Raw genomic sequence first — 48713 nt, 5'->3', positions numbered from 1 at the left:
ACCGGCGGCACCGGCGGCACCGGCGGCACCGGCGGCACCGGCGGCACCGGCGGCACCGGCGGCACCGGCGGCACCGGTGGCACCGGCGGCGGCCGGTCCCGGTCTCGGTCCGCAGCCGGCCCCCGAGGGGGTGTCACGCGTCGACGTGCGTCGTCAGCACCTCTTCGCCACCGCCGACCCCTCGGGGTCCGCGCTGGAGATCGGGCCCGCGCACAACGGCATCCTGCGCAAGCGCGACGGGTACGACAGTCGCACCGTCGACTACCTGGACCGCGCCGGCCTCATCGAGAAGTACAAGGCCCACGAGAACTACTCCCCGGACGACATCGAGGACGTCGACTACGTCCTGCCGCCGGGCGCGAAGATGGCGGACGTCATCGACGACCGCTTCGACCTCGTGCTGGCGTCGCACGTGATCGAGCACACGACCTCGCTCATCGACTTCCTGAACGAGTGCACCCGGCTGCTGCGGCCCGGCGGCGTGCTGGCCCTGGTCGTGCCCGACCACCGCTACTGCTTCGACCGCTTCCGCGAGCGGTCGTCGCTCGGCTCGGTCGTCGACGCCGCGCTGCACCCGCGGGCCGTGCACACCGTCGGCACCCTCACCGAGTTCTCCATCAACGCCGTGAAGCACCGCGGGACGACGTCGTGGGCACCGCGGCACCGGGGGGCCTACACCTTCGCGCACTCGCCGCAGGACGTGCGGCGGCACGCCGCCAGCGCCCTCGGCGACGGCTACGTCGACGTGCACCACTGGGTGTTCAGCCCGCACCACCTGCGGCTGATGCTGCGCGACCTGGCCGACCTGGGGTACGTCGAGGTCCGCGAGGCCTACTGGCACGACACCATCGGGCACGAGTTCTTCGTCAACCTCACCGTGCGGTCCGAGCTGGGCCCCGACGACCCGAGCCGCCAGGAGCTGGTGACGCTCGCAGACGCCGAGCTGCGTTCGCTGGACGTGCCGGTGTGGGAGCCCGCGACGCCGCCCGACGCCTCGTGACCGAGCCCGCCGGTGAGCCGCTGGCTGCGGTGGTGGTGCCGATCTACGGCGTCGTCGACCACCTCGGCGAGTGCCTGACCAGCCTGGCGCGGCAGACCGTCGCCGAGCGGCTGCAGGTGGTGCTGGTCGACGACGGCAGCGTCGACGGCAGCGCGCAGGTCGCCGCCTCGTTCGCCGACGGACGTCCCGGGTGGTCGCTCGTGCGGCAGCCGAACGCGGGCCCGGGCCCGGGTGCGGCGCGCAACCGCGGCCTGCGCGACGTGCGCGCGCCGTACGTGCTGTTCTGCGACGGCGACGACGTGCTCGAGCCCGGCGCGATGGAGGCGCTGGTGGCCGCGGCGACCAGGACCGGTGCCGACGTGGTGGTCGCGGCCGCCCGCCAGATCCCGCGACCGCGCACCTGGCGGTGGACGCACCTGTTCGAGCCGCTCGACGGCACGGTGCTCACCGGCGACATCACCGACTTCCCGGACCTGGTGCACCACCCCGCGCCCGGCGACAAGCTCTTCCGGGTGCAGCTCCTGCACGAGCGCGGGCTGCGCTTCGGTGAGGGCATCCACCACCAGGACACGCTGGTCACGGTGCCCGCGCTGCTGGGGCCGTCGCGGCTGGCGGTGCTGCGCGAGGTGGCGCAGGGCTACCGGCGGCGGGGGGACGGCACCTCGATCATGGACAACCACTTCCTGCGCGAGCAGAACACCTGGGACCACCTGCAGGTGGTCGAGCGGCTCGCGACGCTGCGTCCCACGCTGCCGCCCGAGCGCGTCGCGCTGCTGGACGCGTTCCTCGTCCGCAGCTTCCAGGGCTTCCTGGCACGGGCCTGGGCGCTGCCGGCCGAGGCGGCGCAGCAGCTGCTGACCAGGGCCCGGGCCGTGTACGCGTCGGTCGACCCCGAGCTCGTCGTCGACCTCACCGACGGGCCGGTGCACGCGCTGCCGTACCGCGCGGTGCTCGCCGACGACCTGGCCGGGCTGCGCGACCCCGCCGGCAGCGCGACCGGTCTCGACCTGAGCGAGCCCGACGCCGTGCGGCTGCGCGTGCAGGTCGACCCGCCGTGGGACCGCGCCCTGTCGCTCGGCCGGCTGCGGGCGACCGCCGACGCGGTCGTCGTCGACGGGGCCGACCTGGTGCTGCGGGGCACCGTGCGCCTGGCCGGCGCGCCGGCGCTGCACCTGCTCGGCGCGCCGGTCTCGGTGCGGCTGCGGGGAGCCGGTCGCACGGTGCCCGCGGTGCTGAGCCCCGCGGCCGGTGCCGAGGCGCTGCAGACCTGCCGGTTCGAGGCCCGGGTCCCCCTCGCGGAGCTGCCGCTGGGCACCGCGGCCCTCCGCGTCGTCGTGACCGACGGCGAGCACCAGCGCAGCGGCCGGATGGCGCTGGCCGAGGGTGCCGAGCGCCGCGCCACCGGACCGGACGGGCGCGTGGTGCGCAGCGGCGCCGACGCCGAGGGCGCCGCCCAGGTGAGCATCGAGCCGCCCCCGCCGCCCCCGCCCGGCCGGTCGGCGCGGCTGCGCGACCTGGGCCGGTCGCTGCGCCGCCGCGCCTGAGCCCACGAGCCCCAGGGTCAGGACGGACGAGCGACCCTGCGCAGCACCGCGCGGACGGCGTCCTGCAGGCTGCCGCCGAGCGCAGCGGGGAGCGGTCGCGGCTGGTGCGACGTGAGCCCGCGAGCGTCGTCGAGGGCCGCGCCGAGCGCCCGGGCCAGGGCCGGCGGGCTCGCCTCGGCGACCCGCAGGCCCTCGACCCAGGGCCGGCGCACGCTGTCGAGCGCGTTCGTCACCGTCGGGATCCCGGCCATCGGCAGCTCGAGCGGCAGGTGGCTCGGGTGCGGGCTGTGCATGAGCGCCAGCCCGACATCGGTCTCGGACAGCCCCGCGTAGTAGGTGTCGAGATCCGTCTTGCCGGCCAGGGTGACGGCGATCCGTGGCCCGAGGTCGACCGGCGGCACCTGCTCGCCGGCGAGGGTGACCACCGGGTGGACCCCGGCGGGCAGCTGCGCACCCCAGAGCCGGAGTGCGTCGAGGGCCATGGTCGCCAGGTTGCGCGGCTTGGACGGACGCAGGTAGCAGAGCAGCCGCGGACGGTCCGGGTCGCCGGGCCGCCAGGCCGCGGCCGCGGCGTGCAGCCGCGCCGGGTCGACCGCCGGCGCGAACACCTGGTCGGCGGGGACGTCGACACCTGCCTGGTGGCGCAGGTACTCGGCCAGCGGGGCCGAGTTGACCAGCAGCTCGAACCCGGCGCGGTAGGTGTGCCGGGCCAGTGCGTGCTCCGTGCCCCAGGCCATGAACCCGGGTTCCCAGTCCTGCACCAGGTAGACGACCTGCTCGCGCGCCACGACCCCTGCCTCGGCAGCCCGCTGCAGTGCGACGGCCGTCGTCCAGTAGGTCGCCAGCCAGACGTCCTCGGGGTGGTGGCCGTCGGCCGTGACCGTCTGGGGGGTGCTGACCGACACGTGCTCGGCCACGTCGCCGTCACCCGAGGCGCGCAGCCAGGCGGTCAGCTCCTCAGTGGCGCGCTCGGGGTGCGGACCGGCGTCGGCGAGCACCAGCAGGCGCAGCGGCCGGCCGGTCTGCCTGGCTGCCTCGACACCGGCCAGCACGGCCGTGCGCACGCCGGCGAACACCTGCGACGCGACGAACGCGTGCAGCACCAGGTTGACCGACGGGACCGGTCGGTCGGGGTGCAGACCCTGCAGCAGCCGCTCCCCGGGCACCGCCGACGTGTCGGGCGCCGGCCGGGGTCGCGCGGCGGCCTGCGGCTGCAGCCGCTGCAGCTGGGCGCGCACCTGTCCGAGCTCCCGCTGCTGGCTCTCGACCCGTCCGGCCGTCCGCTCGACGACGCCGGCGAGGGCGTCGACCGTGCGGGCGGCGGCGGCGTGCCGCTCCATGACGCGCTGGTCGATGGTGCGGTGCTGCCGGCCGCTGCGCTCGGCGTGCTCGGCCTCGGCCGCAGCGAACGTGTCGAGCCGCTCGAGCGTCGTCGCCGCCGTGTCGGCGACCCGTCCCACCGCCACCTCGAGCGCCTGCAGCCCGGCGGTCTGGGCGTGCTGGCGCCGGCCGAGTCGTACGACGAGGACGCCGATCCCGGCCAGCAGCGCGACCGTCAGCACCAGGAGCGTCAGCACGACGCGGCCCCCGACGAGCTGCACGAGCAGCAGCAGGAGCAGGAGCAGTGCCGCTGCGACGACGCCGACGGGTGCGAGTCGGCGCGTCATGGGCCGATGCTAGGGCCCCCGGCCGGCCGGGCGCGGCTCAGCCCTTCGGCACCCGCACGCTGCGTGCCGCGGTGTACGCCGTGGCGCCGACCGCGCTGTTCGCGCGCACCCGCACCTGGTAGGTCGCGCCACGCCGCACACCGGTGAAGTTCTTGTTGAGCGTCGTGCGCGACACCTTCGTCGTCATCCACGGCCCGTAGCCGCTCGACAGCTTCTTGCGCAGGCCCACGGTGTAGCTCGTCGTGGGGGTGCCGTGCTCGGTGCTCTTGTACCAGGCGAAGCGCACCTGGTGGATCGTCGCGGTCAGCCACCGGGGCGACCGCGGCACCGACGGCTTCGCGGCCGGCACGACGGTGACCCAGGCGCTGCTCGAGCTGCTGCCCTCGGCGTTGTGGAACGAGATGCGGAAGCGGTAGCTGCGGCCGTTCTGCAGCCCGGTGAAGGCCGAGCTGGTCGCCGAGCCGCTGCGCACGCGGTAGGTGGGCGCGCCCCACTCGGGCACGCTCGGGTGGTACGTCGACGTCGCGATGGTCACCGAGTCGGTGCCGGCCGGGGCCTTCGGCCACGTGACGGTCGCCGACCCCGATCCGCGCAGGGCGCGCACACCGCCGGGCCGGGCGGGGGTCGACGTCCAGCCCGGGGTCACGCACGAGCTGCTCGTGACGCCGGTGACCTGGTGCTGACGCAGCGCGTCCCACGAGCTCAGCCCCCAGGCGGCCGGCCACTGCCGCGCCCGGCCCGCGACGCAGGCGGTGAGCTGCCCCGGGTCGACCCGGGTGCCCTTGACGCCACCGTGGCGCACCTCGAGGTGCAGGTAGGCGGTCGTGCAGGGGGCCGTGCCGCTGACGCCCATGGTGGCGATCTGGGTGGCCGGCGTGACGTACTCCCCTTCGCGCGCCGTCAGCGCGAGCAGGTGGTGGTAGCGGGTGACGACGCCGGCGCCGTGGTCGACCCAGGCCCAGGTGCCGTCGTCCTCGCTGGTGTCGCTCGCGCGGCAGCCGGCCCCCACGCTGCCGACGTGGAAGACGCCCGCGCCGGCCGCGAAGATCGGGTCGCCCTTGGTGCCGTCGGCGTCCAGCGCCCAGTACCCGTGGTACGCCGAACCCCGCGAGCTGCAGTTGGTCTTGATGCAGGTGACGACGGTCGAGCGGCGCAGCGGCCACCAGTGCGGGTCGCTGTACGGGTGCTCGGCGCTCGGCGCGAGGTCGGGGGCCGCTGCCGCACCGACCGCGGTCGTCGCGGGTGCCGGTCCGGTGCCGGCGGAGGCCGGCGCCCCGGGCGACAGGGCGACGCAGACCGCGGCGGCGAGCACGAGAGACGTCCTGGTGAGGTGGGACAGGCGCATCTGGGCTCCATCGGCAGCACGCCCCGCCCACTTGAGCGGGTCGGCGGATCGCCAGCGGGGCGTGCCCGGCCGCCAGCCGTCGCTATCCTCGCCCCCGTGACCACGACCGCGCCGTCGCCGGAGGTGCTGGACGACGGCACCCGCCGCGTTCGGCCGCCTCGGCTGGCGGCGCTCGACGGGCTGCGTTTCGTGGCCGCCCTCGCCGTCGTGCTGTACCACTTCACCGGCATCCGCTCGACGCACTGGGGCACCACCGACCCCACGCCGTTCGGGCCGCTCAGCGCCGTCACCCGCTACGGCTTCCTGGGTGTCCCGCTGTTCTTCTTCATCAGCGGCTTCGTGATCCTGATGACCGCCTGGGGCCGCGACGTCCCGCACTTCGCGGCCTCGCGCGTCGGCCGGCTCTTCCCGGCCTACTGGGCCGGCGTGCTGCTCACCGGCGCCCTGCTGCTCGTGACCGGCCACGAGCTGAAGCACATCGATGCGCTGTCGGTGGTGGCCAACCTGACCATGGGGCAGCAGGCGTTCGGCGTCGAGCACGTCGACGGCGCGTACTGGACGCTCTGGGCCGAGCTGCGGTTCTACCTGCTGATCGGGGTGTTCCTCGCGATCGGCATCACCCGTGGCCGGGTGCTCGCCGTCGCCGCGCTCTGGCCGCTCGTGGCCGCCGTCGCCCAGGGCACGAGCCCGTTCGTCGCGAACCTGCTGGTCGCGGACTACGCGCCCTTCTTCGCCGCGGGCATGCTGCTGTACGTCGCGCACCGCGAGGGCTGGACGGCGGGGCTCGTGCTGCTCGTCGGCGTGCAGGTGGCCTTCGCGGTGACCAAGGCCGTCGACGTCGGTCCGGAGGACGCCGCCGCGCGCAACACCGGCTCGGTGCCGAGCCTCCTGGTGATCGCTGCCGTCGTGCTCGCGTCCTTCGCGGCGGTCGCGCTGGTCACCGGCACCCGGCTGCAGCACCTGCGCTGGGGCTGGCTGACCACCTTCGGGCTGCTCACCTACCCGCTCTACGTGCTGCACGACTACTGGGGCCTGTTCGTCATCTCGCGGCTGCACGATCACCTGCCCCGCGTGGTCACGGCGCTCGTGGCCGTCGCGGTCGCCCTCGTCATGGCCTGGTTGGTGCAGCGGTTCGTCGAGCGCCCGCTCGGCCCCCGGCTACGCCGAGCGGTGCTCGTCACCGTCACCGGTGGCCCCCGGGCGGGCCGGGGCGGCGTCGGCTGACCCCTCGGCGCCACGCACCGGAGCCTGGCGCAGCAGCACCACCTGCACCAGGGCGGTGCCGATCAGACCGCCCACGAACAGCGACTGCGCCAGCGAGCCCTCGCCGGCGACGTCGACGAGCAGGCAGAGCAGCGAGCTGCCCCCGAGCAGCACCCACACCACGGGTGCCCCGGTGCCCGTCAGGTAGCGCGTCCACTCGCCGCCCGAGCGGCGGTACGAGGCGACGAGCATGCCGAGCGCGATCGCCAGCACCACGGCGTAGAACACGGTCAGAGCCTCCGGTCCGCGAGCACGGGGAAGCCGGCGCGCACGGCGGCCAGCCCGTCGACGTCCAGCTCGACCGACAGCACCTGCTCGCCCTCGCCCGCCTCGGCCAGCACCTCGCCGAGCGGCCCGACCACCTGGCTGCGGCCGCCCATGCGGTGCCCGGCGTGCGTGCCGGCGGTGTTGCCCGCCACGACGAACACCTGGTCCTCGACGGCGCGCGCCCGGCCGAGCAGCGTCCAGTGCGCGACCCGCGCCGCCGGCCAGGCCGCCGGCACGAGCACCACCCGGGCGCCGTCGTCGAGCAGCCGCCGGTAGAGCTCGGGGAACCGCAGGTCGTAGCAGGTGGTCAGGCCCAGCCGCACGGGCGCGCCGCCAGTCGCCGGCCGCGGGACGTCGACCGTCACGACGTCCGCGCCCGCCTCGAGCAGCACCGGCTCGCCGGAGCCGAACCCGAAGCGGTGCACCTTGCGGTACGTCGCCAGCAGGCCGCCGTCGGGGCCGAGCAGCAACGAGGTGTTCCACAGGCCGCGACCCTGCGGCCCCCGGTCGGCACCGTCGGCAGCACGCTCCACGACCGACCCGGCGTGCAGCACCACCCCGGCGTCGCGGGCCGCGGCCGACATCGCCTCCAGGGTCGGGCCGTCGACCGGCTCGGCGCGGTCGGCCCAGTCGCGGTAGGCGAACCCGCCGGCCGGCCACAGCTCGGGCAGCAGCACCAGGTCGTGCCCCGCCTGGGCGCGCACCAGCGCGGCGACGCGCTCGCGCCGCTGCTGCGGGCTCTCGTCGTCGTCGTACGACAGCTGGACCACCGCGACGCGCACCGCACCAGGGTGCCACGCAGCGTGGCCCCGTCAGGGCGCAGGCCGCCCGGGCTCGCGGTCAGCGGCGCTCGTCGCGCTCGGCCAGCTTCGCCAGGTGCGCGTTGTAGGCCGCCAGCTCGGCGTCGCCGTCCCGGTCGGCGCGCCGGTCGCCGCGCCGGGTCTCGCGGTCGTCCGACCGCACCCACGCCAGGGTGAGGCCCATGCCGAGCGCGATGACCGGCAGCTCGCCCACGCCCCAGGCCACGGCGCCGCCGCGCTGCTGGTCGGCCAGCGGCGAGACGCCCCAGGTGCGACCGAGCGCCGCCAGCACGTCCGGTGCGAGCAGCTGGTTGCCCTGCATCAGCGTGACGCCGAAGAACGCGTGGAACGCCATCGTCGCGAACAGCAGCAGCAGCCGCAGCGGGTACGCCGGGCGGGGCGGGCCGGGGTCGACGCCGATGAGCACCGAGGCGAAGAGGTAGCCGGTGAGCAGGAAGTGCACGTGCATCAGGACGTGGCCGGTGTGCGTCTTCAGCGCGAGGCCGAACAGCGGCGAGTAGTAGAAGGCGATGAGGCTCACGGCGAACAGGCCGGCGGCCACGAGCGGGTTGCCGAGCACCCGCAGCAGCCGCGAGTGCACGATCTCGAGCAGCCACTCGCGGGGCCCGAGCGTGCCGTCGGTGCGCCGCTGCAGCGACCGCAGCGCGAGGGTGACGGGGGCGCCGAGCACGAGCAGCGGCGGCACGACCATCGACATCGTCATGTGGCCGAGCATGTGGGCGCTGAACAGCACGCGGCCGTAGATGCCGGGCGCCCCGCTCGTGGCGTAGACGAGCACGAGGCAGCCGGCGACCCACGCCACCGTGCGGCCCACGGGCCAGCCGTCGCCGCGGCGGCGCATCCGCGCGGCGCCCACGAGGTACGTCGTGAGCAGCACGGCGGCGATCGAGCACCACAGCAGGTCTGGCCGCCAGGCGGTGACGAAGCGCGCGGCCGTCAGCGGCGCGGGCATCGAGTAGCCGGTGATCGCGAAGGCGGCGTCCGCCTCCGGGCCGGTGCCCTCGCCCGCCGGCGGGGCGGAGAGCGACAGCGCCACCGCGAGCCCGGTGGCGACCCCCATCACGACGAGCTCGCCGACGGCCAGCCGGCGGAACGCCCCGGCGGCAGCGTCGCCGCCCGAGCCGAGCCGGCCGAGCAGCCGGCTGCGGTGCCGCCATCCGGCGAGGCCGAGCAGCACCAGCGCGACGGTCTTGGCGACCACCAGCGCGCCGTAGGAGCTCGCGAGACCGTCGAGGCCGCCGAGCCGCAGCGCCGCGTTGACCACGCCCGACGCACCGACCAGCACGAACCCGGCGAGCGCCAGACCCGAGTAGCGCGACGCCGTCACGGCCAGGCGGTCGCCCAGGTCGCGCCGCAGCAGCAGCAGCGCGGCCAGGCCGCCGACCCAGACGGTGACGCCGACCAGGTGGAACGCCAGGCTGTCGACGGCCAGCTCGTGGTCGGTCGCCCCCGCCGCGTGCCCGGTGAGCGCGACCGGCAGCAGCGCGACGACCGAGAGCAGCGCCATCCAGCCGACCGTGACCTGCCGGGTGGCGACGGTGGCACCGGTGGCCACGACCGCCGCGAGCAGCACGGCCACCACCAGCGAGCGCAGGGTGTCGAGGTGGGTGAGGTAGTAGCTGAGGCCCTGCCCGAAGGCGGGGTCGGTGATCGCGTAGCCCGACACCCGCGACCAGGTCAGCAGCAGCCCGACGGCACCGGCCAGCACCCAGACCCCGCCGGCGGCACCGGCCAGCCGGGTGGCCCGCAGCCCGACGCCGCCGAGCGGTGCACCACCCCGGGCCCGGGTGCCCCACCCGGACGGCGGCAGCAGCAGCGCCGCGACCACGAGGAGGCCGACGGTGAGCGACGCCGAGACGTCCTGCACGACGCGCAGCAGTGGCTGGCCCCACCGGGTGACCGCGCCGGGGTCGGCCACGAGCGTCGCCGCCGAGGCACCGGTGGCCAGCAGGCCCACGACCACGGCGAGCAGCCCCGGCACCCCGAGCGCCGTCACGGTGGTCGCGGCGCCGCTCGGACGGGGCGCGGCGGCCCAGGCGGTGGGCCGCGCGCTGGTCTGGGTCACGTCGTCCAGCGTACGTCGCGGCACCGACGTCCCCCTGCGGTCGGCCGATCGGACCGGGGCGGCACGAAACCGAGTTGCCGGACCCCGCGGGAATACGTCACCATCCAACTTGCTTGATGCACGCAAGTATCCCGGCGACGGTGCCGAGACATCTCACGTCACCCCACCTCGCACCGGGAGCACACCCATGACCGCCACCCAGCCGGACGCCGCGCGCTGCGGTCCCGACGGCGTGGACGAGGGCGTCGTCGGCCAGATCACCCGGCTGATGCGCCAGCTCGGCAGCATCAAGGCGCACGTCAGCCAGCGTCGCCGGCACGGCGTCGAGTACTCGGCGTACGTGCTGCTCTTCCACCTCATCCGCCACGGGGCCATGCGATCGAGCGCGCTGGCCGAGGCCGTGGTGTCCGACCCGTCGACCGTCAGCCGGCAGACCGCCAGCCTGGTCGACCTCGGCCTGGTCGAGCGGCTGCCCGACCCGGCCGACCGGCGGGCCGTGCTGCTGGCTCCGACGCCCGCCGGCGTCGAGCTGTTCCACCAGATGCGCGCCGAGCGCGACGAGATGTTCCACCTGCTGCTCGACGACTGGTCGGACGACGACGTCCGCGACCTGACCCGACTGCTCACCCGATTGACCGACGACATGGAGCGGCTGCGGCCGGTCCTGATCAAGAGCCTCACGGAGAACCGATGACGACCGACGCACCAGCAGGGACCAGCAGGGCCTCACGACCACCGGCCATGGACGCCGACGCCGGCCTCAGCCACCGCCAGATCGTGACGATCCTGGTCGGGCTGATGATGGGCATGTTCCTCGCCGCCCTCGACCAGACGATCGTCGGCACGGCGATCCGCACCATCGGTGACGACCTGCACGGGTTGTCGGTGCAGGCGTGGGTGACCACGGCCTACCTGATCACCTCGACGATCGCGACGCCGCTCTACGGCAAGCTGTCCGACATCTACGGGCGCAAGCCGTTCTTCACCCTCGCCATCACGATCTTCATCATCGGGTCGGCCGCGTCCGCGTTCGCGACGTCCATGTACATGCTCGCCGCCTTCCGCGGCCTGCAGGGTCTGGGCGCCGGCGGCCTGTTCTCGCTGGCCCTCGCGATCATCGGCGACATCGTGCCGCCGCGGCAGCGCGCCAAGTACCAGGGCTACTTCCTCGCGGTGTTCGGCACCTCGAGCGTGCTCGGCCCGGTCATCGGCGGCTTCTTCGCCGGCGCCGACTCGATCCTCGGCATCACCGGCTGGCGCTGGGTCTTCCTGGTCAACGTGCCGATCGGCATCGCCGCGCTGTTCGTCGTGAACCGCACCCTCAACATCGCGCACGTCAAGCACGACCACCGCATCGACTACTGGGGTGCCGTCGCGCTCGTCGTCGGCCTGGTGCCGCTGCTGACCGTCGCCGAGCAGGGCCGCGAGTGGGGCTGGGCCGACACCAAGTCGCTCGTCTGCTACGTCGTCGGCGCCATCGGCGTCATCGGGTTCCTGCTGGCCGAGCGCGCCATGGGCGACGAGGCCCTCATCCCGCTGCGCCTCTTCAAGGACCGGACGGTCTCGGTGAGCACCATCGCCAACGTCGTCCTCGGCATGGGCCTGTTCGGTGGCGTCTCGGTGCTGCCGCTGTACCTGCAGATCGTCAAGGGCGCCTCGCCGACCGAGTCTGGCCTGCTGCTGCTGCCGCTGACGCTCGGCATCATGAGCGCCTCGATCATCTCCGGTCAGCTCATCTCGCGGACCGGCCGCTACAAGGTGTTCCCGCTGATCGGCACCATCCTGCTGTTCATCGCGCTCGTCGCGTTCAGCCGCGTCACCGCCGACACGAAGACCTGGGTCGTCATGATCCCGATGCTCGTCTTCGGCTTCGGGCTCGGTAACTGCATGCAGCCGCTCGTGCTCGCGCTGCAGAACGCGGTCTCGCCGCGCGACATCGGCGTCGCCACGGCGTCCGCGACGTTCTTCCGGCAGATCGGCGGCACCCTGGGCGTCGCGATCTTCCTGTCGATCCTGTTCAGCACCGTCGGCGACAAGGTGCAGACGGCCTTCACCGACGCGCAGTCCAGCGCCGCGTTCCGCTCGGCCCTGGCCGACCCGGCCAACGGCGAGACGCTCAAGGGCCTGCAGGGCGGGTTCACCAACGACTCCTCCGGTCTCGACCGGCTGCCGGCGGTGCTCGCGCACCCGTTCAAGGTGGGCTTCAGCCAGTCCATGAGCGTCGTGTTCCTCTGCGCCGCGGCCGTCGTGCTGATCGGCATCGTCGTGGTGCTCTTCCTCCCCCAGGTCGAGCTGCGTGGCGAGTCCGGCCTGCAGGCCGCCTCCGCCGACCGGGCCGCCGCCGAGAAGTCGGCGCAGGACGCTCGTGACGCCGAGCGTCAGCCGGCCGCCGTCGCCGTCCCCGCCGCCGACGGCACCTCGACCTTCGCGTCGACCCCCGGCGGAGCCCACGAGGCCCCCGCCGGCCGGCACGAGACCCCGATGACGCCCGAGCAGCTCGAGCGCGCCGCGGCCGAGGCCCCCGTCTACGAGGGCAAGCACGAGGCCTGACCCCGCAGTCGCTCAGCCCTCTGTCGCCGAGATGCGAGTAGTGGTTGACCAGACGTCCGTCTGAGCAACCACTGCTCGCATCTCGGCGTGTGAGGGGCGTCGGGCCAGGACGCCGCGGAGGTGCGACACCGCACGCTGCGGGTGACGCAGGACGTCGTCGGCCGTGAAGCGCACGACCGTCCACCCCGCTGCCTCCAGGGCGGCATAGCGCCAGAGGTCGTGCTGCCACTGGCTCCGGTCGGTGCGATGGTGGTCGCCCTCGTACTCCACGACGGTCAGGTGCCGCTCGAAGACCAGGTCAGGGTGCAGCACCTGCCCGCTGAGCACGGTCACCGGAGCGTGCACCGTCGGCCGCGGCAGACCGCTGCGCAGCACGAGCAGCCGCAGCCTCGTCTCCATCGGCGAGTCGACCCCCGGTTCCATGAGGTCGAGCGCCTGCCGGGCGCGCGTCACCCAGCGACGTCCGACGGCGACACCCACCGGCGGGCGAAGCCCCTCGCGGCTGAGATCGCCCAGACGCCACGCGGCGTCGGCAGCGACGACCAGGTCGTCGAGCGGCAGGCGCTCGGCCAGGCTGAGCCACAGCCACGCCGGCACCAGCACCCGCAGGCCCTCGACCAGCTGCACGTCGCCGTGCAGCCACGGCGAGTGCTCGACGCGGATGCCCTCCAGCTGCGGCGCCCTCCGGTGCGACACCACGTCGACCCCGTCCGACCACCGGCCCGGAACCGGCCACCCGCGCAGCCGGGCCCCGGTGTGGTGGCTGAAGGCGGCGTCCGGTGGGAGGGCCAGCGCGGCGGCGCGGCATCGCAGCAGCAGCGAGTCCGGCAGGTCGGCCACGACCCGCACGCCCCGGTGCGGCGCGCGGAACCGACGTCCACGCAGCACCTGCCGCGAGACACCCAGCGCCGCGGCCTCCGCGACGGTGAACGGACGCTCCAGCAGCTCGGGAGGAACGTCGTGGGCCGTGGGCACCGGAACACCCTGGCCGAAACGGCGTGGACCCCCGGTTCGTCGTCCACAGGCCCCCGCCGAGATGCGAGTAGCGGTTCACTTCCCGGGTCGGGAGTGAACCGCTACTCGCATCTCGGCAGGAGCCTGGGTGCGGGGTCAGGCCCAGACGAGGGCCTGCTCGGGGTGCTCGAGGACCGTCGCGACGTCGGCGAGGAACCGGCTGCCGAGGTCGCCGTCGACGAGGCGGTGGTCGAAGCTCAGGCCGAGCGTCGTCACCTGTCGCACCCTGACCTTGCCCTTGTGCACCCAGGGTCGCGGCGCGATCTGCCCGACGCAGAGGATGACGGCCTCGCCCGGGTTGAGGATCGGGGTGCCGGTGTCGACGCCGAAGACGCCGACGTTGGTGATCGACATGGTGCCGCCGGCCATGTCGGCCGGCTGGGTGCGGCCCTCGCGCGCGGTGGCGGTGAGGGCGGCGAGCGCGTCGGCCAGCTCGCGCAGGGTCATCGCCTGCGCGTCCTTGATGTTCGGCACGACGAGGCCCCGCGGGGTGGCGGCGGCGATGCCGAGGTTCACCGAGTGCTTGACCACGATCTCCTGGGCCTGCTCGTCCCAGGACGCGTTGACCTCGGGGTGCCGGCGGGCCGCGAGGAGCACGGCCTTCACGACGACCAGCAGCGGCGACACCTTGACATCCCGGAACTCGCGGTCGGCGCGCAGCCGCTCGACGAGCTTCGTGGTGCGGGTGACGTCGACCTGCACGAACTCGGTGACGTGCGGGGCGGTGAACGCCGAGGCCACCATCGCCTGGGCGGTCATCTTGCGCACGCCCTTGACCGGCACGCGCGTCTCGCCGCCGGCGGCGCGGGCCACCGGCGCGGGGGCGGACGACGGGGCCGGGGGCTCGAGGAACGCGCGGACGTCGTCGCGGGTCACCGTGCCGTCGGGGCCGGACGGCGTGACCTGGCGCAGGTCGACGCCGAGGTCCTTGGCGAGCTTGCGCACCGGGGGCTTGGTGCGCACCGGGCCGCTGTCGGCGTGCTCGGGCAGGTGCACGCCGGGCAGCTCGTGGTGCGGTGCCCGGTGCGGCTCGGGGTGCGGGGCCGCGGCCTCCTCCTCGAGCACCTGCGACGCCATGCGCCCGACCTCGAAGCCGCCGTGCCGCTGCGGCTTGACGCCCTCCTCGGCGAGCGCGTCGACGCTGGCCTTCCGCGGACGCCGGACCGCCGACGTCGTGCGCGGGCCGTAGCCGACCAGCACCGACGTCCGGCCGCCCGGCGCGGGACCGCCGATGAGGCCGGGCTCGATCGCACCCTCCTCGGGGGCGACCTCCACCTCGGTGGCGCCGGGAGCGGCGCCCGGGGGCTCGGCCGCCGGCGCACCGCCTGCGGTCTCGACGGCGATGATCGGCGTGCCGACGTCGACCGTCTGGCCCTCGGGCACGAGCAGCTCGGCGACGGTGCCGGCGAACGGCACCGGCAGCTCGACGAGCGACTTGGCCGTCTCGATCTCCACCACGATGTCGTTCACGGCGACGGTGTCGCCGGGCTTGACCTTCCAGGTCACGATCTCGGCCTCGGTGAGGCCCTCGCCCACGTCGGGCAGGCGGAACTGCTGTGATGCCACGGGGTCCCTGCCTCTCTCAGTGGGCGAGCGAGCGGTCGACGGCGTCGAGCACGCGGTCGAGGTCGGGGAGGAACTCCTCCTCGAGCTTGCTGGGCGGGTAGGGCAGGTTGAACCCGCCGACGCGCAGCACGGGGGCCTCGAGGCTGTAGAAGCAGCGCTCGCTGATGCGCGCGGCGATCTCGGCGCCCATGCCCAGGAACGTCGTGGCCTCGTGGACGACGACGAGGTGCCCGGTCTTCTCGACCGACGCGGCCAGGGTGTCGACGTCGAGCGGCGACAGGCTGCGCAGGTCGACGACCTCGAGGCTGCGGCCCTCCTCGGCGGCGGCGGTGGCGGCCTCGAGGCAGGTCTTCACCATCGGGCCGTAGGCGGCGACGGTGACGTGCTCGCCCTCGCGGACGACGCGTGCCTGGTGCAGCGGCATCGCGTCGGCCAGCCCGCGGCCCTCGGGCAGCTCGGCCTTCTCCCAGTAGCGCCGCTTGGGCTCGTAGAAGATCACCGGGTCGTCGCTGGCGATGGCCTGCTGGATCATGAAGTGCGCGTCGACGGGGTCGGCGCAGCAGACGACCCGCAGGCCGGCGGTGTGCGCGAAGTACGCCTCGTTCGACTCGCTGTGGTGCTCGACCGCGCCGATGCCGCCACCGACCGGGATGCGGACGACGACGGGCAGCTTCACGGTGCCGAGCGACCGGGCCCGCATCTTGGCCAGCTGCGACACGATCTGGTCGAACGCCGGGTAGACGAAGCCGTCGAACTGGATCTCGCAGACCGGCCGGTAGCCGCGCAGGGCCATGCCGATCGCGGTGCCGATGATGCCCGACTCGGCGAGCGGTGCGTCGATGACGCGGTCCTCGCCGAAGTCCTTCTGCAGGCCGTCGGTGACGCGGAAGACGCCGCCGAGCTTGCCGATGTCCTCGCCCATGAGCAGCACCTTGGGGTCGGCCTCCATGGCCGCCCGCAGCCCGGTGTTGATCCCCTTGGCCAGCGTGATCTGCGACATCAGCGGCTCCCCTCGGTCTCGAACGACGCGAGGTAGCTGGCGAACTGCGCGCGCTCCTCGGTGACCAGCGGGTGGTCGTCGACGTAGACGTGGTCGAACATCGACAGCGGCTCGGGGTCGGGCAGCGCGAGGCAGCCCTCGCGCACGTGCGCCGCCAGCTGGTCGCTCTCGGTCTGCAGCGCCTCGAGGAAGGCGGTGTCGATCAGCCCGCGCGACTCGAGGAACGCGCGCAGCCGCACGATCGGGTCGCGCTCCTTCCAGACCTCGACCTCGGCCGAGACCCGGTAGCGCGTGGGGTCGTCGGACGTCGTGTGCGCACCCATCCGGTAGGTGAAGGCCTCGATGAACGTCGGGCCGTTGCCGCTGCGGGCGCCCTCGAGCGCGGCCTTGGTGACGGCGTACACGGCGAGGACGTCGTTGCCGTCGACGCGGATGCCGGGGAACCCGAAGCCGCGAGCGCGCTGGTAGAGCGGGATGCGGGTCTGCCGGTCGTTGGGCTCGCTGATCGCCCACTGGTTGTTCTGGCAGAAGAAGACCACGGGGGCGTTCTGCACGCTGGCGAAGACGAAGGCCTCGTTGACGTCGCCCTGCGCGGTCGCGCCGTCGCCGAAGTAGGCGATGACGGCGGCGTCGCGGTCGGGCTCGCCGCTGCCGACCGCGTGGTCGCGCTGCAGCCCCATCGCGTAGCCGGTGGCGTGCAGCGTCTGCGCGCCGATGACGATCGTGTAGAGGTGGAAGTTCTTCTCGTTCGGGTCCCAGCCGCCATGGTTCACGCCGCGGAACAGCCCGAGCAGGTTCAGCGGGTCGACCCCGCGGCACCAGGCGACCCCGTGCTCGCGGTAGGTCGGGAACGCGTAGTCCTGGGGGGCCATCGCCCGACCGGAACCGACCTGCGCGGCCTCCTGCCCGAGCAGGCTCGCCCAGATGCCCAGCTCGCCCTGCCGCTGCAGGGCGGTGGCCTCGGCGTCGACGCGGCGCACCAGCACGAGGTCGCGGTAGATGCCGCGCAGCTCGTCGTCGGTCAGGTGCTCGACGTACCGGTCGAGCTCGGGGTGGTGCACGCGCTCACCCGCGGGGGTGAGCAGCTGGACGAGGTCGGGGCCGCCGTCGATCGTGCTGACGCCTGCCCCCGGCCCGACTGCGCTGTCGGTCACGGAGCTTCTCCTCTGTCGGTCCGCAGCAGGGGGTGGCCCGTCCGCGGAGACCCTGGGTCGCCCGTCCGCGCGACGGGTGGGCCGGCGGACGGGTGTGCGTCGTGAGCGCCTGCGTCGGTGTCACGAGCGTGCACGGGACCAACGTACCGGTCGGTGCGGAGCGCACGTGTCGTGGCCGACGCACAGAGCCGGGGGTCGAACCTGGTGCGGGCCCTACGAGGCGCGGTGCCGGCCCTGGTGCTGCTGCGGCGCGGTGTCGACGTCGCCCTGGGCGTGCCGGGGCTGGTGCTGCCGGGCGTGCCGGGCGGCGCGCTTGGCGTCGCGGTGGGCCGAGTCGACCGAGGCGGCGCGGCGCACCGTGCTGGTGGCGGCGCCCTCGGTGACGGTGGTGGGCCGCGACAGGCGGTTGTCGGCCAGCCGGTCGGTCCAGGCGGTGCCCGACGAGCGGCGGTCGTCGCCCTGCTCGTCGTCCGCCGAGGTGGAGGTCGAGGCGGCCGGCACGACGGGGGTGCTCGACGACGCCGCGGACGGCGCGTCGTACGCACCGGCGGACGGCGTCGGCTCAGCCGGCAGCGCGGTGGTGGGCGAGCTGCTCGGGCCGCTCGGCTGGGTGTCGTCGGGCGACGTCGGGCTCGTGGTCGGGTTCGAGGTCTCGGTGACCGGCGGCGTCGTGGTCGTCGACGACGGGCTCGTCGGCTCGTCCGTCGGCTGCGTCGGGGTGCCGGTGGCCGACGGGGTGTCGGTCGGCGCGGGGGTGTCGGTCGGCGTCGGGGTGTCCGTCGGCGCGGGGGTGTCCGTCGGCGTCGGGGTGTCCGTCGGCGTCGGGGTCACGATCTCGTCGTTGACGGCGGCGACCACGGCCTCGGTCGACGAGCTGGCCACGATGGCGACGGCCGTGTCGCCGACGGGGCTGATGGCGTCGCGGATGACCTCCATCTCGACCGGCGCGTCGGTGACCGCCACGGCCTGCGTCTTGACGACGGACTCGACGCGGGGGTTCAGCTCGCCCGGCAGCTCGTCGTTGAAGACCTGCTTCGACAGGGCGTCGACCTGCTCGGGCGTGGCGCCCGGGTCGGCGCTGGTGAGCTCCTGCACGGCGACGAGGGCGGTCCCGGCCGCGTCGTCGACGGCGCGCTGCACCGAGCCGGGGAGGTTCTCGGCCACGCCGGCCTCGAGCGCCTGGGTCGCTGCGTCGTCGAGGTCGAGCTGCACGCTGAGCCGGCAGGCCACGCTGAAGGCGACGATGTTGCTGGTGGTCGTGACGACCCGGGGGTCGAGCTCGATGCTCAGCGGGCTGTTCGACTGCGTCTTCGTCGGCGTCGGCCGCGTCGGTCGGGGGCTGGTGGGCGGCACGGTGGGGCCGCCGGTGGTGCTGGTGCTCGGGATCGGCGTGCCGGTGGGGCGCGTGGTGGGCGAGGCCGGCGTGGTGGCGGTGCCGGTCGAGCCGACGACCGGCGGCGTGCCGCCGGTCTGACCCGGCTGACCCGGCTGGCCGGCCGACGTGCCGGCGGTCGAGCCCGGCTGCCCGCCGGTGACCGAGGTACCGAGCACGGTCGTGCCCAGCGAGCCGCCGGTGGCGGTGCCGGACGGCGCCCGGCCGGTCGTGGTGGACGACGGCGACGTGGCGTCGGCGGACGGCGACGCCGCGAGCGTGCCGGGCAGCGAGCCGATGGTGCCGAGCGGCGAGACGCGCTCGGAGGTGACGTCGACGCTGCCGTCGCCGCCGCCGATGCCGGACCCGAAGCCCAGGACGGCCACGCCGGCGAGGACGACGGAGGAGAAGGCTGCGACGCCGGCGGCGGGCACGGTGGTGCGGACCCGCAGCACCTTCGGCTCGCGCGTCATCGTCGTCACCTCGTCCCTACCTGTCGGCCCCGGTCCGTGGTCGGACCGTTCCATGGTGTCCTGCTTCGGTGCTGCTCGCTCGGTCCTTGAGCAAATCGATGCAACCACTACCGTGCGGATTCACCTGTTTGCGTTGAGTTACCTAGTGCTCTCTGAGCGTAGGCGGTCGTCACGCTCGGCACCACCGCCTGATCGGACTAGTCAGCCCTGGTCAGCACGGGTACCGCCCGTGCTTCACCCGCCCGGCGCAGCGGTCACCCCGCCGGCGGCGTCCCACCGGTCTGCCCGGCGCGGAACGCTGCGGCGACCTCGAGCAGCCGGTCGTTCGCCTCGATCTCGCCGATCGTCACCCGGACGCCGTCCGTGCCGTAGGGCCGCACGCCGAGCCCGGCGGCGTCGAACGCCTGCGCCAGCGCCTGCGTCTGCTCCCCCACGCCGAACCACACGAAGTTGGCCTGGGTGTCGGACAGGTCCCACCCCTGCTCGCGCAGCGCGGCGACGACCCGCTCGCGCTCGGCGACCAGCACCTCCACCCGCTCGGCCAGCTCGTCGCCGGCGGCGAGGGACGCCACGGCGGCGGCCTGCGCGAGCGAGTTCACCGCGAACGGCAGCGCCGTCTTGCGCAGCGCCGTGGCGACGGGCGGCTGGGCCACTGCATAGCCGACGCGCAACCCGGCCAGGCCGTAGGCCTTGGAGAAGGTGCGCAGCACGGCGACGTTCGGACGCGCCCGCACCAGCGCGAGGGCGTCGGGCACCTCGGGGTCGCGGACGAACTCGGTGTAGGCCTCGTCGACCACGACGAGCACGTCGCGCGGCACCCGGTCGAGGAACCGCTCGAGCTCGTCGGCGTGCACGACCGGCCCGGTGGGGTTGTTCGGGGTGCAGACCAGCACCAGGCGGGTGCGGTCGGTGATCGCGGCGGCCATGGCGTCGAGGTCGTGCCGGGCGCCCGGGCCGAGGGGCACCGGGACGGGGACGGCGCCGGCCAGCTGCACCACGAGCGGATACGCCTCGAACGACCGCCAGGCGAAGACGACCTCGTCGCCGGCGTCGCAGGTCGCGGTCACGACCTGACCGAGCACGCCGACGCTGCCGGTGCCCGTGGCGACGTGGTCGGCGGGCACGCCCAGGTGCGCGGCCAGCGCCTCGACCACCGCGGTCGCCGTGGCGTCGGGGTAGCGGTTGATGGCCTCGGCCGCCTGCTCGACCACCCGCTGCACGCTGGGCAGCGGTGGGTAGGGGTTCTCGTTCGACGACAGCTTGTACGTCGTGACGTCGGTGCGCGGGGCGGCCGGCCGGCCGGCGACGTAGGCGCCGATGGCCTCGACCGAGTCGCGGATGCGGACAGCTGGGACCGGGGCGTCGTCTGCAGCGCTCACGGGCGCCACTGTAGTTGCGGGTCGTGCCACCAGCATGTGGATCCGGCATCGCAGCGTGGACGTCCTGTGACGCTGCGTGGATCGGCCGGACGTTCCTGCACACGAAACGGTCACGAGACCGTCGAATCTTCGGCGCAGGTCTATCCGAGCCACCTGTGGATCACCTAGGTTTCGGCCAGGTCCCGGGTCGGCGATGTGGGCGATTCCTCCCAGTCGTGGCAACGGGTTCCACCTCGTCCCCACGAAGGAGAGATCCGTTGCGTCGTCGAGTCACCGCGGGAGCCGTGAGCGTGCTGCTCGCGGCCGGCGTGGGTGCTGCCTACGGCATGGCACCCGCAGCCGCGTCCGCCCCGGTCGGGCAGCAGCCCACCGTCAAGAAGTCGAAGGCCGTCACCTCCGACGAGCTGACCAACCCCGCCGAGAGCAAGCGCCGCGCGCTGCGGCAGGAGGCCCTCCAGGAGGTCATCGCCGGCAAGGCGAAGCCGGTCACCAAGAACGGCAGCACCGTCGTCAAGCTCGGCAAGGCGGCCACCGCCACCAAGGCCGGCGCCTCCGCGCGCGCCAAGGCCGCCGCCGCTCCCGTGAAGGACCAGTACGTCGAGCTGCGGCGCCAGCAGACCGACCGGATCTTCGTCGTCCTCGCCGAGTTCGGGAACGAGCGCAACCCGAACTACCCCGACCAGGACACCGACCCCGACATCGAGGGCCCCACGACGTTCCAGGGCCCGCTGCACAACGCGATCCCGGAGCCGGACGCGCAGGACAACAGCACGGTGTGGCAGGCGGACTACAACCGCAAGCACTACCAGGACCTGTACTTCGGCAAGAGCGAGAACTCGGTCGCGTCGTACTACAAGAAGCAGTCGTCCGGCCGCTACACCGTCGAGGGCCAGGTCACCGACTGGGTGAAGGTCAAGTACAACGAGGCGCGGTACGGCCGCAGCGACGGCTACCCCTGCGCCACCAACGTCTGCTCGAACACCTGGGCCCTCGTCAGCGACGCCGTGAACCAGTGGGTCGCCGACCAGCGCGCCAAGGGCGTCACCGAGGCCGCGATCGTCAAGAACCTCAAGTCGTTCGACAAGTGGGACCGCAACGACTACGACGGCGACGGCAACTTCAACGAGCCCGACGGCTACATCGACCACTTCCAGATCGTGCACGCCGGCGGCGACCAGGCCGACGGCGACCCGCAGCAGGGTGAGGACGCGATCTGGAGCCACCGCTGGTTCGCCTACTACAACCAGGCCGGCGTCACCGGCCCGGCCGGCAACCTGAACGGCGGCACGCAGATCGCCGACACCGGCCTGTGGGTCGGCGACTACACCATCCAGCCGGAGAACGGCGGGCTCAGCGTCTTCACGCACGAGTTCGGCCACGACCTCGGCCTGCCGGACCACTACGACACCGCCGGCGGCGACAACGGCGTCGAGTACTGGACCCTGATGGCGCAGAGCCGCCTCGGCGCCAAGGGCGACGCCCTCGGCGAGAAGCCGGGCGACCTCGGTGCGTGGGACAAGCTGCAGCTCGGCTGGTTCGACTACGAGATCGTGCCCGCCGGCACCGAGCGCACGCTCGACCTCGGCCCGCACGAGTACAACTCGCCCAAGGCCCAGGGCGTCGTCGTCCCGCTGCCCAAGAAGCGGGTCGTGACCGACCGCGGCGCCCCGGCGTCCGGTCAGTACCAGTGGTACAGCGGCACCGGCAACGACCTCACCTCCACGCTCACCGGCTCGGTGGCGCTGCCCGCGGGCTCGTCGCAGCTGTCGATGAAGGCGCGCTGGAACATCGAGGACTGCGGTCCGAAGGCCGAGGACGCGTGCGACTACGCGTTCGTCGAGGTCGACCCGGGCACCGGCTGGGAGGCCGTCGCGGGCAACATCACCAAGCCGGCCGAGAACAACGGCATCGACGGCGAGCAGGTCGCCTGGACCCCGGCCACCTTCGACCTGTCGAAGTACGCCGGCAAGACGGTGCAGTTCCGCATCCGCTACTCGACCGACCCCGCCCAGGAGGGCAACGAGGACGCCGAGTCGCAGCCGGGCTTCTTCGCCGACGACATCGCGGTGACCGCGGGCGGCACGACGCTGCTCTCGGACGGCGCGGAGTCGGCCGACACGACGCTGGTCGCGGCCGGTGGCTTCAGCCGCATCGGGCAGACCACCTCGCAGGACTTCGACAACTACTACATCGCGTCGAACCGGGTGTACACGTCGTACGACCGGTTCCTGCAGTCGGGTCCGTACAACTTCGGCTTCCTCAACACGAAGCCGAACTTCGTCGAGCACTTCGCGTACCAGCCGGGTCTGCTCGTGACCTACTGGGACACCTCGCGGAGCGACAACAACACCAGCCAGCACCCCGGTGAGGGCCTGATCCTCCCCGTGGACGCGCACCCGCGGCCGAACTACCGCATCGACGGTCTGCCGTGGCGCTCGCGCATGCAGGTCTACGACGCCACCTTCTCGCTGCGGAAGGTCGAGTCGCTGAGCCTGCACGTCAACAGCAAGCCGAGCTACATCCGCGGCGAGGGCCCGGCCACCACGTTCGACGACACCAAGTCGTACTGGTCGCCGGTCACGCCGCAGAGCAGCGTGAAGGTGCGCAACGCCGGTGTGACCATGAAGATCCTGGAGCAGTCCGGGACCTCGCTGAAGGTCGAGATCGGCTCGAAGGCCCCCTCGAAGGGCTGAACCACCAGCAGCACGCGAACGGGCCGGGAGGGCGACCTCCCGGCCCGTTCCGCTGTCTCGGCGCCCGTGGCAGGATCGGCCGGCATGAGCTTCCTCGTGCGGGTCGTGGTGAGCGCCGTCGCGGTCTGGGTGGTGACGCTGCTGCTCCCGGGCGTCGTCGTCGAGGGGCCGCCGGGGGCCATGGGCAGCACGCTCTACGAGGTGCTCACGTTCCTCGCCGTCGGGCTGGTGCTGGCGCTGGTCGACGCGGTGGTGCGGCCGATCGTCAAGACGCTCGCGTTCCCGCTGTACGTGCTGACGCTCGGGCTGTTCTCGGTGGTGGTCAACGCCGCGATGCTCGAGCTGGCGGCCTGGCTGCTCGACCGGACGCGGCTGACGTTCACCATCGACCGGTTCTGGTGGACGGCGGTGCTGGCCGCGGTGATCGTGTCGCTGGTCAGCATGGTGCTGAACGCGGTGCTCCCCGACGGCCGTGACGACGACTGACCCGCGCGACCCGGCGGCGCGCTGCCCCTGCGGGTCGGGCGAGACGTACGGCGCGTGCTGCGGCCGGCTGCACGACGGCACGACGCACGCGGGCACGGCCGAGCAGCTGATGCGCTCGCGCTACAGCGCCTTCGCGGTGGGCGACACGGCGTACCTGCTCGCGACCTGGCACCCCTCCACGCGGCCGGCGACGCTCGAGCTCGACACCGGGACGCGCTGGCGGTTCCTCGAGATCGTGTCGACGTCCGGTGGCGGGCTGCTCGACACCGACGGGGTCGTCGAGTTCCGGGCGCACCACGTGCACGACCGGGCACGCGGCGTCCAGCACGAGGTCAGCCGGTTCACGCGGGTCGACGGCCGCTGGTCCTACGTCGACGGCCGCACCGGCTGACCGACGTCAGACGTGACGACGGCTGGTGACCACGCGGAAGCGGTTCGCCACGAACGCGCCGTCGGTGTACGCCGAGTTCGCCGCGGGGTTGGCGCCGGTGCCGTGCAGGTCGCTGAACGCCGCGGTCTGGTTGACGAACACCGCGCCGTTCAGGTTCTCGGACAGCGCCACGCCGGCGTCGGCGGCCGCCTCGCGCGCGTCGTCGATCACCTGCTCGGACGTCGAGTAGACGGCCGCCGTCATCGCGCCGTGCTCGCGCACCGTCTCGGTGAACCGGCGCAGCGACTGCTCGGTGGAGTCGGTCGCGACGAGCAGCACGACCGGCCCGAAGCACTCCTGCTCGTAGACCTTCGCGGCCTCGACGTCGACCGCCACCAGGCCCGGCGTGCGGACGACGGCGTCGGGGTAGGTGGGGTGCGCGACCTGCCGCGAGTCGAGCACGACGCGGCCGCCGGCGGTGTCGGCGAGCGCGGCCAGCCCGGCGGCCCCCGCGCGCACGGTGTCGTTCACCGTGGCACCGAGCACCTCGACGGCCTTCGCGTCGTCGCCGGTCAGCCGCTGCACCGCCTGCCCGAGCCGGTCGGCGAGCTCGTCGAAGGTCAGGTGGCCCTCGTCGGTGTCGACGCCGTCGCGCGGCACGTAGACGTTCTGCGGGGTGGTGCACATCTGCCCGCTGTACAGCGAGAACGAGAACGCGAGGTTGCCCAGGGCGCCGCGCAGGTCGGGCACCGAGTCGATCACGACGGTGTTCACGCCGGCCTTCTCCGTGTGCACCTGCTTGCCGGCGCCGCCGGCCTCTCGCTCGAGCCACGCGCCGAACGTCGGGCCACCGGTGTAGTCGATCACCCGCACCGTCGAGGCGAGCGCGAGCGTCTTCGCCAGGCCCTCGCCGTCGGCCTCGGCGGCCAGCGTCACCAGGTCGGGGCTGAAACCGCTGTCGCGCAACGTCTCTCGGATGGCAGCGACGCTGATCGCCAGCGGCAGCACGGCGCGCGGGTGCGGCTTGACGACGACGGCGTTGCCGGTGGCCAGCGAGGCGAAGAGCCCCGGGTAGCTGTTCCACGTCGGGAACGTGTTGCACCCGATCACCAGTGCGACGCCGCGCGGCACGACGCGGTAGTCCTTCTGCATGCGCAGCGGCTCGCCCTTCGCGGGCTTCTCCCACACGACGGACGCCGGCACCCGGCGCTGCTCGAAGAGGGCGTAGGCGATCGCCTCGAGGGCGCGGTCCTGCGCGTGCGGCCCGGCCGCCTGGAACGCCATGACGAACGGTTGCCCCGCCGTGTGCATCACCGAGTGCGCGATCTCGAACGAGCGGGCGTGGATGCGGTCGACCGCCTCGAGGCACACGGCGGCGCGCACCTCGGGGCCGGCGTCGCGCCACGCCCGCTGGCCCGCGGTGACCGCGCTCAGCAGCCGGTCGACGTCCTGGTGCGGGTACTCGACGCGCAGCTGCGGGCCGAACGGCGACACCTCGGCGCCCACCCAGCCGTCGGTCGCGGGCTGGTCGGCGAGCGCCTCGAAGCGCCGGGTCAGGTGCGCCTCGAACGCCTGCTGGCCGGCGGCGGCGGCCCCCTCGCCGTACACGCGCGGCGACGGCGACTCGGGGTAGCGCGAGTGGTACGACCGGTCGCCCACGGCCTGCAGCGCGGCCTCCAGGGCCTCGCGGTGGGTCTCGACGAGCGCCTTCGCCGCGCTCGGGGCGGTGTCGGGCACGGGGTGCGGGGCCGGGGCGTACGTCGTCGTCGCGCTCATGGTGCGAGGGTATGCCTCGCGACGGGGCAGGGTGGCCGCGACGTGGAGGGCACCGAGGCAGGGAGGGCAGGGCTGTGGGCACGGTCGAGGCCGGGGCGCCGGTCGGCGTGGTGGGCGCGGGCACGATGGGCGCGGGCATCGCGCTGGTGGCGGCGCAGGCGGGGCACCCGGTGCTGCTGCTCGACGCGCGCGCGGGCGCGGCCGACGACGCCGTCCGGTCGCTGCGCGAGAAGCTGACGCGGCTGGGAGCCCGCGGCAAGGTCGACCCGGACGACGCCGCCGCGGCCGGCGAGCGGCTGCAGGTCGCGAGCGCCGTGGCCGACCTGGCCGGGTGCCGGCTGGTGGTCGAGGCCGTCGTCGAGGACCTCGCCGTGAAGCGCGACCTCTTCGCCGGGCTCGAGCAGGTGGTGGCCGACGACGCGCTGCTCGCCACCAACACGTCGTCCATCTCGGTGACCGCCGTGGCGGCCCGGCTGGCGCGCCCCGAGCGCGTGGTGGGCCTGCACTTCTTCAACCCGGCCGACCGCATGCGACTGGTCGAGGTGGTGCGCGGCGACGCGACGTCCGACGCGGTGGTCGAGACCGCCGTCGAGCTGGCCCGGGCCTGGGGCAAGACGCCCGTCGTGTGCACGTCGACGCCGGGGTTCATCGTGAACCGGGTGGCCCGGCCGTACTACGGCGAGGCGCAGCGCATGGTCGAGGAGGGCGTCGCAGACCCCGCGACCATCGACGCCGTGCTGCGCGAGGCCGGCGGGTTCCCCCTCGGGCCCTTCGAGCTCACCGACCTCGTCGGCCAGGACGTGAACCTCGCGGTGTCGCGCTCGGTGTGGGAGCAGACCTTCCACGACCCGCGCTACGCCCCGACCGTGTTCCAGCAGCGCCTCGTCGACGCCGGGCGGCTCGGCCGCAAGACCGGCCAGGGGGTGTACCGGTACGCGGACGGCAAGGCGGTCGACGCCGAGCCGTCGACCGAGCCGCCGCGCCCGGCGCCGCAGTCGGTGGTCGTGCACCGGTTCTCGGACGAGCCGCCGTTCGGCCCGATGGAGGCGTTCCTAGACCGCATCCGCGCGGCCGTCTCCGTCACCACCATCGAGCTCGACGACGACGAGGACCCCTTCGCGAGGCCGGGCGTGGCCCTGCCCGGCGGGGTGGTGCTGCAGGCCACCGACGGTTCGACGGCCGCGGAGGCCGCAGACGAGGAGGCCGTGGTGCTCCTCGATTGGGCGTTCGACCCGGCGACGTGCACGCGCGTCGCCCTCACCCCCAGCCCGGAGTGCCCCGAGACGGCGCTGCACGCGGCGGTCGGGCTCTGCCAGGCGACTGGCGCGAGCGTCAGCGTGCTGCGCGACGGGTTCGGAGCCGGACCGGTGGCACGCACGGTCTCTATGCTCGTCAACGAGGCAGCGGACGTCGTGCTGCGGGGCGAGGCGACGGCTGACGACGTCGACACGGCGATGGCGCTCGGCACGGGCTACCCCATCGGCCCGCTGGCCTGGGGCGATCGGATCGGCACACCGGTCGAGGACGTGCTCGACTCGCTGGACCACTCGGTCGGCACCGGCAGGTACCGCATGAGCCGGGCCTTTCAGCTGGGGCTGCTCCGTGAGCTCTGACGAGGACGTCGCCGAGCGCGGCGCGCGGGCGATGCTGGCGGCCGACCGGGCGTCGGCTGCGCTGGGCATGGAGCTGCTCGCGGTGTCGCCGGGCCGGGCGACGGTGCGGATGACCGTGCGCCCCGACATGGCCAACGGGTACGACGTCGCGCACGGCGGGCTGGTGTTCGCGCTCGCCGACACCGCGTTCGCGGTCGCCTGCAACACGCACGGCGTGGTCACGGTCGCGGCGGGGGCCGACGTGACGTTCGTGTCGTCGGCGCGGGTGGGCGACGTGCTGGTCGCCGAGGCGGTGGAGACCGACGTGTTCGGGCGCAGCGGGCTGACCGACGTCCGGGTGACGCGGGAGGCGGACGGCGGGGTGGTCGCCGTGTTCCGCGGGCGCAGCCGCTCGCTCGGGCGGCCGATCGAGGAGCAGGATGCGTCCCGTGCCTGAGATCCACGTGACCCGCGACGACGTGCACCGCGAGGACTTCGACCTGGCGCTGCCCGAGCGCGAGAGCCTGATGGCGTTCATCCGGTGGCAGCGCGACACGCTGCGGCTGAAGTGCGCCGACCTCACCGCCGAGCAGCTCGCGCAGCGCCCGGTGCCGCCGTCCGCGATGTCGCTGCTGGGCATCGTGCGGCACATGGCCGACGTCGAGCACGGCTGGTTCGTGCAGAGCGTCGCCGGGCTCGACGAGCCGCCGCCGTACCGCACGGAGGACGAGCCGGACGCCGACTGGGCCGGCGCGGTGGCCGACGACGACGTCGTCCGCGACGCGTTCGCCCGTTGGACGGCGGCGTGCGAGCGGTCCGACCAGATCGCCGCCGGGCTCGACCTCGACGCCACCACGCAGATGGACGAGTGGACGATGAGCCTGCGCTCGCGGCTGCTGCACTCCATCGAGGAGTACGCGCGGCACAACGGTCACGCCGACCTGATCCGCGAGCAGGTCGACGGCCGCACCGGCGAGTAGCTTCCCGAGGCTGGCGCACCGCTCCAGGGGTGTGCACGCCCCTCGAACGGTGCGCCCACCCACTTCACGTGGCGCGCGATCGGGGGCCGCGCGAGGGTGGGGGCCATGACGAGGTTCGGGTACACCCTGATGACCGAGCAGGCCGGTCCGAAGCAGCTGGTGCGCGACGCGGCCGCCGCCGAGCAGGCCGGGTTCGACCTGCTGGTGAGCAGCGACCACTACTCCCCCTGGTTGTCGGCGCAGGGGCACGCGCCGTACGCGTGGACGGTGCTGGGCGCCGTCGCGCAGGTGACCGAGCGGGTCGAGCTGATGACCTACGTGACCTGCCCGACGATCCGGTACCACCCCGCGATCGTCGCCCAGAAGGCCGCGACGCTCGGGCTGCTGAGCGACAACCGGTTCACCCTCGGCCTGGGCGCCGGCGAGAACCTGAACGAGCACGTGGTCGGCGGCGGCTGGCCGTCGGTGCGGGTGCGCCAGGAGATGCTGGCCGAGGCGATCGAGATCATCGGCGGGCTCTTCGACGGCGAGCACCCGTTCGACTACACCGGTCAGCACTTCCGGGTCGAGTCCGGCCGGCTGTGGGACCTGCCCGAGCAGCGGGTGCCCGTGGCCGCCGCCGTCAGCGGCGAGCGGTCGATCGCCCGGTTCGCGCCGATGACCGACCACCTCGTGGCGGTCGAGCCCGAGGCCGAGCTGGTGCAGGGCTGGGCGAAGGCGCGGTCGGACGCCGGCAAGCCGCAGTCGCGCACCATCGGCCAGATCCCGGTGTGCTGGGGCCCCGACGAGGACGCCTGCGTGCAGACCGCCCACGAGCAGTTCCGCTGGTTCGGGGGCGGCTGGGCCGTGAACGCCGACCTGCCGACCACGCGCGGCTTCGCGGGCGCGACGCAGTTCGTGCGCCCCGAGGACGTCGCCGAGTCGATCCCCTGCGGCCCCGACGTGTCGAAGATCGTCGAGGCCGTGAAGCCGTTCTGGGAGGCCGGGTTCAGCGACGTCGCCCTCGTGCAGGTGGGCGGCGACTCGCAGTCGGAGTTCCTGCGGGTGGCCGAGTCGGAGATCCTGCCTGCACTGCGCGAGGCGTCGTCCTCGTAGGCTGCGCCGCGTGCAGCGGAGTGCGGGGGTGGGTGTCGCCGCCGCGCTCGGGGCGGCCGGGCTGTTCTCGGTCAACGCCACGGTCAGCAAGGTGGTGCTCGGCGACGGGCTGACGCCGATCCAGCTGGTGTCGGCCCGCTCGGCCGGTGCCGCCGTGCTGCTGCTGGCGTTCACCGCGCTCACCCGGCCGGCGGCGCTGCGGATCGGCCTGCGCGAGCTGGGGTTCCTCGCCGTCTACGGCGTCACCGGCATCGCGATGGTGCAGTGGCTCTACCTCGTCGCGATCGCCCGGATGCCGGTCGGCGTGGCGCTGCTGCTCGAGTACACGGCCCCGCTGATGGTGGCGCTGTACGTGCGGGCGTTCCGCGGCGAGCAGGTGCGGCGGCGCATGTGGTGGGCGCTGGCGCTCGCGCTGACCGGCCTCGCCGTGGTCGCCCAGGTGTGGTCGGGCCTCACCCTCGACGGCATCGGCGTGCTCGCCGGGTTCGGTGCCGCCGCCGCGCTCGGCGCCTACTACCTCCTGGGCGAGCGCGGCATGGGCAGCCGCGACCCGGTGTCGCTCATGGCCTTCATCTTCACGTTCTCGGCGCTGCTCTGGGCGGTCGTCGAGCCGTGGTGGCGGTTCCCGTTCGGCCTGCTCGCCGACCACGTGCAGGTGCTGCCCGGCGTCGCGACCACCGCGCCGGTCTGGCTGCTGGTGATCTGGGTGTGCGTGCTCGGCACCGTCGCGCCGTTCGGGCTCGTGCTGGTCGCGGTGCGGCACATCGGCCCGACGCGCACCGGCATCGTCTGCATGGTCGAGCCGGTGACGTCGGGCCTGGTCGCGTGGGTCGTGCTGGGTGAGGTGCTGACCGGCGTGCAGCTGCTCGGCGCCGCGGTCGTGCTGGTGGCCGTCGGGCTCGCGGAGACGGCACGGCGTCGTCACGACGACGCCGTGCCGCTGCCCGAGGGCGTCGCGCCTAGCTGACCCGCGACCGCAGGAAGTCCAGCGTGCGCTGCCAGGCCAGCGTCGCGTCGTCCGGCGAGTAGGTGCCGAGGCGGTCGGTGTCGTTGTGGAACGCGTGCCCGGCGTCGTAGTAGAAGAACTCGACGTCGCCGCTCGACTCGTCGCGGATCTGCTGCTCCTGCGCCCGAGCCTGGTCGACCGGGTAGGCCTCGTCGCGCTCGCCGTAGTGGCCCTGGACGGCCGCGGTCAGCGTCGTGTACTGGTCGGGCACGGCCGGTCCGACGCCGTAGAACGCGACCGCGGCGCTGACCTTGTCGCCCTGCTGCGTCGCGAGCTGCAGCACGAAGCCGCCGCCCATGCAGAAGCCCACCGCGCCGACCGTCGACGACGTGACGGCCTGGTGCGCCAGCAGGTAGTCGACCGCACCGCCCAGCGCGCGCGCCGAGGAGTCCACCGGCAGCTTCGACATGTACTCGCCCGCGGTGTCGGCGTCGTGCGCCACCTTGCCGCCGTACAGGTCGGGGGCGAGCGCCACGAAGCCCTCGGCGGCCAGCCGGTCGACGACGTCGGCGAGGTGGTCGTCGAGGCCCCACCACTCCTGCACGACGATCACGCCGGGGCCGCTGCCGGACGCCGGCTTGGCGAGGTAGCCGTGGGCCTGGCCGCCGCCGCTGGGGAAGTGCACGTTCTGTCGCGGGTTGTCGGTGGAGCCGGTGGGCTCGGGTGCGTCGCTCATGCCCCGGACCATAGGACGGCGCCGACCGGGCCGCGCGGTGGCCGCTGCGGCAGGCGCGCCTACGCTGGTGACATGAGCGCCACCACCCCCGTGCAGTCCCCGGCAACCCGCCCGAGCCCGGTCCGCGACAAGGGCGACCGACCTCGGGTCGTGGTGGTCGGCGGTGGGTTCGCCGGCCTGTGGGCGGTGCGCGAGCTGAGCGTGGCCGACGTCGACGTGCTGCTCGTCGACCGCAACGCGTACAACACCTTCCAGCCGCTGCTCTACCAGGTGGCCACCGCCGGCCTGAACCCCGGCGACGTCACCTACGCGCTGCGGGCGTTCACCAGCAGGTTCCGCAACGCGGACTTCCTGCGCGCCGAGGTCACCAGCGTCGACCCCGACGGCAAGGAGATCGTCACCCACAGCGGCGACCGCATCCCGTTCGACTTCCTGGTCGTGGCCTGCGGCGTCGGCGCGAACTTCTTCGGCATCCCGGGTGCGCAGGAGCACGCGCAGACCATGTACACGCGCACCGGGGCGCTCGCCGTCCGCGACCGCGTGCTGACCGCCATCGAGGACGCCGCGCAGGGCAAGCCGGGGGCGATCGACCCGACCGTCGTGGTCGTCGGCGGCGGCGCGACCGGCGTCGAGATGGCCGGGGCGCTCGCCGAGCTGCGCAACGCGGCCGTGCCGATCGCCTACCGCGAGCTCGACCCCGAGCGGGTGCAGATCGTGCTGGTCGAGATGGCCGACGGGCTGCTGCTGCCGTTCAAGAAGAAGCTGCAGGAGTACACGCTGAAGGAGCTGCGCAAGCGCGGTGTCAACGTGCGGCTGCGGACGACGGTCGAGGAGGTCCGCGAGGACGCCGTCGTCGTGAAGCGGCCGGACGGCGAGCACGAGACCATCCCGTGCGCCTCGGTGATCTGGGCCAGCGGCGTCTCGGCGAACACCCGCATCGGCGACTGGGAGCTGCCCAAGGGCAAGGGCGGCCGCGTCGAGACGAACCCCGACCTGTCGGTCGTCGGCTACCCGTACATCTTCGCCGTGGGCGACGTCGGCATCGGCCACGACGACCCGCTGCCGCAGCTGGCCCAGCCGGCCATCCAGGGCGGCAAGCACGCCGGCGTCCAGATCCGGCGGACGCTCGCCGGGTCGCCCACGCAGAAGTTCACGTACCACGACAAGGGCATCATGGCGACGATCGGTCGCAACGACGCCGTCGTGCAGTTCCCGTTCGGCGCCACGCTGAAGGGTCCGCTGGCCTGGCTGTCGTGGCTCGCGCTGCACATCGTCTACCTGATCGGCAACCGCAACCGCTTCTCGACGCTGATCAACCTGGCCGCCCGCTACCTCAGCTGGCCGCGCAGCAGCCTGAACATCGTGGTCGGCGACTCGACCGACTGAGGCGTCAGGGCAGACGGTACGTCGCGTCGGGGACGTCCGTCACCAGCATGTAGCCCGGCGCGTGGGTGATCGCGAACGGCGGGCGGGAGGCCATGAGCGCCGCCTGCGGGGTGACGCCGCAGGCCCAGAACACCGGCACGTCGCCGGGCTGCGACTCGACGGCGTCACCGAAGTCGGGGCGGCTCAGGTCGGCGATGCCCAGCGACTCGGGCGAGCCGACGTGCACCGGGGCACCGTGCACCTGCGGCATCCGGCCGGTCACCTGCACCGCGGTGACGACGAGCTCGGCGGGCACCGGGCGCATCGACACCACCAGCGGGCCCGACAGGCGCCCGGCCGAGCGGCAGTCGCGGTTCGTGCGGTACATCGAGACGTTGCGGCCCTGCTCGATGTTGCGCACCGGCACCCCGGCGTCGAGCAGCGCCGACTCGAAGCTGAAGCTGCAGCCGATGAAGAACGTCACCAGGTCGTCGCGCCACAGGTCGACGACGTCCGAGGGCTCGTCGACCAGCTCGCCGTCGCGCCAGACGCGGTAGCGCGGCAGGTCGGTGCGCAGGTCGGCGCCCGGTGCGAGCACCGTCGTCGTCGCGCCCGGGTCGGTGACGTCGAGCAGCGGCACCGGCTGGGGGTTGCGCTGGCCGAACAGCAGCATGTCGAAGGCCCACTCCTTCGGCAGCATCACCATGTTGGCCTGGGTGAACCCGGTCGCCCAGCCGGTGGTGGGCACCTCCAGGCCGTCGCGGTAGCGGGCGCGGGCCTCGGCGGGCGAGGCGGCGGCCGCCTCGATCGGGTCGACGTGCGTGACGGTCATGGGGTCTCCCTCTGGACGACGGACGCCGCGAGCGCCGGGCCGATGACGGACCCGAAGGCCTCGACGTGGGCCGTGGGCAGCTCGTAGTGGTTGGCCCAGGTGTGGGCCGGGAACAGGAAGACGCCCCGCAGGCCGAGCTCGGCGCGGGCGCGCACCAGCCGCTCGGCGCACTCCTCGGCGCTGCCGAACAACCCGAACGCGTCGGTGATCCGGTCGGCGGTCGCGTCGTCGAGCGCGGCGGGGTCGAAGTCGTCGGGCAGGTCGATGCCGGCCGCGCGCAGCCAGTGCAGGTTCGACGCGCTCGGGTAGCGCAGCCACTGCTGCTCGCCGCGGAAGAACGACCGCGGCCAGGCGCGCGACTGCTCGGTGCCGCCGAGACCGAACGGCACGATGAGCACCTCCTCGAGCGACGCCGGGTCGCGCCCGGCCCGTTCGGCCCCGCGGCGCACGCACGCCCGCGCCGCCTCGACGGACGCCGGGTCGAGGCCGACCAGCATCAGGTAGCCATCGGCCACCTCGCCGGCCAGCTCGAGCAGCTTCGGGCCGGAGGCGAGCACCAGCACCCGCGAGCCGGTCTCGGGGCGGCGGTACAGCTCGAGGTCGTGGCCGTCGAGGGTCGCGCGGCCCTCGCCGAGCAGCCCACGCAGGGCGAGCACGACCTCGCGCAGCCGCTCGCGCCGGGCCCTGGGCTCACCGGCCTTCTCGACCGACAGGAACCCGGGAGCGACGGTCAGGACGGCGCGGCCGGGCGCCAGCTCGTCGAGCGAGCTGACCAGCGACGCCAGCACCAGCGGGTGCCGGGTCGCGACGTTCGAGGTCGCCGGGAACAGCGACAGCCGCTGCGTGCGCGAGGCCATCGCCGCGAGCGCCATGTAGGCGTCGCGGCCGGTGTGGTGGTGGTCGGGCACGCCGACGCCGGTCAGCCCGGCGGCCTCGCAGGTGGCGGCGAACTCGGCCAGCTCGGGCAGCGGGCGGCCGAGCGGCACCCGGATGCCGACGTCCAGCCCGAGGCCGGTCACCGGGCCACCGCCTCGGCGTCGAGGCGGCCGATCGGCCGCGGGCTGCTGCGCGCCCGGTAGGCCGCGAGCAGCTGGTGCTGCGAGTCGTCGAGGTAGCGGCCCAGCTCGTCGGCTGCGCCCGCCGCGTCACCGCGCTGCAGCTGCTCGAGCAGCGCGCGGTTCTGGCGGACGTACCGCTCGTGCAGCTCGCGGGGGCTGGCGACGACGTGGAAGACCAGCCGCAGCTCGGCGAGCAGCCGCCGCATCAGGGCGTCGGTGCGTGGGCTGCCGGCCAGCTGCACGAGCCGCTGGTGGAAGTGCATGTTCGCGGTGCCGACCGCCGTCCAGTCGTCGGCCGCGACCGCGGCGTCGGCGGCGTCGACCTCGGCGGCGACCAGCGCGAGCACGGCCGCGTCGGGGTCGTTGGCGCCGCGCACCGCGTCGCACTCGACGAGGCGCCGCAGCCGGTAGAGGTCGACGAGGTCGGCCGGCTCGAGGGTGGCGACGAACACCCCGCGGTGCAGGTGGTGCACGAGCAGCCCGTCGTGGCCCAGCAGGCGGAACGCCTCGCGCAGCGTGTTGCGGGAGACGCCGAGGTCGGCGCCGAGGCGCTCCTCCGACAGCTGGGCGCCGGGGCGCAGGTCGCCGTCGGTGATGCGGTGGCGCAGCGCCTCCGCGACGCGCTCGGCGGTGGTCGACCGGTCGCTGGGCACGACCCAACCCTGCACCCTCTTGTCGGATTGTTCAACAACCAGTACGTTCCCGAATTGCCCGGTTTCGATGACGAACCGTTCGAGAGGCCCCCGATGCCCCGACCCGTCCCACCTCGCCCCGGCGCAGTGCGCCGTCCACGAACCGCACGCGTGGCCGCCCTGGCCGCCACCGCACTCGGTCTCGGCGTCCTCGCCGTCGCGACCCCCGCCCTGAGCAGCCAGGCCGCACCGAAGGGCCCGCGCACCACGCTCACCGCCCGCTGCCTCGACCCCGAGGTCGCCCTCTCGGTCGAGGAGCGCCGGCTCGAGAACCGGCTGCCCGACCCGGCCGACCCCTCGAAGCTGCAGCGCAGCCCGTTCGCCCGGCAGATGATCGTCGGAGCGGGCTTCCAGCGCTTCGGTCCCGCGCTCGTGCAGGACCTCTGCGGCACCCGCAGCCTCGCCGCGGCCCAGCGCCTCGCCCGCACCGAGGGTCGTGCCCTGTGGCGGCAGGCCGTCGCCCGGGCACAGGGCAAGGGCACCGTCCGCGGGTCGTTGCCGTCCAGCGACGACCGCCCGCTCTACTGGACCCGCCTGCAGGCCACCGCGGCCCTGCGCCAGTGGGAGCCGCCGTTCCGCATGACGGCCAAGCAGCGCCGCGGGCTGATCACCACGTTCGACAAGGCCGCGCGCGGCATGACCGACATCTCGTTCCCCGCGGGGAGGACGAAGCAGCGGGTGATCGTGAGCGGCTTCGACCCCTACACGCTGGACGGCGGCCCGGCCGGCACCGCGGTCGGCGCGACGGGCAACAACATCCGGCACGGCAACCCGTCCGGCGCCATCGCGCTGTCGCTCGACGGCACCACGAGGCGGAACCCCGACGGCACGAAGCAGTACGTGCAGGCCTACACGCTGCCGGTGAACTACACCGAGTTCGCCGCCGGCTACCTCGAGGACACCGTCGGCCCGCTGATGACGGCCGGACGCCGCACGCGCGTCACCGCGTCGGTCACCGTCAGCCAGGCGGGCGGCTCGCAGTTCGACCTCGAGCAGTGGAACGGTCGCTACCACGGGCCCTACCCCGGCAACGACCTCAGCCAGCCGTGCCCGCTGCGGCCGGACGGCACGCCGCAGCTCGCCGTCGAGGACCACGGCTGCAACACGCAGGTGGTCCCGCGCTGGGGTGGCCCGAGGGTGTTCCAGCTGCAGAACCCGCCGCAGTGGACGACGTCCAGCCTGCCGATCGGGGCGATGATCCGCGCGAACACGGGCCAGAACGTGCCGCGCCCCCCCGGTGACACCTGGCCCGACCAGTCGGTGGCGTTCGGTGTCGTCTGGCACACGAACTACGACGAGTTCCCCGACTGCACGAAGCGCACCGTCGTCACCCGCAACACCCCCGTGCCCGTCGAGTACCCGCCGTCGTCCGCGCCGGTGCCGCCCGACCCGCACTCGTGCGCGTACAACGGCGGCGGGGGGAACTACCTGTCGAACGAGAGCGCGTACCGCAACACGCTGCTGCGCGACCGCCTGAACCTCGACATCCCGGCCGGGCACATCCACACGCCCGGCATGCAGGTGTTCGACCAGGGCGACCTCTACCAGGTCAGCGACGCCACGTTCGACGCGTGGCGACTGGCCATCGTGCGCCAGGCGCAGCAGCTCGTGCACGTGGTCGGCGCCCAGAGCTGATCCCGCAGACCGGCCGGGCCGGCGGGACCCCGACGTCCCGCCGGCACGGCCGCACCACACCTCCCACGACGCAAAGGTTGATCGATGTCCAGCACCCCGCCCGAGCCCGACGTGGCCGACGAGGAGACCGCGTCCGGCAAGATGAAGGCGAGCACCCGGTCGACCCTGCTCGGCGCCATGTTCCTCATGGCCACCTCGGCGATCGGGCCGGGCTTCATCACCCAGACCACGACCTTCACCGTGCAGCTGGGCGCGGCCTTCGCGTTCGCGATCGTCGTCTCGATCCTGCTCGACATCGCCCTGCAGCTGAACGTCTGGCGCGTCATCGGCGTCTCCGGACGTCGCGCGCAGGAGCTCGGCAACCTGGTGGCCCCCGGCCTGGGCTGGGTGATGGCCGCGCTGCTCGTCGTCGGCGGCCTGGTGTTCAACGTCGGCAACGTCAGCGGCGCGGGGCTCGGCACCGACGCGATGCTCGGGCTCGACCCGAAGATCGGCGGGGCGATCTCGGCCGTCATCGCGATCGGCATCTTCCTGTCGCGCCGGGCCGGCGTCGCCGTCGACCGCATCGTGGTGGTGCTCGGGGCGCTGATGATCCTGCTGACCCTGTACGTCGCGATCACCTCGGGCCCGCCGGTCGGCACGGCGCTGAAGAACGTGGTGCTGCCCGAGCAGGTCGACGTGCTGGCCATCACCACGCTGGTCGGCGGCACCGTCGGCGGGTACATCGTCTACGCCGGGGCGCACCGCCTGCTCGACTCCGGCGTGAGCGGCGTGCGGCACGTCCGCGACATCACCCGCGGCTCGGTGACCGGCGTCATCGTCACCGGCATCATGCGGATCGTCCTGTTCCTGGCGATCCTCGGCGTGGTCGCCGGCGGCGCGAAGCTCGACCCGGCGCGGCAGGCGGCGAACGCGTTCGAGATCGCGGCCGGCGAGGTGGGCCTGCGGATCTTCGGCATCGTGCTGTGGGCGGCCGCGATCACCAGCGTCATCGGCGCGTCCTACACCTCGGTCTCGTTCATCACCTCGCGCACGCGCACCAGCGACCGCACCCGCACGATGCTCGTCGTCGCGTTCATCGCGGTGTCGACGATCGTGTTCGTCGCCGCCGGCACCGCGCCGGCCACGCTGCTGGTCTTCGCCGGCGCGTTCAACGGCGTGCTGCTGCCCGTCGGCATCGGCATCCTGCTGTACGTCGGGTGGCGCCGCACCGACCTGCTGCAGGGCTACCACTACCCGAAGTGGCTGCTGACGATCGGCACCCTGGCGTGGCTGGTCACGCTGTACCTCGCGGTGCGCTCGATCGGCCCCGTCATCGACCTGTTCAAGTAGGAGGACGCCGTGAGCACCATCGACCTGAACAGCGACCTCGGCGAGGGCTTCGGCCACTGGACGCTGGGCGACGACGACGCGCTGCTCGGCGTGGTCACCAGCGCCAACGTGGCCTGCGGGTTCCACGCGAGCGACCCGCTCATCATGCGGCGGGTGTGCGACCGCGCCGTCGAGACCGGCGTCGCGATCGGTGCCCAGGTCGGCTACCGCGACCTGCCGGGCTTCGGACGTCGGTTCATCGACATCGAGCCCGAGGCGCTGGCCGCCGACGTGATGTACCAGCTCGGGGCGCTCGACGGCTTCGCCAGGGCGAGCGGCTCGCGGGTGCGGTACGTGAAGCCGCACGGCGCGCTGTACAACACGATCGTGCACCACGAGGAGCAGGCCGCTGCCGTGGTCGAGGCCGTCACGGCGTACGACCGCACGCTGCCGGTGCTCGGCCTGCCCGGTTCGGCGTGGCTGCGGCTCGCCGGTGAGGCCGGGCTGACCACGGTGCAGGAGGCGTTCGCCGACCGCGCCTACACGCCGGAGGGCACCCTGGTGTCGCGTCGGCTGCCGGGGGCGGTGCTGCACGACAAGGACGTCATCGCCGAGCGCTGCGTGGCCATGGCCACCGGGCAGCCCGTCACCGACGTCGAGGGTGGGTCGCTCACCATCGAGCCGGCCTCGATCTGCGTGCACGGCGACACCCCTGGCGCGGTCGAGATCGCGCGCGCCGTGCGCGAGGCGCTGACCGCCGCCGGCGCGACGCTGCAGCCGTTCGCCTGATGCGCATCCTGCCGAGCGGCAGCACCGGGCTGCTGGTCGAGCTCGACGACCTCGACGACGTGCTCGCGCTGCACGCCGGGCTCTCCGGAGCGCTGCCGGACGGCGTGCTCGACGTCGTGCCCGCCGGGCGGACGATCCTCGTGGTGACCGACCCCGACGTCACCCCGCTCGCCGACGTGACCGCCGCCGTGCGCGCGGCCACGCCCCGGCCCGGCGCCCGGGGCGGGGGCGACCTCCTCGAGGTGCCCGTGGTCTACGACGGCGAGGACCTCGACGACGTCGCCGGGCTGCTCGGCTGCGACCGCGCCGAGGTGGTGCGCCGGCACACCGGGCAGGAGTGGACCGTCGCGTTCTGCGGCTTCGCACCCGGCTTCGGCTACCTCGTCTCGCGGGACGGCGGCTGGGACGTACCGCGCCGCAGCAGCCCGCGCACGAAGGTGCCTGCGGGCGCGGTGGCGCTGGCCGGCGAGTTCAGCGGGGTGTACCCGCGCGCCTCGCCCGGCGGCTGGCAGCTGCTCGGCCGCACGGAGCTCGCGGTGTTCGACCTCGACCGCGAGCCCGCCGCGCTGCTCACCCCCGGCCGGCCGGTGCGCTTCGTCGACGTCACTGGCGAGGGGTCGTGAGCGCCCTCGCCGTCGTCGCACCCGGTCCGCTCACCACGGTGCAGGACCTCGGCCGGCCGGGGCGGGCCGCGCTCGGCATCGGCCGCTCCGGAGCCTGCGACCGCGCCGCCCTCCGGCTGGCGAACCGGCTCGTGGGGAACCCCGAGGGTGCCGCCGCGCTCGAGACCACGCTCGGCGGCCTCGCGGTGCGCGCCGAGCAGGACGTCGTCGTCGCGCTCGCCGGCGCGCGCTGCCCGGGTGCCGACCACCTCGCGCCGGTGCACCTGCGGGCGGGCGACGAGCTGCGGCTCGGGGTGCCGGCCGCCGGCGTGCGCACCTACCTCGCCGTGCGCGGCGGCGTCGACGTGCCGCCGGTGCTCGGCTCGCGGTCGAGCGACCTGCTCTCGGGGCTCGGACCCGACCCGCTGCGCGAGGGCGACCTGCTGCCCGTCGGGCCGGCGTCCGGGCCGATGCCCGGGGTCGACCTGGCGGCCGTGCCCGAGCCGGCCGACGGCGTCGTCACCCTGCCGGTGCTGGAGGGGCCGCGCCGCGACTGGTTCACCGACGCCGGCTGGGCCGGCCTGCTCGGGCAGACGTTCGCGGTGAGCCACGAGAGCAACCGGGTCGGGCTGCGGCTCGAGGGCGAGCCGCTCGAGCGTCGCCGCGAGGGCGAGCTGCCGAGCGAGGGCATGGTGCGCGGGGCGCTGCAGGTGCCGCCGTCCGGTCTGCCCGTGCTGTTCCTCGCCGACCACCCGGTCACCGGCGGGTACCCGGTCATCGGGTACGTGCGCGACGACGCGGTCGACGCGTGCGGCCAGCTGCGCACCGGGCAGGGCGTGCGGTTCACGATCTGATCCCTTCCGCGCTGTCGGTGGCCGGTGCCAGGCTGCGAGCCATGAGCACCCACGAAGGACCGTGGCCGGCGGGCACGCCGTGCTGGGTCGACCTGAGCAGCGACGACCTCGAGGCCTCCCGCGCCTTCTACGGCGGCCTCTTCGGGTGGGAGTGGGAGGTGGCGCCCGAGGAGTACGGCAGCTACTCCACGGCCCGCCTCGACGGACGCCGGGTGGCGGCGATCGGCAGGCGCATGGACGGCTCGCCGCCCGCCGCCTGGACGACGTACCTGGCCACCACGGACGCGGAGGCCACCGCGGCGGCGGTGTCGGCGCACGGCGGGACGGTCGTCGCACCCCCGATGGAGATCCCGGGCCAGGGCTGGTTCGTGGTGGCCGCCGACCCCGCGGGCGCGCCCGTCGCGTTCTGGCAGGCGGCCGCGCACACCGGGGTCGAGGCCTCGAACGAGCCCGGCGCCGTCATCTGGAACGAGCTGCACACCAGCGACCTCGACGGCGCGCTCGCCTTCTACGCCAGGGTCGCCGGGGTGACGTTCGAGCCGGTGCCCGGGGCCGACGAGATGCCGTACCGGATGATGCAGGCCGACGGCGAGACGGTCGGCGGCATGGGTGCCCGCGGCGACGAGTCGCCGCCCGGCGGCCCGCAGTGGTTCACCCACTTCAACGTCGCCGACGCCGACGCGGCGATGGCCAAGGCGGTCGAGCTCGGCGCCACCGAGGTGCGCCCGGCCGCCACCATGCCGTTCGGCCGCTGGGGCATGATCCAGGGCCCGGACGGCGAGGTGCTGGCGCTGCACCAGAACCCCGAGCCCGCGGCGTAGCCGGTGGTGCGGCGCGGTGGGCGCTGCGTGGGACCATCGACCACGTGACCGCGACGCCCACCGCCCCCGCCCCGACGTCCGCCACGACGCTCGCCGACGCCGGCATCGCGCTCGGCCCGCTCGACGGCCGCTACCGCGCGACCGTCGCGCCGCTCGTCGAGCACCTGTCGGAGGCGGCGCTGAACCGCGAGCGGGTGCGGGTCGAGGTCGAGTGGCTGGTGCACCTGACGTCGACCGGCGCGGTGCCGGGGGCGCGCGCCCTGACCGACGACGAGGTCGCGCTGCTGCGCGCGGTGCCGGCCGGCTTCGGCGCCGACGACGTGGCCGAGCTGGCCGAGATCGAGCGCGAGACGGTGCACGACGTCAAGGCCGTCGAGTACTTCCTGAAGCGGCGGATGCGCGAGGGCTCGCTCGCCGACCTCACCGAGCTGGTGCACTTCGCCTGCACCAGCGAGGACGTGAACAACCTCGCCTACGCGCTCATGGTGCGCGGTGCGGTGCAGCAGGTGTGGCTGCCGGCCGCGCAGGCGCTGGTCGACCAGGTCGCCGGCATGGCCCGGGAGCTGCGCGAGGTGCCGCTGCTGGCGCGCACGCACGGGCAGGCCGCGACGCCGACCACGCTCGGCAAGGAGCTCGCGGTGCTCGCCCACCGGCTCGGGCGGCAGCTGCGCCGGATCGAGGGCGCCGAGTACCTGGGCAAGCTGAACGGCGCGACCGGCACCTACGGCGCGCACACCGCCGCCGTCCCGGGCACCGACTGGGTCGAGGTGTCGCGCGCGTTCGTCGAGGGGCTCGGCCTTACGTGGAACCCGCTGACCACGCAGATCGAGTCGCACGACTGGCAGGCCGAGCTCTACGCCGACGTCGCGCGATTCAACCGGGTGCTGCACAACCTCTGCACCGACGTCTGGACGTACGTGTCGCTCGGCTACTTCGCGCAGGTGCGCGGGCAGGGCACGGTCGGCTCCTCGACCATGCCGCACAAGGTGAACCCGATCCGGTTCGAGAACGCCGAGGCGAACCTCGAGGTGTCGAGCGCGCTGCTCGACGTGCTCGGGTCGACCCTCGTCACCAGCCGGCTGCAGCGCGACCTCACCGACAGCTCGATGCAGCGCAACATCGGCCCCGCGTTCGGCCACGCGCTGCTGGCGATCGACAACGTGCGCCGCGGCCTGGCCGGCCTCGACGCCGTGCCCGAGGTGATGGCGCGCGACCTCGACGCGAACTGGGAGGTGCTCGGCGAGGCGGTGCAGTCGGCCATGCGCGCCGCCGGCATCGCGGGCACCCCGGGCATGAGCGACCCGTACGAGCGGCTCAAGGAGCTGACCCGCGGCCGCCGCGTCGACGGCCCCACCATGCGCGCGTTCGTCGCCGGGCTCGGGCTGCCCGACGACGTCCGCGAGCGCCTGGAAGCCATGACCCCGGCGAGCTACACCGGTCTCGCGGCGCAGCTCGTCGACCACCTGGCCTGACCGGCCGCGGCTAGCCCGTCGAGACGCCGGCGCCGCCGAGCTCCCGGCAGCGCGGCAGCAGGTCGGCGGCCTCCTGCCACGAGCCGACCACCGCCAGCACGCCGGCCGCCTCGAGCTCGTCGCGGCGCTGCACCCGCTCGGGCGCCTGCACGAACTGCAGGTTGCCGATCGTCGCGATGCCGGCCCCGACGGCCGACGTCGCGCCCGCCACGGAGTCCTCGACCGCGACGGCCTGGTGCCGCGCGAGCCCCAGCGCGTCGAGCGCGAACCGGTAGATCGCCGGGTCGGGCTTGCTGACCGGGCGGGGCATCGAGTCCTCGGCGCTGAACCGACGGTCGGGTGGGAACAGGTCGGCCAGGCCGGTCGCGTCGAAGCAGGCCGCGATGCGGGCGTCGGCGCTCGAGCTGACCGCGGCCACGCCGTAGCACCCGGCGACCACCCGCAGCGGCTGCTCGACGGCCGGGTCGCGCCGCAGCACCTCGTGCAGGTGGGCGGTGACCGCCGCCTGCTCCTCGGCCACCCAGCGCTGCAGCTCGTCGTCCGACAGGTCCGCGCCGTGCTCGTCGGCGAGCGCCCGCGCGGTCGACCGGAAGTTCATGCCGGTCGTCGCCAGCCGCAGCTCCTCGGCGTCGTAGCGGCGGTCGACGCCGAGCGTCGCCAGCAGCCGGTTCGTCACGTCGGCGGAGGCCACGAACGCGGGCTCCTCCGAGGGGAAGAGGTTGCCGTCGGCGTCGCAGAGCACCACCTCGACGTCGGCGAGCCGTGCGTCGAGGTCGTCGGCGCGAACCGGCGCGGGGTCGGTGGTCGGGGTGGTGCTGGTCATCGCTGCTCGCTCCGTGGTGACGAGATGGGGCGGCAGCACGGCCGCGGGCCCCGGGTGCGCCGTGGCTCGACGTCCGGCCTCTACCCAGCCCGGGCTCGGACAAACCGGACGCCGGCAGGTGGTGGCACGGGTCACGCCGGTGCGACAGGATGACGCGCGTCCGGGGACCTCGACGAGGAGAGCCGCCACATGACGCAGAGCCCGACGACGCACGGCGAGGCCGCTGCGGCCGAGCCACCGAAGCGCGACCGCACCCAGTACCTCTACGTGGCGGTGATCGTCGCCGTGGCGCTCGGCATCCTGGTCGGGCTGGTGTTCAAGGAGGACGCCGTCCAGCTGAAGCCGCTCGGCACCGGCTTCGTGAACCTGGTGAAGATGATGATCAGCCCGGTCATCTTCTGCACGATCGTGCTCGGCATCGGCTCGGTGCGGAAGGCGGCCAGCGTCGGCAGGGTCGGCGGCCTGGCGCTCGGCTACTTCATCGTGATGTCGACGGTGGCGCTCGCCGTCGGGCTCGTCGTCGGCAACCTGGTGAAGCCGGGCAGCGGGCTCGAGCTGACCGACGCGCTGGCGAAGACCGGTCAGGCGCAGGCCTCCGGCGAGGCCAAGTCGACGTCGGAGTTCCTGCTCGGCATCATCCCCGACACCCTCGTGTCGGCCCTGACGGCGGGCCAGGTGCTGCAGGCGCTGCTGGTGGCGCTGCTCGTCGGCTTCGCGATCCAGTCGCTCGGCGAGCGCGGCGCACCGGTGCTGCGCGGCATCGAGCACTTCCAGCGGGTCGTCTTCAAGGTGCTCGCGATGATCATGTGGGCGGCGCCGGTCGGGGCCTTCGGCGCGATCGCCGCGGTCGTGGGCGCTGCCGGGGGCAGCGCCCTGGTGGCGCTGCTCAAGATCATGCTCGGCTTCTACATCACGTGCGCGATCTTCGTCGGGCTGGTGCTCGGCGGGGTGCTCAAGGGCTTCACCGGCTTCAACGTCTTCAAGCTGCTGCGCTACCTCGGCCGCGAGTTCCTGCTGATCCTCTCGACGTCGTCGTCCGAGACCGCCCTGCCCCGGCTGATCGGCAAGATGGAGCACCTGGGCGTCTCGCGCTCGGTCGTGGGCATCACCGTGCCCACCGGCTACTCGTTCAACCTCGACGGCACTGCCATCTACCTGACGATGGCGTCGCTGTTCATCGCCGAGGCCATGGGCAAACCGTTGTCACTCGGCTCGCAGATCGGCCTGCTGGCGTTCATGATCATCGCCTCGAAGGGCGCTGCCGGGGTCACCGGCGCCGGCCTCGCCACCCTCGCGGGCGGCCTGCAGTCGCACCGCCCCGAGCTGCTCGACGGCGTCGGCCTCATCGTGGGCATCGACCGCTTCATGAGCGAGGCCCGCGCGCTGACGAACTTCGCCGGCAACGCGATCGCCACCCTGCTGATCGGCACCTGGGTCGGCGAGGTCGACCGCGAGCAGGTGCACGCGGTGCTCGACCGCGAGCGGCCGTTCGACGAGGCCGCGTTCGCCGGCGCCGAGGTGCGCGCCGGCGTGCACTAGATGGTGACGTCGCCCTTCGGCGTGCTGAACGTGCACGACATCAGGCCGGGGGTGCCCTTCGGCGAGACGAAGCTGAACATCGTCTCGTGCTGCTCGTCCTCGGGCAGGCCGAGCCAGTCCCACACGCGCTGCGGGTCGCCCGCGATGGTGAGGCCCTTGAGGCCGGCCTCGGTGGGGCCGTCCTGCGAGGGGTGCAGCGCGTCGTCGACCTCCCAGCGCGTGAAGTACGGCAGCTGCGGGTCGGAGATCAGGCCGCGGATGCCGAGCTGGCGCCAGCGCAGCTCGGTGCCGTCGGGACGGTGCCGGTTGCCCGGTGCCGCCTCGCGACCGAGGCGCTGCTCGTAGGGGGCGAGGTCGTCGACCGCGACGACCCACCCGAGCCAGCCCCCGCCGTCCGCGCTGCGCTGCTTCACGGCCTGACCGAACGGCGCCTTGTCGGACGCCGGGTGGTCGAGGCACTCGACGACCTCGAGGTAGCGCCGGTCGAGCAGCGGGAGCACGACGTTGCGGGTGCCGAAGCGGGGGTGCACACCGCCGAGGACGGGCGTCACGCCGAGCTGCTCGGCCAGGCGCTCGGCCGTGTCGCGCAGGCCGCCGATCTCTGCCGCGTAGGACACGTGGTCGATCCGCATGCCCTGGATCGTGACACACCCCACGCGGTCCGCCGAAACCGACCCTGACGGCGCCGGTCAGCCCCGCGTGCGACGACCCTCGAGGAACTCGGCCAACCGGCCCATCGCGTCGCGCAGGGTCTCGACGTGCGGCAGCGTCACGATCCGCAGGTGGTCGGGCTCGGGCCAGTTGAACCCGGTGCCCTGCACCAGCAGCAGGTGCTGCTCGCGCAGCAGGTCGAGCACCAGCGCCTGGTCGTCCTGCACGTCGTACACGTCGGGGTCGAGGCGCGGGAACAGGTAGAGCGCGCCCTGCGGCGTCGTGCAGCTCACGCCGGGGATCTCGCGCAGCAGCTCGAGACAGGCGTCGCGCTGCTCGCGCAGCCGTCCGCCGGGCAGCAGCAGCTCGTCCAGCCCGTGCCGGCCGCCGAGCGCCGTCGCCACCGCGTGCTGCGCCGGCACGTTGGGGCACAGCCGCATGTTGGCGAGGATGTCGAGGCCCTCGACGTAGCTGCGGGCCTCGCCGGACGTCGCGGGCAGCCCGCTGACCGTCATCCAGCCGGAGCGGAACCCGGCCAGCCGGTACGCCTTCGACAACCCGTTGAACGTCAGGCAGAGCAGGTCGGGCGCCAGGCTCGCCGTCGCGGTGTGCGTCGCGTCGTCGAACAGGATCTGCTCGTAGATCTCGTCGCTGAGCACCACCAGGTCGTGCTCGCGCGCGACGTCGAGCAGCCGGCCCAGCACCTCGTCGCCGTACACCGCGCCGGTGGGGTTGTTCGGGTTGATCACCACGACGGCCTTCGTGCGCGGGCCGACCTGCGCGCGCAGGTGCTCGACGTCGGGCTGCCAGCCGCTCGCCTCGTCGCACCGGTAGTGCACCGGCCGGCCGCCCGCGAGCGACACCGCCGCCGTCCACAGCGGGTAGTCGGGCGCCGGGATGAGCACCTCGTCGCCGTCGTCGAGCAGCGCCTGCAGCGACATCACGATCAGCTCGCTGACGCCGTTGCCGAGGTACACGTCGTCGACGTCGATGCCCCGGATGCCGCGCGCCTGCTCGTGCTGGACGACGGCGCGCCGGGCGGCGACCAGGCCCTTGCTGTCGCTGTAGCCCTGCGCCGTGGGGAGCGCCGCGACGACGTCGGCGAGGATGCCCTCGGGCGCCTCGAACCCGAACGGCGCGGGGTTGCCGATGTTGAGCTTCAGGATGCGGTGGCCCTCGCGCTCGAGCCGCAGCGCCTCCGCGAGCACCGGCCCGCGGATGTCGTAGCAGACGTCGGCGAGCTTGCTCGACTGCAGCACGGTCACGTCGTGGATCGTCGCAGACGGTCGTGCCGCTCGCGGCGGCGACCCGCGAAGGCCGTCGTGAGGTACCAGCGGTGCGCCGTCACGACCACCGCCACCCACGCGAGCGCCAGCGCCCACGCCACGAGCACGTCGGTCAGCCAGTGGTGGCCGAGGTACACGCGCGACAACCCCATCGTCACCGCGAAGACCCCGGCCAGCACGACGGTCACGACGCGGGTGCCGGTGCGGTGCTGCCCGCGCACCAGCACGTACGCCGTGATCGCCGCGAGCGCCATCGAGTTCAGCGAGTGACCGCTCGGGAACGAGAACGACGTCTCGAACGGCGGGACCGCGTCGATCGTCGGCGGCCGCAACCGCTCGACCTGCGCCTTGCCGACGAGCGTCATGAGCAGCGACCCGGCCGCCGTGGCGACGCCGAGCAGCAGCGGCTCGACCGAGCGGCGCCGCCACGCGACGAGCGCGAGCACCACGGTCGCCAGCACCGGCATGCCGACCGGGCCACCGACGTCCGTGTACGCCCGCACCGCGCTCGTCACGCCGGGCGTGCGGTCGCGCACCATCTCCGCGAGCACCGGCCGGTCGAGCCCGGCGAGCCCGTCGCCCTCGGTCACCTGGTCGTACACCGCCCCCGCACCCGCCGTGAACAGCGCGCACGCCGCGAGGCCGACCAGCAGGGTCACGGCGGCCAGCGACCTGGGGCGCAGCCGGTCCGCGAGGTGGGCGAGGCCGCGGTGCACCGGCCCGCCCCCGGGCACGGCCGGCTGCGGCTGCTGCTGACGGGGCACCTCGGGCACCCGCCCACTCTGCCCCGCCCCCCGTCGTCCCGCCCCCCGTGCCTCTGCGCACCTCAGCCCGCTCTGCGTGCGTCAGCCCGCTCCAGGGCGGTCCGGGAGCGGGTCGACGTGCGCAAACCGGGCTGACGCGCGGAAGGGGTCAGAGGGCGAGCTCGGGCTGGATGCGCGAGACGGTCCAGACCCGCAGGCGGCGGGCGGCGACCGTGCTGAGCAGCAGCGCCCCGACGAGGTAGGCCGCCAGCACGCCGACGTCGGGCCACAGCCGCGCGAGGTCGCCGCCGTAGAGCAGCTGCCGCAGGCCGTCGATCGCGTAGCCCATGGGCAGCACGTGGTGCAGCACCTGCAGCGGCGCGGGCACGGTCTGCCAGGGGAACGTGCCGCCCGCGCTGACCAGCTGCAGCACCATGAGCACCAGCCCGACGAACTGCCCGGCGGTGCCGAGCCAGGCGTTGAGCGCGTGGATGACGGCGATGAACGCGATCGACGTCAGCACGAGCAGGCCCCAGGTGCCGAGCGGGTGGTGCGGCCGGATGCCGAGGGCGCCCGAGACGACGGCGACGAGCAGCGTGGCCTGCACGGCGCCGAGCAGCGCGGGGGTGAGCCAGCCGGCGAGCGCCACCCGCAGCGGGCTCTGGTTGGTGGCCATGGCGCGCGGCGAGAGCGGCCGCACGAGCAGGAACAGCACGTAGCCGCCGATCCAGCAGGCGAGCGCCATGAAGAACGGCGCGAGGCCGGCACCGTACGTGCCGGCCGAGGCGGCGGACGTCGCGCGGACGGCGAGCGGGTCGCCGATGGTCGCGGCCGTGGTGGCGCGGGCGTCGTCGTCGAGGTCGGGGACGCCGGGCAGCGCGGCCCGCAGCCGGTCGGCGAGGGTCGTGGCGCCGTCGTGCAGGTCGCCGAGCCCGTCGTCGAGGTCGGCGGCACCGGCGGCCATCCTCGACGTCCCGGCGACGGCGTCGTGCTCACCCGCGGCGAGCCGGTCGGCGCCGGTCGCGAGCTGCCGGGTGCCGGTGGCCAGCGACGCGGCGCCGGTGTCGAGCCGGCGCGCACCCGCCG

At 73.9% G+C, this 48713-nt stretch carries 43 protein-coding genes; 22 read left to right on the top strand and 21 right to left on the bottom strand.

Annotated features, from left to right (window positions below; translation table 11 throughout):
• Positions 1–145: 145 nt before the first annotated feature.
• Together ACYVI6_RS07300 and ACYVI6_RS07295 are read left to right on the top strand one after the other, a co-directional pair.
• A complete protein-coding gene (locus ACYVI6_RS07300) occupies positions 146–1000 on the top strand; it encodes a class I SAM-dependent methyltransferase (protein WP_460445738.1) in 855 nt (284 codons plus the stop codon).
• Positions 997–2544 (top strand): glycosyltransferase, encoded by a 1548-nt coding sequence (locus ACYVI6_RS07295; protein ID WP_460445737.1) that lies wholly within the window; start codon positions 997–999, stop codon positions 2542–2544. Before ACYVI6_RS07300 ends, ACYVI6_RS07295 begins: the two co-directional genes overlap by 4 nt.
• A 17-nt stretch (positions 2545–2561) precedes the next feature.
• Here ACYVI6_RS07295 and ACYVI6_RS07290 read toward each other — a convergent pair whose 3' ends face one another.
• Together ACYVI6_RS07290 and ACYVI6_RS07285 are read right to left on the bottom strand one after the other, a co-directional pair.
• Positions 2562–4211 carry a rhamnosyltransferase WsaF family glycosyltransferase gene (locus ACYVI6_RS07290; RefSeq protein ID WP_460445736.1) on the bottom strand — a complete coding sequence of 550 codons (1650 nt, stop codon included), beginning with the start codon at positions 4209–4211 and terminating at the stop codon, positions 2562–2564.
• A gap of 37 nt (positions 4212–4248) precedes the next feature.
• On the bottom strand, positions 4249–5556 hold the full coding sequence (locus ACYVI6_RS07285; protein ID WP_460445735.1) for a peptidoglycan DD-metalloendopeptidase family protein: 1308 nt from the start codon (positions 5554–5556) through the stop codon (positions 4249–4251).
• A 96-nt stretch (positions 5557–5652) separates the two neighbouring features.
• Between ACYVI6_RS07285 and ACYVI6_RS07280 the strand changes: the two genes are divergently transcribed.
• Positions 5653–6780 (top strand): acyltransferase family protein, encoded by a 1128-nt coding sequence (locus ACYVI6_RS07280; protein WP_460445734.1) that lies wholly within the window; start codon positions 5653–5655, stop codon positions 6778–6780.
• Here ACYVI6_RS07280 and ACYVI6_RS07275 read toward each other — a convergent pair.
• Genes ACYVI6_RS07275 through ACYVI6_RS07265 form a run of 3 tightly spaced genes read right to left on the bottom strand, consistent with a single transcriptional unit; the run spans position 6715 to position 9972 of the window.
• On the bottom strand, positions 6715–7047 hold the full coding sequence (locus ACYVI6_RS07275) for a hypothetical protein (RefSeq protein WP_460445733.1): 333 nt from the start codon (positions 7045–7047) through the stop codon (positions 6715–6717). The genes ACYVI6_RS07280 and ACYVI6_RS07275 overlap by 66 nt on opposite strands.
• Positions 7048–7049: 2 nt before the next feature.
• Positions 7050–7868: a nitrilase-related carbon-nitrogen hydrolase gene (locus ACYVI6_RS07270; RefSeq protein ID WP_460445732.1), complete on the bottom strand. Its 819-nt coding sequence runs from the start codon at positions 7866–7868 to the stop codon at positions 7050–7052.
• A 58-nt stretch (positions 7869–7926) separates the two neighbouring features.
• Positions 7927–9972 (bottom strand): cytochrome c oxidase assembly protein, encoded by a 2046-nt coding sequence (locus tag ACYVI6_RS07265; RefSeq protein ID WP_460445731.1) that lies wholly within the window; start codon positions 9970–9972, stop codon positions 7927–7929.
• 187 nt (positions 9973–10159) lie between these two features.
• Between ACYVI6_RS07265 and ACYVI6_RS07260 the strand changes: the two genes are divergently transcribed.
• Both ACYVI6_RS07260 and ACYVI6_RS07255 read left to right on the top strand, forming a co-directional pair.
• On the top strand, positions 10160–10666 hold the full coding sequence (locus ACYVI6_RS07260) for a MarR family winged helix-turn-helix transcriptional regulator (RefSeq protein WP_460445730.1): 507 nt from the start codon (positions 10160–10162) through the stop codon (positions 10664–10666).
• A 47-nt stretch (positions 10667–10713) separates the two neighbouring features.
• The gene (locus tag ACYVI6_RS07255; RefSeq protein ID WP_460445729.1) at positions 10714–12522 is read left to right on the top strand and encodes an MDR family MFS transporter; all 1809 of its coding nucleotides are present in this window, start codon (positions 10714–10716) and stop codon (positions 12520–12522) included.
• A 12-nt stretch (positions 12523–12534) separates the two neighbouring features.
• On the opposite strand, the gene ACYVI6_RS07250 is transcribed toward ACYVI6_RS07255, so the two are convergent.
• The 6 genes from ACYVI6_RS07250 to hisC all read right to left on the bottom strand — a co-directional run bounded on the left by ACYVI6_RS07250 (position 12535) and on the right by hisC (position 20480).
• A complete protein-coding gene (locus tag ACYVI6_RS07250; protein WP_460445728.1) occupies positions 12535–13497 on the bottom strand; it encodes an endonuclease domain-containing protein in 963 nt (320 codons plus the stop codon).
• 135 nt (positions 13498–13632) lie between these two features.
• Complete coding sequence (locus ACYVI6_RS07245; protein ID WP_460445727.1) at positions 13633–15102, bottom strand: dihydrolipoamide acetyltransferase family protein; 1470 nt, start codon at positions 15100–15102, stop codon at positions 13633–13635.
• Between the two features lie 16 nt (positions 15103–15118).
• The gene (locus tag ACYVI6_RS07240) at positions 15119–16102 is read right to left on the bottom strand and encodes an alpha-ketoacid dehydrogenase subunit beta (RefSeq protein WP_460445726.1); all 984 of its coding nucleotides are present in this window, start codon (positions 16100–16102) and stop codon (positions 15119–15121) included.
• Complete coding sequence (pdhA, locus tag ACYVI6_RS07235) at positions 16102–17256, bottom strand: pyruvate dehydrogenase (acetyl-transferring) E1 component subunit alpha (RefSeq protein ID WP_460445725.1); 1155 nt, start codon at positions 17254–17256, stop codon at positions 16102–16104. The genes ACYVI6_RS07240 and pdhA overlap by 1 nt, the downstream gene beginning before the upstream one ends.
• 213 nt (positions 17257–17469) lie before the next feature.
• Positions 17470–19101: a hypothetical protein gene (locus ACYVI6_RS07230; RefSeq protein ID WP_460445724.1), complete on the bottom strand. Its 1632-nt coding sequence runs from the start codon at positions 19099–19101 to the stop codon at positions 17470–17472.
• 254 nt (positions 19102–19355) lie between these two features.
• Entirely contained in the window at positions 19356–20480 is a 1125-nt protein-coding gene (gene hisC / locus ACYVI6_RS07225) for a histidinol-phosphate transaminase (RefSeq protein WP_460445723.1), read from the bottom strand.
• A 284-nt stretch (positions 20481–20764) separates the two neighbouring features.
• On the opposite strand from hisC, the gene ACYVI6_RS07220 reads away from it, so the two are divergent.
• The 3 genes from ACYVI6_RS07220 to ACYVI6_RS07210 all read left to right on the top strand — a co-directional run bounded on the left by ACYVI6_RS07220 (position 20765) and on the right by ACYVI6_RS07210 (position 24050).
• Positions 20765–23173 (top strand): immune inhibitor A domain-containing protein, encoded by a 2409-nt coding sequence (locus tag ACYVI6_RS07220; protein ID WP_460445722.1) that lies wholly within the window; start codon positions 20765–20767, stop codon positions 23171–23173.
• A gap of 84 nt (positions 23174–23257) precedes the next feature.
• The gene (locus tag ACYVI6_RS07215) at positions 23258–23659 is read left to right on the top strand and encodes a phage holin family protein (protein WP_460445721.1); all 402 of its coding nucleotides are present in this window, start codon (positions 23258–23260) and stop codon (positions 23657–23659) included.
• Positions 23646–24050 carry a YchJ family protein gene (locus tag ACYVI6_RS07210; protein ID WP_460445720.1) on the top strand — a complete coding sequence of 135 codons (405 nt, stop codon included), beginning with the start codon at positions 23646–23648 and terminating at the stop codon, positions 24048–24050. The genes ACYVI6_RS07215 and ACYVI6_RS07210 overlap by 14 nt, the downstream gene beginning before the upstream one ends.
• 6 nt (positions 24051–24056) lie before the next feature.
• Here the strand turns inward: ACYVI6_RS07210 and paaN are convergent, their stop codons facing one another.
• Positions 24057–25805, bottom strand: coding sequence for a phenylacetic acid degradation protein PaaN (gene paaN / locus ACYVI6_RS07205; RefSeq protein WP_460445719.1), 1749 nt, complete (start codon positions 25803–25805; stop codon positions 24057–24059).
• Between the two features lie 74 nt (positions 25806–25879).
• Here paaN and ACYVI6_RS07200 point away from each other — a divergent pair, with 74 nt between their 5' ends.
• The 5 genes from ACYVI6_RS07200 to ACYVI6_RS07180 all read left to right on the top strand — a co-directional run bounded on the left by ACYVI6_RS07200 (position 25880) and on the right by ACYVI6_RS07180 (position 30439).
• Entirely contained in the window at positions 25880–27418 is a 1539-nt protein-coding gene (locus ACYVI6_RS07200; protein ID WP_460445718.1) for a 3-hydroxyacyl-CoA dehydrogenase, read from the top strand.
• 31 nt (positions 27419–27449) lie between these two features.
• Positions 27450–27854, top strand: a complete 405-nt coding sequence (gene paaI, locus ACYVI6_RS07195; protein WP_460445739.1) for a hydroxyphenylacetyl-CoA thioesterase PaaI — start codon at positions 27450–27452, stop codon at positions 27852–27854.
• Positions 27847–28377 carry a DinB family protein gene (locus tag ACYVI6_RS07190; RefSeq protein ID WP_460445717.1) on the top strand — a complete coding sequence of 177 codons (531 nt, stop codon included), beginning with the start codon at positions 27847–27849 and terminating at the stop codon, positions 28375–28377. The genes paaI and ACYVI6_RS07190 overlap by 8 nt, the downstream gene beginning before the upstream one ends.
• Before the next feature lie 105 nt (positions 28378–28482).
• Positions 28483–29472, top strand: a complete 990-nt coding sequence (locus tag ACYVI6_RS07185) for a TIGR03557 family F420-dependent LLM class oxidoreductase (RefSeq protein ID WP_460445716.1) — start codon at positions 28483–28485, stop codon at positions 29470–29472.
• Between the two features lie 10 nt (positions 29473–29482).
• Positions 29483–30439, top strand: coding sequence for an EamA family transporter (locus ACYVI6_RS07180; RefSeq protein WP_460445715.1), 957 nt, complete (start codon positions 29483–29485; stop codon positions 30437–30439).
• Here the strand turns inward: ACYVI6_RS07180 and ACYVI6_RS07175 are convergent.
• Entirely contained in the window at positions 30432–31154 is a 723-nt protein-coding gene (locus tag ACYVI6_RS07175) for a dienelactone hydrolase family protein (protein ID WP_460445714.1), read from the bottom strand. The genes ACYVI6_RS07180 and ACYVI6_RS07175 overlap by 8 nt on opposite strands.
• 72 nt (positions 31155–31226) lie before the next feature.
• Here ACYVI6_RS07175 and ACYVI6_RS07170 point away from each other — a divergent pair, with 72 nt between their 5' ends.
• Positions 31227–32540 carry an NAD(P)/FAD-dependent oxidoreductase gene (locus tag ACYVI6_RS07170; RefSeq protein ID WP_460445713.1) on the top strand — a complete coding sequence of 438 codons (1314 nt, stop codon included), beginning with the start codon at positions 31227–31229 and terminating at the stop codon, positions 32538–32540.
• Positions 32541–32544: 4 nt separating this feature from the next.
• On the opposite strand, the gene ACYVI6_RS07165 is transcribed toward ACYVI6_RS07170, so the two are convergent.
• Genes ACYVI6_RS07165 through ACYVI6_RS07155 form a run of 3 tightly spaced genes read right to left on the bottom strand, consistent with a single transcriptional unit; the run spans position 32545 to position 35062 of the window.
• Positions 32545–33351 carry a putative hydro-lyase gene (locus tag ACYVI6_RS07165; protein WP_460445712.1) on the bottom strand — a complete coding sequence of 269 codons (807 nt, stop codon included), beginning with the start codon at positions 33349–33351 and terminating at the stop codon, positions 32545–32547.
• Positions 33348–34370, bottom strand: a complete 1023-nt coding sequence (locus ACYVI6_RS07160; protein ID WP_460445711.1) for an LLM class flavin-dependent oxidoreductase — start codon at positions 34368–34370, stop codon at positions 33348–33350. The genes ACYVI6_RS07165 and ACYVI6_RS07160 overlap by 4 nt, the downstream gene beginning before the upstream one ends.
• Positions 34367–35062 carry a GntR family transcriptional regulator gene (locus tag ACYVI6_RS07155; protein ID WP_460445710.1) on the bottom strand — a complete coding sequence of 232 codons (696 nt, stop codon included), beginning with the start codon at positions 35060–35062 and terminating at the stop codon, positions 34367–34369. Before ACYVI6_RS07155 ends, ACYVI6_RS07160 begins: the two co-directional genes overlap by 4 nt.
• Before the next feature lie 150 nt (positions 35063–35212).
• Here ACYVI6_RS07155 and ACYVI6_RS07150 point away from each other — a divergent pair, with 150 nt between their 5' ends.
• From ACYVI6_RS07150 to purB, 7 genes are all read left to right on the top strand, one after another.
• Complete coding sequence (locus ACYVI6_RS07150; RefSeq protein WP_460445709.1) at positions 35213–36736, top strand: hypothetical protein; 1524 nt, start codon at positions 35213–35215, stop codon at positions 36734–36736.
• Between the two features lie 84 nt (positions 36737–36820).
• On the top strand, positions 36821–38068 hold the full coding sequence (locus ACYVI6_RS07145) for an NRAMP family divalent metal transporter (RefSeq protein WP_460445708.1): 1248 nt from the start codon (positions 36821–36823) through the stop codon (positions 38066–38068).
• A gap of 9 nt (positions 38069–38077) precedes the next feature.
• Complete coding sequence (locus tag ACYVI6_RS07140; protein WP_460445707.1) at positions 38078–38836, top strand: LamB/YcsF family protein; 759 nt, start codon at positions 38078–38080, stop codon at positions 38834–38836.
• Positions 38836–39459, top strand: coding sequence for a 5-oxoprolinase subunit B family protein (locus ACYVI6_RS07135; RefSeq protein WP_460445706.1), 624 nt, complete (start codon positions 38836–38838; stop codon positions 39457–39459). Before ACYVI6_RS07140 ends, ACYVI6_RS07135 begins: the two co-directional genes overlap by 1 nt.
• Positions 39456–40292 (top strand): 5-oxoprolinase subunit C family protein, encoded by an 837-nt coding sequence (locus ACYVI6_RS07130; protein WP_460445705.1) that lies wholly within the window; start codon positions 39456–39458, stop codon positions 40290–40292. The genes ACYVI6_RS07135 and ACYVI6_RS07130 overlap by 4 nt, the downstream gene beginning before the upstream one ends.
• Positions 40293–40333: 41 nt before the next feature.
• Positions 40334–41113: a VOC family protein gene (locus tag ACYVI6_RS07125; RefSeq protein WP_460445704.1), complete on the top strand. Its 780-nt coding sequence runs from the start codon at positions 40334–40336 to the stop codon at positions 41111–41113.
• A gap of 44 nt (positions 41114–41157) precedes the next feature.
• Positions 41158–42585 (top strand): adenylosuccinate lyase, encoded by a 1428-nt coding sequence (gene purB / locus ACYVI6_RS07120; RefSeq protein ID WP_460445703.1) that lies wholly within the window; start codon positions 41158–41160, stop codon positions 42583–42585.
• A 10-nt stretch (positions 42586–42595) separates the two neighbouring features.
• Here the strand turns inward: purB and ACYVI6_RS07115 are convergent, their stop codons facing one another.
• A complete protein-coding gene (locus ACYVI6_RS07115) occupies positions 42596–43408 on the bottom strand; it encodes an HAD family hydrolase (protein ID WP_460445702.1) in 813 nt (270 codons plus the stop codon).
• Positions 43409–43597: 189 nt separating this feature from the next.
• On the opposite strand from ACYVI6_RS07115, the gene ACYVI6_RS07110 reads away from it, so the two are divergent.
• Positions 43598–44947 (top strand): cation:dicarboxylate symporter family transporter, encoded by a 1350-nt coding sequence (locus ACYVI6_RS07110; protein WP_460445701.1) that lies wholly within the window; start codon positions 43598–43600, stop codon positions 44945–44947.
• On the opposite strand, the gene ACYVI6_RS07105 is transcribed toward ACYVI6_RS07110, so the two are convergent.
• The 4 genes from ACYVI6_RS07105 to ACYVI6_RS07090 form a co-directional block, all read right to left on the bottom strand.
• The gene (locus tag ACYVI6_RS07105; protein ID WP_460445700.1) at positions 44944–45579 is read right to left on the bottom strand and encodes a VOC family protein; all 636 of its coding nucleotides are present in this window, start codon (positions 45577–45579) and stop codon (positions 44944–44946) included. The genes ACYVI6_RS07110 and ACYVI6_RS07105 overlap by 4 nt on opposite strands.
• Positions 45580–45636: 57 nt before the next feature.
• A complete protein-coding gene (locus tag ACYVI6_RS07100; RefSeq protein WP_460445699.1) occupies positions 45637–46863 on the bottom strand; it encodes a pyridoxal phosphate-dependent aminotransferase in 1227 nt (408 codons plus the stop codon).
• Positions 46860–47657: a phosphatase PAP2 family protein gene (locus tag ACYVI6_RS07095; RefSeq protein WP_284289006.1), complete on the bottom strand. Its 798-nt coding sequence runs from the start codon at positions 47655–47657 to the stop codon at positions 46860–46862. The genes ACYVI6_RS07100 and ACYVI6_RS07095 overlap by 4 nt, the downstream gene beginning before the upstream one ends.
• Before the next feature lie 139 nt (positions 47658–47796).
• Positions 47797–48713 (bottom strand): YhgE/Pip family protein (locus tag ACYVI6_RS07090; RefSeq protein ID WP_460445698.1); only part of this gene is annotated, 917 nt, incomplete at its 5' end.

The organism is Angustibacter aerolatus, assembly GCF_054776675.1.
Note: the sequence above shows the minus strand (reverse complement) of the source record. Positions and strands in the feature narration are given on the sequence as shown.

Bases quoted from the DNA above. Each gene is read 5' to 3' on its own strand.
- ACYVI6_RS07290 (WP_460445736.1), bottom strand. From the start codon at position 4,211: ATGACGCGCCGACTCGCACCCGTCGGCGTCGTCGCAGCGGCACTGCTC.
- ACYVI6_RS07285 (WP_460445735.1), bottom strand. From the start codon at position 5,556: ATGCGCCTGTCCCACCTCACCAGGACGTCTCTCGTGCTCGCCGCCGCG.
- ACYVI6_RS07260 (WP_460445730.1), top strand. From the start codon at position 10,160: ATGACCGCCACCCAGCCGGACGCCGCGCGCTGCGGTCCCGACGGCGTG.
- ACYVI6_RS07255 (WP_460445729.1), top strand. From the start codon at position 10,714: ATGGACGCCGACGCCGGCCTCAGCCACCGCCAGATCGTGACGATCCTG.
- ACYVI6_RS07240 (WP_460445726.1), bottom strand. From the start codon at position 16,102: ATGTCGCAGATCACGCTGGCCAAGGGGATCAACACCGGGCTGCGGGCG.
- ACYVI6_RS07230 (WP_460445724.1), bottom strand. From the start codon at position 19,101: ATGACGCGCGAGCCGAAGGTGCTGCGGGTCCGCACCACCGTGCCCGCC.
- ACYVI6_RS07215 (WP_460445721.1), top strand. From the start codon at position 23,258: ATGAGCTTCCTCGTGCGGGTCGTGGTGAGCGCCGTCGCGGTCTGGGTG.
- paaN (WP_460445719.1), bottom strand. From the start codon at position 25,805: ATGAGCGCGACGACGACGTACGCCCCGGCCCCGCACCCCGTGCCCGAC.
- paaI (WP_460445739.1), top strand. From the start codon at position 27,450: ATGCTGGCGGCCGACCGGGCGTCGGCTGCGCTGGGCATGGAGCTGCTC.
- ACYVI6_RS07185 (WP_460445716.1), top strand. From the start codon at position 28,483: ATGACGAGGTTCGGGTACACCCTGATGACCGAGCAGGCCGGTCCGAAG.
- ACYVI6_RS07175 (WP_460445714.1), bottom strand. From the start codon at position 31,154: ATGAGCGACGCACCCGAGCCCACCGGCTCCACCGACAACCCGCGACAG.
- ACYVI6_RS07170 (WP_460445713.1), top strand. From the start codon at position 31,227: ATGAGCGCCACCACCCCCGTGCAGTCCCCGGCAACCCGCCCGAGCCCG.
- ACYVI6_RS07165 (WP_460445712.1), bottom strand. From the start codon at position 33,351: ATGACCGTCACGCACGTCGACCCGATCGAGGCGGCCGCCGCCTCGCCC.
- ACYVI6_RS07145 (WP_460445708.1), top strand. From the start codon at position 36,821: ATGTCCAGCACCCCGCCCGAGCCCGACGTGGCCGACGAGGAGACCGCG.
- ACYVI6_RS07135 (WP_460445706.1), top strand. From the start codon at position 38,836: ATGCGCATCCTGCCGAGCGGCAGCACCGGGCTGCTGGTCGAGCTCGAC.
- ACYVI6_RS07125 (WP_460445704.1), top strand. From the start codon at position 40,334: ATGAGCACCCACGAAGGACCGTGGCCGGCGGGCACGCCGTGCTGGGTC.
- ACYVI6_RS07115 (WP_460445702.1), bottom strand. From the start codon at position 43,408: ATGACCAGCACCACCCCGACCACCGACCCCGCGCCGGTTCGCGCCGAC.
- ACYVI6_RS07110 (WP_460445701.1), top strand. From the start codon at position 43,598: ATGACGCAGAGCCCGACGACGCACGGCGAGGCCGCTGCGGCCGAGCCA.
- ACYVI6_RS07105 (WP_460445700.1), bottom strand. From the start codon at position 45,579: ATGCGGATCGACCACGTGTCCTACGCGGCAGAGATCGGCGGCCTGCGC.